This is a genomic window from Aminivibrio pyruvatiphilus (assembly GCF_004366815.1).
GTDB classification, from domain to species: Bacteria; Synergistota; Synergistia; order Synergistales; family Aminobacteriaceae; genus Aminivibrio; species Aminivibrio pyruvatiphilus.
The window spans coordinates 1-57,671 of the sequence record NZ_SORI01000014.1 but is presented as its reverse complement, the minus strand read 5'-3'; the positions used below and the strand labels follow the sequence as shown (position 1 = coordinate 57,671).

48 protein-coding genes, 1 tRNA gene and 1 rRNA gene (1 of these 50 running past the window's edge) are annotated in these 57,671 nt (G+C 58.0%); 49 read left to right on the top strand and 1 reads right to left on the bottom strand.

What is annotated here, in order from left to right; translation table 11 throughout:
* From flgK to C8D99_RS10165, 47 genes are all read left to right on the top strand, one after another.
* Nucleotides 1–2,170 carry the 3' portion of a flagellar hook-associated protein FlgK gene (flgK, locus tag C8D99_RS10395; RefSeq protein WP_133958076.1) on the top strand. Its footprint begins 323 nt before the window's first position, so the window shows 2,170 of its 2,493 coding nt (coding positions 324–2,493); the start codon falls outside the window, past its left edge; its stop codon occupies nt 2,168–2,170.
* Nucleotides 2,171–2,183: 13 nt separating this feature from the next.
* Nucleotides 2,184–5,204, top strand: a complete 3,021-nt coding sequence (gene flgL, locus C8D99_RS10390) for a flagellar hook-associated protein FlgL (RefSeq protein ID WP_133958075.1) — start codon at nt 2,184–2,186, stop codon at nt 5,202–5,204.
* Between the two features lie 269 nt (nt 5,205–5,473).
* Nucleotides 5,474–5,797 carry a nucleotidyltransferase family protein gene (locus C8D99_RS10385; RefSeq protein WP_133958074.1) on the top strand — a complete coding sequence of 108 codons (324 nt, stop codon included), beginning with the start codon at nt 5,474–5,476 and terminating at the stop codon, nt 5,795–5,797.
* Nucleotides 5,784–6,107 carry a HepT-like ribonuclease domain-containing protein gene (locus C8D99_RS10380; RefSeq protein ID WP_133958073.1) on the top strand — a complete coding sequence of 108 codons (324 nt, stop codon included), beginning with the start codon at nt 5,784–5,786 and terminating at the stop codon, nt 6,105–6,107. The genes C8D99_RS10385 and C8D99_RS10380 overlap by 14 nt, the downstream gene beginning before the upstream one ends.
* Before the next feature lie 416 nt (nt 6,108–6,523).
* Nucleotides 6,524–6,802, top strand: a complete 279-nt coding sequence (locus tag C8D99_RS10375; protein WP_133958072.1) for a type II toxin-antitoxin system Phd/YefM family antitoxin — start codon at nt 6,524–6,526, stop codon at nt 6,800–6,802.
* The gene (locus tag C8D99_RS10370; RefSeq protein WP_208321152.1) at nt 6,799–7,032 is read left to right on the top strand and encodes a type II toxin-antitoxin system RelE/ParE family toxin; all 234 of its coding nucleotides are present in this window, start codon (nt 6,799–6,801) and stop codon (nt 7,030–7,032) included. The genes C8D99_RS10375 and C8D99_RS10370 overlap by 4 nt, the downstream gene beginning before the upstream one ends.
* 452 nt (nt 7,033–7,484) lie before the next feature.
* Entirely contained in the window at nt 7,485–7,982 is a 498-nt protein-coding gene (fliW, locus tag C8D99_RS10365) for a flagellar assembly protein FliW (RefSeq protein WP_133958071.1), read from the top strand.
* Between the two features lie 4 nt (nt 7,983–7,986).
* On the top strand, nt 7,987–8,244 hold the full coding sequence (gene csrA, locus C8D99_RS10360) for a carbon storage regulator CsrA (RefSeq protein WP_133958070.1): 258 nt from the start codon (nt 7,987–7,989) through the stop codon (nt 8,242–8,244).
* Nucleotides 8,241–10,964, top strand: coding sequence for a motility associated factor glycosyltransferase family protein (locus C8D99_RS10355; RefSeq protein WP_243833896.1), 2,724 nt, complete (start codon nt 8,241–8,243; stop codon nt 10,962–10,964). The genes csrA and C8D99_RS10355 overlap by 4 nt, the downstream gene beginning before the upstream one ends.
* A 203-nt stretch (nt 10,965–11,167) precedes the next feature.
* Nucleotides 11,168–13,498, top strand: coding sequence for a flagellin N-terminal helical domain-containing protein (locus tag C8D99_RS10350; RefSeq protein ID WP_133958069.1), 2,331 nt, complete (start codon nt 11,168–11,170; stop codon nt 13,496–13,498).
* 72 nt (nt 13,499–13,570) lie between these two features.
* Entirely contained in the window at nt 13,571–13,924 is a 354-nt protein-coding gene (locus C8D99_RS10345; RefSeq protein WP_133958068.1) for a flagellar protein FlaG, read from the top strand.
* A 122-nt stretch (nt 13,925–14,046) separates the two neighbouring features.
* Nucleotides 14,047–15,018: a GDP-mannose 4,6-dehydratase gene (locus C8D99_RS10340; RefSeq protein ID WP_133958067.1), complete on the top strand. Its 972-nt coding sequence runs from the start codon at nt 14,047–14,049 to the stop codon at nt 15,016–15,018.
* 12 nt (nt 15,019–15,030) lie between these two features.
* A complete protein-coding gene (locus tag C8D99_RS10335; protein ID WP_133958066.1) occupies nt 15,031–16,134 on the top strand; it encodes an aminotransferase class I/II-fold pyridoxal phosphate-dependent enzyme in 1,104 nt (367 codons plus the stop codon).
* Nucleotides 16,135–16,138: 4 nt separating this feature from the next.
* Nucleotides 16,139–17,305, top strand: a complete 1,167-nt coding sequence (neuC, locus tag C8D99_RS10330; protein ID WP_133958065.1) for a UDP-N-acetylglucosamine 2-epimerase — start codon at nt 16,139–16,141, stop codon at nt 17,303–17,305.
* Nucleotides 17,306–17,309: 4 nt separating this feature from the next.
* Nucleotides 17,310–18,203, top strand: a complete 894-nt coding sequence (locus tag C8D99_RS10325) for a class I SAM-dependent methyltransferase (RefSeq protein ID WP_133958064.1) — start codon at nt 17,310–17,312, stop codon at nt 18,201–18,203.
* Nucleotides 18,204–18,287: 84 nt separating this feature from the next.
* Nucleotides 18,288–19,235: a polysaccharide deacetylase family protein gene (locus C8D99_RS10320; protein WP_133958063.1), complete on the top strand. Its 948-nt coding sequence runs from the start codon at nt 18,288–18,290 to the stop codon at nt 19,233–19,235.
* 60 nt (nt 19,236–19,295) lie between these two features.
* Entirely contained in the window at nt 19,296–20,420 is a 1,125-nt protein-coding gene (gene neuB / locus C8D99_RS10315) for an N-acetylneuraminate synthase (protein ID WP_274542675.1), read from the top strand.
* Nucleotides 20,413–21,057, top strand: a complete 645-nt coding sequence (locus C8D99_RS10310; RefSeq protein WP_243833895.1) for an acetyltransferase — start codon at nt 20,413–20,415, stop codon at nt 21,055–21,057. Before neuB ends, C8D99_RS10310 begins: the two co-directional genes overlap by 8 nt.
* Before the next feature lie 94 nt (nt 21,058–21,151).
* Nucleotides 21,152–22,147, top strand: a complete 996-nt coding sequence (locus C8D99_RS10305) for a Gfo/Idh/MocA family protein (RefSeq protein WP_133958061.1) — start codon at nt 21,152–21,154, stop codon at nt 22,145–22,147.
* A 79-nt stretch (nt 22,148–22,226) separates the two neighbouring features.
* The gene (locus C8D99_RS10300; protein ID WP_133958060.1) at nt 22,227–22,943 is read left to right on the top strand and encodes an acylneuraminate cytidylyltransferase family protein; all 717 of its coding nucleotides are present in this window, start codon (nt 22,227–22,229) and stop codon (nt 22,941–22,943) included.
* Between the two features lie 6 nt (nt 22,944–22,949).
* Nucleotides 22,950–24,149 carry an N-acetyl sugar amidotransferase gene (locus C8D99_RS10295; protein WP_133958059.1) on the top strand — a complete coding sequence of 400 codons (1,200 nt, stop codon included), beginning with the start codon at nt 22,950–22,952 and terminating at the stop codon, nt 24,147–24,149.
* Entirely contained in the window at nt 24,146–24,766 is a 621-nt protein-coding gene (gene hisH / locus C8D99_RS10290) for an imidazole glycerol phosphate synthase subunit HisH (RefSeq protein WP_133958058.1), read from the top strand. The genes C8D99_RS10295 and hisH overlap by 4 nt, the downstream gene beginning before the upstream one ends.
* Nucleotides 24,760–25,518: an imidazole glycerol phosphate synthase subunit HisF gene (hisF, locus tag C8D99_RS10285; protein ID WP_133958057.1), complete on the top strand. Its 759-nt coding sequence runs from the start codon at nt 24,760–24,762 to the stop codon at nt 25,516–25,518. Before hisH ends, hisF begins: the two co-directional genes overlap by 7 nt.
* A 25-nt stretch (nt 25,519–25,543) precedes the next feature.
* Nucleotides 25,544–26,212 (top strand): LbetaH domain-containing protein, encoded by a 669-nt coding sequence (locus C8D99_RS10280; RefSeq protein ID WP_133958056.1) that lies wholly within the window; start codon nt 25,544–25,546, stop codon nt 26,210–26,212.
* Nucleotides 26,209–27,540 carry a glutamate-1-semialdehyde 2,1-aminomutase gene (locus C8D99_RS10275; RefSeq protein WP_166670133.1) on the top strand — a complete coding sequence of 444 codons (1,332 nt, stop codon included), beginning with the start codon at nt 26,209–26,211 and terminating at the stop codon, nt 27,538–27,540. The genes C8D99_RS10280 and C8D99_RS10275 overlap by 4 nt, the downstream gene beginning before the upstream one ends.
* 70 nt (nt 27,541–27,610) lie before the next feature.
* Entirely contained in the window at nt 27,611–28,666 is a 1,056-nt protein-coding gene (locus C8D99_RS10270; RefSeq protein WP_133958054.1) for a nucleotidyltransferase family protein, read from the top strand.
* Nucleotides 28,667–29,082: 416 nt separating this feature from the next.
* A tRNA-Gln gene (locus tag C8D99_RS10265) sits at nt 29,083–29,156 on the top strand.
* An 81-nt stretch (nt 29,157–29,237) separates the two neighbouring features.
* Entirely contained in the window at nt 29,238–30,659 is a 1,422-nt protein-coding gene (gene glmU, locus C8D99_RS10260; protein ID WP_133958053.1) for a bifunctional UDP-N-acetylglucosamine diphosphorylase/glucosamine-1-phosphate N-acetyltransferase GlmU, read from the top strand.
* Complete coding sequence (locus C8D99_RS10255; protein ID WP_133958126.1) at nt 30,659–31,627, top strand: ribose-phosphate diphosphokinase; 969 nt, start codon at nt 30,659–30,661, stop codon at nt 31,625–31,627. The genes glmU and C8D99_RS10255 overlap by 1 nt, the downstream gene beginning before the upstream one ends.
* Before the next feature lie 61 nt (nt 31,628–31,688).
* Nucleotides 31,689–32,342, top strand: a complete 654-nt coding sequence (locus C8D99_RS10250; protein ID WP_133958052.1) for a 50S ribosomal protein L25 — start codon at nt 31,689–31,691, stop codon at nt 32,340–32,342.
* Nucleotides 32,343–32,348: 6 nt separating this feature from the next.
* Nucleotides 32,349–32,915 carry an aminoacyl-tRNA hydrolase gene (gene pth / locus C8D99_RS10245; protein WP_133958051.1) on the top strand — a complete coding sequence of 189 codons (567 nt, stop codon included), beginning with the start codon at nt 32,349–32,351 and terminating at the stop codon, nt 32,913–32,915.
* Nucleotides 32,916–32,963: 48 nt separating this feature from the next.
* Nucleotides 32,964–36,077: a DEAD/DEAH box helicase gene (locus tag C8D99_RS10240; protein WP_166670132.1), complete on the top strand. Its 3,114-nt coding sequence runs from the start codon at nt 32,964–32,966 to the stop codon at nt 36,075–36,077.
* The gene (gene mazG / locus C8D99_RS10235; RefSeq protein WP_133958049.1) at nt 36,078–36,890 is read left to right on the top strand and encodes a nucleoside triphosphate pyrophosphohydrolase; all 813 of its coding nucleotides are present in this window, start codon (nt 36,078–36,080) and stop codon (nt 36,888–36,890) included. It begins immediately after the preceding gene.
* Nucleotides 36,891–36,938: 48 nt separating this feature from the next.
* Complete coding sequence (locus C8D99_RS10230; RefSeq protein WP_133958048.1) at nt 36,939–38,453, top strand: pyruvate carboxylase subunit B; 1,515 nt, start codon at nt 36,939–36,941, stop codon at nt 38,451–38,453.
* A 108-nt stretch (nt 38,454–38,561) separates the two neighbouring features.
* Nucleotides 38,562–39,494: a PhoH family protein gene (locus C8D99_RS10225; RefSeq protein WP_208321154.1), complete on the top strand. Its 933-nt coding sequence runs from the start codon at nt 38,562–38,564 to the stop codon at nt 39,492–39,494.
* Nucleotides 39,466–41,583, top strand: a complete 2,118-nt coding sequence (locus tag C8D99_RS10220; RefSeq protein WP_133958046.1) for an HD family phosphohydrolase — start codon at nt 39,466–39,468, stop codon at nt 41,581–41,583. The genes C8D99_RS10225 and C8D99_RS10220 overlap by 29 nt, the downstream gene beginning before the upstream one ends.
* The gene (gene ybeY, locus C8D99_RS10215; RefSeq protein ID WP_133958045.1) at nt 41,558–42,082 is read left to right on the top strand and encodes an rRNA maturation RNase YbeY; all 525 of its coding nucleotides are present in this window, start codon (nt 41,558–41,560) and stop codon (nt 42,080–42,082) included. The genes C8D99_RS10220 and ybeY overlap by 26 nt, the downstream gene beginning before the upstream one ends.
* A complete protein-coding gene (locus tag C8D99_RS10210) occupies nt 42,079–43,380 on the top strand; it encodes a hemolysin family protein (protein ID WP_133958044.1) in 1,302 nt (433 codons plus the stop codon). Before ybeY ends, C8D99_RS10210 begins: the two co-directional genes overlap by 4 nt.
* Nucleotides 43,377–43,826 carry a cytidine deaminase gene (locus tag C8D99_RS10205; RefSeq protein ID WP_133958043.1) on the top strand — a complete coding sequence of 150 codons (450 nt, stop codon included), beginning with the start codon at nt 43,377–43,379 and terminating at the stop codon, nt 43,824–43,826. The genes C8D99_RS10210 and C8D99_RS10205 overlap by 4 nt, the downstream gene beginning before the upstream one ends.
* Nucleotides 43,823–44,752 (top strand): GTPase Era, encoded by a 930-nt coding sequence (gene era, locus C8D99_RS10200; protein ID WP_133958042.1) that lies wholly within the window; start codon nt 43,823–43,825, stop codon nt 44,750–44,752. The genes C8D99_RS10205 and era overlap by 4 nt, the downstream gene beginning before the upstream one ends.
* Nucleotides 44,749–45,465: a DNA repair protein RecO gene (gene recO / locus C8D99_RS10195; RefSeq protein ID WP_166670131.1), complete on the top strand. Its 717-nt coding sequence runs from the start codon at nt 44,749–44,751 to the stop codon at nt 45,463–45,465. The genes era and recO overlap by 4 nt, the downstream gene beginning before the upstream one ends.
* A gap of 56 nt (nt 45,466–45,521) precedes the next feature.
* Nucleotides 45,522–46,415 (top strand): glycine--tRNA ligase subunit alpha, encoded by an 894-nt coding sequence (locus C8D99_RS10190; protein ID WP_133958040.1) that lies wholly within the window; start codon nt 45,522–45,524, stop codon nt 46,413–46,415.
* A gap of 5 nt (nt 46,416–46,420) precedes the next feature.
* Nucleotides 46,421–48,487, top strand: a complete 2,067-nt coding sequence (gene glyS / locus C8D99_RS10185; protein WP_133958039.1) for a glycine--tRNA ligase subunit beta — start codon at nt 46,421–46,423, stop codon at nt 48,485–48,487.
* 83 nt (nt 48,488–48,570) lie between these two features.
* Nucleotides 48,571–49,386, top strand: a complete 816-nt coding sequence (locus C8D99_RS10180) for a pyruvate, water dikinase regulatory protein (RefSeq protein WP_338024458.1) — start codon at nt 48,571–48,573, stop codon at nt 49,384–49,386.
* Nucleotides 49,387–49,399: 13 nt separating this feature from the next.
* Entirely contained in the window at nt 49,400–50,284 is an 885-nt protein-coding gene (locus C8D99_RS10175; RefSeq protein ID WP_166670130.1) for a pyruvate, water dikinase regulatory protein, read from the top strand.
* Between the two features lie 2 nt (nt 50,285–50,286).
* On the top strand, nt 50,287–52,935 hold the full coding sequence (ppdK, locus tag C8D99_RS10170) for a pyruvate, phosphate dikinase (RefSeq protein WP_133958037.1): 2,649 nt from the start codon (nt 50,287–50,289) through the stop codon (nt 52,933–52,935).
* Nucleotides 52,936–53,001: 66 nt separating this feature from the next.
* The gene (locus tag C8D99_RS10165; protein ID WP_133958036.1) at nt 53,002–54,402 is read left to right on the top strand and encodes a putative PEP-binding protein; all 1,401 of its coding nucleotides are present in this window, start codon (nt 53,002–53,004) and stop codon (nt 54,400–54,402) included.
* 638 nt (nt 54,403–55,040) lie between these two features.
* Here the strand turns inward: C8D99_RS10165 and C8D99_RS10160 are convergent.
* On the bottom strand, nt 55,041–57,236 hold the full coding sequence (locus C8D99_RS10160; RefSeq protein ID WP_243833894.1) for a transglycosylase domain-containing protein: 2,196 nt from the start codon (nt 57,234–57,236) through the stop codon (nt 55,041–55,043).
* Nucleotides 57,237–57,249: 13 nt separating this feature from the next.
* Here C8D99_RS10160 and C8D99_RS15435 point away from each other — a divergent pair, with 13 nt between their 5' ends.
* Together C8D99_RS15435 and C8D99_RS10155 are read left to right on the top strand one after the other, a co-directional pair.
* Nucleotides 57,250–57,531, top strand: a complete 282-nt coding sequence (locus tag C8D99_RS15435) for a hypothetical protein (protein ID WP_208321156.1) — start codon at nt 57,250–57,252, stop codon at nt 57,529–57,531.
* Nucleotides 57,532–57,577: 46 nt separating this feature from the next.
* Nucleotides 57,578–57,671: ribosomal RNA gene (locus tag C8D99_RS10155) — 16S ribosomal RNA — on the top strand; the annotation flags it as partial.

Genomic DNA, 57,671 nt, shown 5'->3' with positions numbered 1-57,671 from the left:
CGTCAACGAGCCTGCGGGAGCCGGTCTGAAGACCGCCCTGGACACCTACTGGTCGAGCCTTCAGGAACTCAGCAAGCGGCCCGACGACTCCGCCGTCCGGGAGGACATGGTGGAGAAGACCAAGAACCTCACCGTCTACCTCGGCCAGCTCGTCAGGAATTATGACGAATACCGCACCGCCCTCAACAGGGACATAAAACTCATGGTGGACGAGGCCAACACCCTCATCGACCAGATCGCCGGCCTCAACACCACCATAAAGCAGGTCCAGGGCGTGGGGGGCAACCCCAACGACCTCATGGACAAGCGGGACGTTCTGGTGGACAAGCTCTCGAAGCTCATCGACATCTCGGTGAACCCTCCCTGCCTCGAAGGGGACGGGGAATTCAAAATCGACCTCGGCGGCAAGCTCCTCGTCCAGGGAGACCAGACCCGGCATCTTGTGGCCGTTCCCGTGGCGGGAAACACCGGCTTCTTTGACGTACAGGTGGAGGACAACCTCTTCGACCACGTCTCCAACCCGTCGGTGCTCTTCGCAACTATCGAGCAGGGTGCTCCCGAGGCCATCCACACGGTGAACGTCCAGCGGCTCGCCTCCGAATCCGCCTGGTCCGTGGGCTACGGCGAGTCCGCCTGCCCCGACCGGATCAAGCCCGAGACCATGACGGAGGCCCTCAACCTCAGGGGCACCTTCACCCTCCAGGTGGGAAGCCAGGGCACCAGGTCCGTCTCCTCCGTTCTGACCGGGGGCATAGCACTTCCTTCGGGCATACCCGGAGAAAGCCACTCCTTCAGGGTGTCCGCAGGATCCTTCGAGCGGGAAATCTCCGTGACGTGGAACGCCGGAACCGGTACGTGGGATCTCTCCGACGGCGTCAATGCCGCGTCGTCCGCGGGCGCGGATCTCACCCTCACCGACCTCCAGGGGTTCCTGAGCACCAGTTTCGGCGGCGAGATCAGCGTCACCCTCAACGGCGCCGGCACCCAGATGACCTTTTCCAGCACCCTGAACCACCTTCTCTCCATAACGGACGTCAAGGGCGGCCTCGTGTCGGCCCTCGGCATGGAAAACTCCGCTCCTTCCGTTTCCATCGAAGTGGTGGAGGAGGATACCCTGGAGACCATAAAGAACAAGATCAACAGCGCCTTCTCCGACGCCTCAAACGGCCTCACGAAGCCGGAGAACTGGCTCCATGCCTCCATCGAGCTCGACGCCGCCACCAACACCTATTTCCTCACCCTGAAAAGCAACGCGGCTGGTGAAGCTCACCGGATCAACGTCCTCGGCGACGAAAACGGCAGCCTCCAGATCGCCAAGCGCCTCGGCTTCCTCAACGGCGACGGCAGCACGAACTACAGGGAATATGCCCGGGACGCCGCCTTCACCTTCGACGGCAAACTGTATCTTTCCGAGAGCAACATGGTGCGGAACGCCCGGCGGGTACCCGTCCTGAACGACTACTCCGCAAGCACCCTCGAGGAAGTCTCCCCGGGCATCCGGATGGAGCTTCGGGCCGTGGGCGAATCGGACATCACCGTGCGGCACCACGTCAAGGGAGGGGCCATCAGGGGCGCCCTCGAGGCACGGGACGACATCATCCTCGACTTCCTCGACGTCCTGGACGAAATGGCCTACGGCCTCGTCAAGGAGATGAACGCCCTCCACTACGGCGGCTACGGAGTGGGGGAGAGCGAAACCACCACAGGGGTGGCCTACTTCAACCCCATAGCGGTCCGGTACGGCGCAAGCCGCCTGCTGGAGATCAACAGGGCGATCGACGAGGACCGCAGCCTCATCGCCGCAGCCTCGGGCGACGGAAACGGCTTCTCCAACGGCTCCGGGGACGGCAGCAACGCCCTCCGCATGGCCCAGCTCAAGCAGACCAAGGTTCTCCAGAGCCGAAGCGCGGACTTCAACGAATTTTACGAGTCCTTCATCGCAAGCCTCGGCGCCCAGGGAGACCGGGCGAAAACCATGCTCAAAAACCAGAACGCCCTCATCAACCAGATCAACAACCAGCGCCAGTCGGTCATGGGGGTCAACATCGACGAAGAGATGATGGACATCATCAAGTTCCAGCAGGCCTTCAACGCCATCGCCAGGTACATCACCACCGTGGACGAGATGCTCGACCGGATCATCAACGGCATGGGCATCGTGGGCCGCTAGGGGAGGGAGAACCATGCAGCGCGTCAGCAACCCCATGATCCAGAATCTTATGCTGTCGGACATGCACAACAACCTGTCCCGGCTGCTCGAATACCAGCACCAGCTTGCCACGGGCAAAAAGCATTCCCGCCCGTCGGACAACCCCATAGACGTGGTCCGGGAGCTTTCCCTCCAGACCGCCATACTGGAAAACGGCCAGTACATCCGCAACCAGGACGACGCCATCACGTGGCTCTCCAACACCGACACGGCCTTCAACCAGATGATGGACATCGCCCACCGCATCCGGGAGCTCACCATCTACGCCGGCAACGGCGCCCTCGGCCCGGGCGAGACGGAAGCCATCGGCGCGGAAATCAAGGAGCTCCAGGAAGAGCTCCGCAATACGGCCAACTACTCCGTGGAGGGCAGGTACCTTCTCTCCGGCCTGTCCACAGGCGTCCGCCCCTTCGAGCGGGACGCCTCCGGAAATGTCGTCTATATGGGCAACACCGGCAAGGTGAGCTACGAAATGGAAAAGGGCGTCATCGGGGACGTGTCCTTCCACGGGCGGGAAATCTTCCCGGTGGAGTACACCTCCAACACCCTCACCAGCGTGGAGGTCCCCCTCGACTTCACCTGGACGGGCCGGGACGAAATCCTCCAGATCGCCGTGGGCAGCCGGAGCGTCAAGGTCCGCCTCTCGGAAGACTGGACCGACGAAAACATCAACGGCATCGACGACCTCACCGACTACAACCGGTTCCGCGATGCAGGGGAACTCAACGGCCTCACCCTTGACAGGATCGCCGAGCTGATCAACGAGAGCCTGAACATGGGGGACGCCAGCCGTCTGCTCTCCGTCTCGGTGGAAAAGAACATGGCCGCCGGGACCCAGCGGCTTGTCTTCACCAGCCACACGGGAGAACCCATCCAGGTGACGGGGTGGCCCGACACCGACCGGGTACAGCAGGCCCAAACCATCCTCGGCCTCGACGCCTCGGCCTGGACTCCCGCCGACGGCACCATCAGGGTCTTCTTCCAGCAGGGCGAGGACGTCACCTTCACCATCGACGGGACGGACACCCTGGACACCATAGCGGGCAAGCTCACTACCGTCCTCGGTGTCGCTGCCCGGGTCTCCGCCGACGGCGACCGGCTCGTCGTCACGGCCGCAGATCCCGGGAAGCAGTTCAGCATGGAACTCACCGGGGCAGCCAGGGAACTCTTCTCCGCCTCCACCGAGGACACGGTCACCGTGACCTCCCTTCCCGTGGAGCGCCCCGTGGACCACAGCCACATCGACTTCGCCTCCCTCCTCGGCATGGAAACCTCCCTCAAGAGCCGCCAGTTCGGCGACGGGGAGCTCATCGCCATAGGGAACGACCTCCACCTCCGGTTTGAAAGCGGCCGGAACTACGCCGAACTCAAGATCAACGGCGGCGTCAACCTCACCATCGACGAACTTGCGGAGCGCATCCGCCAGGTGGCGGGCGACTGGCTCGAAGTGATTGTCCAGGAAGACCACACCGAAGCCGGCCTCGGCACCTCAGGCAGCCTGGAAGAACTGACGAAGCGCCTCATCCTCCGTCCCTCGGCCAACGAACCCCTGGTGGTCTTCGACAAGAACACGGCGGGCTACGCCCTGGACCTGGGCTTTTCCACGGCGATTCAGAGCAGGGACGACACCGGCACGGACACCGTCTTCCCCTCCATCCCCTGCGTAGACCCAAACATGGCGGCCCTCGTCCGGGTCACCGTGGGCGGCGAAGACTTCACCGTGAAGCTCTATCCCGACGAGGTCATGTCGTCCACGCCGCCCAGGGTGGACCAGGCAAAGGTCATGGAGCAGATCGTGAAACAGGTCAACGGCGCCGCCGGCGAAGCCCTCCTGGGGTACACTGTCCTCGACGCCGCCTCAGGCCGGGTCTCCCTCTACGCCAAAAACGGGGAATCCCTGCGAATAGTGGACCTCCCCATCTCCGACCCGTCCTTCTCGCCGTCCTACACTGCGGGCATCGCCATGCAGATGGGCATTTCCTCGGGGATCACGAGCATGCCCATCCCCGACAACAGCACCTCGGGCGCCGGCACCATCCGCATCGAATCCCTCGGCCGGACCGTGGACGTGGCCGTCTCGGCAGGGGATACGCCGAAAATCATCGCCGACAAGATCCGCAGCGCCGCCGGAAACTGGCTCGACGTGAACTACTTCGACCCCGAGCTTCCCGCTACGGGATCGAATGCCATGGTCAGCATCGCCGCCCGTGACGGCTCCCCGGTCTCTCTCTATGACGTGGAAGGGGACGCGGCCTCGGCAGTCCTTCAGATGGACAACGCCCTCCGGGGGGACGCGGACGTTTCCGCCTGGGCCCCCGCCGCGGGCGATCTCCTCACCATCTCGGTGGACGGGTACTCCCACACCATCGACCTGAACGTCATCTTCGACAGCAACGACTCCGGCGCCATTGACATCGAGGACGTGGCCGCCGCCATCAACGCCCGCTTCCAGGGACAGGACGTCAGGGCAAGCCTCGTGAACGACGGGGGAGCCCGGTACCTGGTGCTCACCTCCCCCAGGGGATACTCCGTCGAAGTCAGCGGCAGCGCCCAGGCCGCCCTCACCGGCACCGTCACCGCCATGCCCTCCCGCGCCGGATCCCCATCGGCACGGTACAACCAGAACGTGGTGGTCCGGACAGCCTCCGACACCAGGAAAACCGACTTCTTCGGCGTGCTGGACAACCTGGTCAACTCCGTCAAGGCCGAGGACAGGGAAGGCCTGAGCAACATCATGCTCGGCCAGATAGACCAGTTCATCGACACCCTGCTCAAGTCCCGCACCTCCCAGGGGGCGCTGCTCAAGCGGTACGAAAACAACCAGAGCCGCTTCAAGCAGAACAACATCTACATCACCGAGCTCTACAGCAAGGTCTCGGACATCGACATGGCGGAAACCAGCACCAAGTTCGCCATGGCCCAGGCCATTTACCAGTCCAGCCTTGCCGTCATCGCCAAGATCGTCCAGCCCACCCTCGTGGACTTTTTGAGGTAGAATAGACTGGGTTCTCCTGAGGACGCCTCCGGATTTGTCATCCTGAGGGCGTTTTTTGCCCGATCGCGTCCCCGGAGGGGAAGGATCTCGCTTTTGTTTTTTGCTTGTCATCCTGAGGCCGGTTTCATGGCCGAAGGATCTCGCCCTTAGGTTGTCATCCCGAGCGCAGCGAGGGATCTCGCTTCTGCTTCTGCTTGTCATCCTGAGGAGCGCAGCGACGTGAGGATCTGGTTCAGTACCACTGTTCCACAGCAAAGGAGCTGAAGAGAATGACTGCTCAACGGCCGGTGGAAGACAAAAAGACCATATTTGCCACCCTGGAGACGGTCCGAAACGACCTCTCAACTCTGGGCGTTGTCTCCATAGGCCTTTTCGGTTCATTCGCCAGGGGTGAGCAGAATGACGAAAGCGATGTGGACCTTCTGGTGGAATTCGAGGAAGAGAAGCGAACATTCGATAATTTTATGGATCTCGCCTTTCTCCTGGAATCCCTGTTCGGCCGTAAAGTGGAAATAATCACGCCGGAAGCGATGAGCCCCTATATATTGCCCACGGTACTGAAAGAAGTGGAGCTGTTTCATGTCGCAGCGTGAATACCTGCTCCACATGGTGGAAGAAATACGATTCGTGATTGACAACACCGCCCATCTCAGTTGGGATGAGTTTTACGCACAGCCGGTTCTGAAACGGGCAGTAGTCAGAAGCCTGGAAATAATCGGCGAAGCTGCAAAGAAAATACCTTTGGAATTCAAGATGGAACACCCGGAAATCGAGTGGAAAAAGTTCGCTGGAATGCGCGACCGTCTTATTCATGACTATTTCGGAGTAGACTATAGGATAGTGTGGGACGTGGCCGTAAACAAGCTTCCCGCTTTGAAAGAAGATTTGGCAAGGCTTATTTAATCAGACTCTGCTCTTTCAAAGGGCGATTTCTTAAGAGCGAGTTGCAATATTGAACTCTTGTGTTTTTTTGTTAACCCGAAGAATGTGATCGCGCTCGCGCAGCACCCAGAGCGAAGCGGAGGGAGTATCCCCACCGGAGGAGAATCTCGGTTTTAGGTTGTCATCCCGAACGAAGTGATCGCGCAGCATCCCCGCAGGGGAGGGATCTCGGGCTTGATTTTGCCCCTGCCCTGTCATCCTGAGGAGCGAAGCGACGTGAGGATCTCGGGCTGGCTTCTCTTTCAGAGTACGCGATCAGAAAACATCCCGCAGGGGGAGGATTTCGATGTTGTCCAAGCATCATCCGCCCCTTCGAATGTGATACAATTCAATCAATAAGAAGATCCCCTGAGCAATAGATAAAGGAGGGAGACTTCATGAAATTAGCGGCCAACGTGAAACCTGTAGGTTACCTGAAAGAAAACGCCGACGAGATAGTCCGCACCCTGAGTGAACGAGGCGGACCTTTGATCATAACCCGTGACGGAGAAGCCAAAGCTGTAGTTCAGGACATAGAGGAATTCGAACGTACCCAGGAAACTCTCGCGCTTCTCAAGATCCTCTCCCTGGGTAGGAAGCAAATCGAAGAAGGGCGGGTACGCCCGGCGGCAGAGGTGGTCTCTGAACTCAGAGTAAACCTGAAAGATCATCGATGATTTATGAAGTTTTTCTGACGGATGATGCAGCGCAAGACCTGTGCGAAATCTGTGAGTTCATAGCCTCGCACGATGATCCTGCTAAAGCTGAATACGTACTGGCCAGTATAGAAAGTGCTTTCGAACGCCTCGTTGCTTTCCCTTTTCGAGGCGTCACACCAGTAGAGCTGCTTGATCTGGGGCTCAATGATTACCGGGAGGTCTTCTTCAAACCTTACCGGATTTTTTAAACGGTCGTCGAGAGCAGGGTGAACGTAGTCGCTATTGTGGATGGCCGCCGGGATTTACGGTCTTTCCTGTATCGCCGGATTCTGGGCAAACGTTCTCTTTTGTAGTCATTTTTTCGAACGAATATGATCGCGATCGCGCAGCATCCCCGCAGTGGAAGGATCTCGATTCTGCTTTTGCTGTCATCCTGAGGGCGTTTTTTGCCCGATCGCGTCCCCGGAGGGGAAGGATCTCGCTTTTGTTTTTTGCTTGTCAACCTGAGGGCGTTTTGCCGAAGGATCTCGTTTTTGAGGCTCTTCAGAATCAAGAGCAGATCCTTCGCTCCGCTCAGGATGACACCCGGTAACCTGTCATCCCGAGGAGCGCAGCGACGTGAGGATCTCGCTTTTGTTTTTGCACTCCCCTGCACCAGAAAATATATAACAAAAGATTTCGTACTCCGGAGGTGCCTTTCGTGCCCGAAAAAATAGAAACCACCCGCTTCGGCCGGTTCACCGTCAACGACGAAGACCTGATCCATTTCCCCAAGGGGATACCCGGGTTTGAAACCCACAAAAAATGGGCTCTGGCCGGGGAAGACGACAGCCCCATCAAGTGGCTGCAGAGCCTCTCCGACGGCGACGTGGCCCTGCCCGTGGTCGTCCCCCAGACGGTGAAGTCCAACTACAACGCCCGCCTTCCCGAAGGGGAGATCGCCTTGCTTGAAACCACGGACGTGGCCGACCTGGCCCTCCTGATCGTCCTTTCCATCCCTCCGGCGGCGCCGTGGGACATGACGGCCAACCTCCGGGCGCCCGTGGTGATCAACCACAAAAAGCGCATCGCCTGCCAGGTCATCGCCCAGAACGAAGAGTACGACGTCCGCACTCCCGTCCTCAGCGACACCATGAGGGAATCCATGCGCCTGAAAGCGGCCTCCGAAACCACCGCCGACGCCGCCCCGGGAGCGTAGCATCATGCTTGTGCTCAGCCGCAAGCCCGGCGAGGCCATCCGCATAGGGGACGACATCGAAATATCCGTCATCGAAGTCCGGGGAGACACGGTGCGCATCGGCATCAACGCCCCCCGGAACGTGCCCGTCTTCCGTATGGAACTCCTTGCCGAGGTAGCCAAAACGAATCTCGAATCGGTCAAGGCGGCCCCCCAAGCCATGGACGTGCTCAAAACCCTCCTCCGCAGGGAGGACGATTCAAACGGAGGAGACCCGAAATGAAAGACATCCCCGCACTCCTGGAACAGAATCTCCGGACCCTGGAGAAATCCCAGCCGAAGCTCGCCGCCCGCCTCCGGCAGGAACTGGATTCCATTGACCGGCTCCCCTTAGCGGAAGTTCGGGAAACATCTTCAGGACGATGGGTGAAAGTGGAGGAGGACGCTCCTTTTTTCGATACTACACCGGTTCTTCCATCCAGAAATAAAACTGAGGACGATTCCTACTGTTATCTTGTGCAGGGTATTGGATATCCCCCGTACCTTTTTCACGTATTGCGGGGTATCGCAAAGGACGCCCTTTCAATTGTCGTTCTGGAACCGGATGTACGCCTTCTTCTTTTGACTCTATCAGTGACCTCTGTTTTTCACGCTGCTCCCCAGTCTGCGCGAATTAGCTTTATCGCCTATGATGAGAGATCCCTCATTGATGAGGCCATGTTTCATAATGTTACTCCGATCGGCATTTTTCCGCTTTTACAGTCCAGGGAAATCAACCATCGCGGGTTGCTTGAAAAGGATCAGGAAAATAGCCGTTCAAGACTTTTTAAATCGTTTTGGGAGAGCATCAGATATTATGCAGAACAATTGGGGAATTCTCCGGAAGACACCTTGCTTGGGATCCGGCATGGTGCGCTTAATACTCCGTGGATACTCAGAGGGCCTTCTTTCTCAAATTTGAAGGAAGCCTTTGGCGGACGCCCTGCAATCTGTGTAGCTTCTGGTCCTTCCTTAAAAAAGAATGTTGATCTGCTGAAAGGAAAAGAAGATCAATTCCTCATCGTATCCTGCGATTCGTCCCTGATCTCTCTCCTCAGGAGAGGAATTCGTCCGCATATTGTCGTAACGATAGAACGCAATCTCATGTATGACGTCTGGGTTCCGAATGTTCTTGAGGAGTTTTATGACGAATGCCGGGATATTCTGCTGGTAAGTCAGTCCGTCAGTGAGCCTCAGACCGCGGGAAGGTGGCCGGGACCTGTTTTTGTCGTTGGCAAGATGGACAGTCCGGCAGACAGATGGCTCGTTCATGAGGTTCTGGGAATGAATCTTCTCCTCTCCGGAATGTGCGTTGCCCATATGGCCATGAATGTCGCACTGGTGTTGGGCGCGCCGGCTGTTGCCCTCATCGGACAGGATTTGGCCTTTGCCGAGGATGGAGAGACTACCCATATTGAAGATGCCGCTTCTGCAACTCCGGAGGGAATTGCTCGAGAACGAGCGTTAATAAAGCGGGAAATCCCGGGAGTCAATGGCGGTCTAGTAAAGACTCACCAGATGTGGTTTTATTATTTGCAGATTTTTGAGCGTTTTCTGGATCATGTGGAAGAAGGGAGAGTGTTTCAATGCTCGGAGGCGGGAGCGTCCATAACAGGAACTACGGCTCTCCCCCTTTCCCGTTTCCTGGAGGAACAGAGAACGGAGGAATCCGTTCCCCCTCTTTCCGGCAGAATTCAATTACAGTCTGCTTCCAAAGGCAACTTTGTGGAATATCAAAAAGAACTTGCAGGGAGACTGGATGTGGCTAAGGCCGGCTTGTCTCTATGCGATGGCCTTATTGAAGAAATGGAAAAAGAAGTTGATCGTGCCGTTGCTCCTGCCCTGTTGCCGGATCGTCGTAGAAATCATGCAATAAAAGCCGCCACTCTTTTGGATCAAATTCATGCATCCCATAAGGCTCTTGCCTTTATCGGGCAAAGCTACACCCATATTGCAGGCTCATCGCTGGCAAAGAACCGTTTCCTGGACACAATGGAACAAATCAGGGATTGGGAAGAAGTGCATCGGGGGATCATTGCTTCCCACAGGGTCAACGTACGTTTTCTCAGGCAATGGTTGTCGTACATGGAGACTGTGTGTAATCCCCGGATTTGGTCTGTTTTGGAGTCCTACTCGTCCTTAAACGAAAACGAGGTGGTAAGAGAGATCCCTTCTGTTCTTGCAGGATTCTTTGAGGGCAATGGACCGCAGAATATGCTTTTCGAGAAGGGAATTGCCCTGTCATATCTTCTAAATCGTGTAGACATGATTCGTCATGAAGACGTTGCGCCTCAGGATTTGTGGAATCTGGCCCGTTTCCTTATTCTTCAGGGAAGGCCTTTTGAAGCGTGTCGATTTATGCAACGTGCATACGCAATGCTTGAAGGAAAAGAAGCGGTGGCGGATACCGTGGTGCAATTTCTGTTTGACTGGGCAAAAATGGAATCGGTTCACGATTTGATTCGAGAACCTCGCTTTGAATTTGCCCTTTCCCTTTTGCAAAATATCCCTGAGCGTGCCCCCGAAATGGTTCAACAGGTTGAACTGGAGAAGAGTCGCTTGCTTGATATGCAAAGAGACTTTATGGACGGGCTGTTTCGTATCCTGCCTTCCTGTGAAGAAAGGACACTGTTGTCTTACCGAAATCGAGCCCAAAAAGCTCTCGCTTCTCAAAATCTTCCTGAGACCTTTGCTTGGGTGATGAAGATGGGAGAATTCCTGGAGAAAATTCCCAATCAGGTTTTTCCGTACATGCAATGGTTGGCGAAAACAGCCCTTGATTGCAGGGGGGCAGTTGATACGGCAGTTGATCAAGCATGTAGTGATGCGTTAGCCTTTTTACTCGATAAACAAAATCTACTTGCCTCCTTGGGTTTTCTTTGGCCGACCGGGTGGGCCAGTTATCTGCGGGAACGTGGGATTGAGGTAGGTTATGTTCAAGATGAACAATCGCCAGAAACCTAAAACCCAGTTCGCTTTTTTCTCTGACCAAAAAGCTTTAGGAAATGAGTTTGATGGCCGATAATCAAAAAAATGATACAGAAGGGGGGCAGAAATGGATAACCAATGAACGGATGAGATCCAAAAGAGATAAGTAAGGAACGTACCATCATTTCAAATGGACAGTAAGGATGCTGTCCTGAGGAACACACAAGGAGGTCACAAATATGAGAATTTACCACAACATCCCTGCGCTTTTCGCCTATAATTCCGTTTCTTCTACCAACGCTTCCCTTCAGAAGTCCATTGAGAAGCTTTCCACCGGTCTTCGGATCAACAGCGCTGCTGACGACGCCGCAGGCCTCGCCATCAGCGAGAAGATGCGCGCCCAGGTCCGCGGCCTCGATCAGGCCGTGCGGAACAGCCAGGACGGCATCTCCATGATCCAGACGGCCGAAGGCGCGCTGAACGAGACCCACTCCATCCTCCAGCGCATGCGCGAGCTTTCAGTCCAGGCTGCCAACGACACCCTCACCAGTCAGGACCGGAGCTACATCCAGCTCGAAGTGGACCAGCTGAAGGAAGAAGTCACCAGGATCGCCACCACCACCCAGTTCAACAAAAAGAAGCTGCTTGACGGCAGCGCTTCTGTGCTCTGGTCCGCAGATAAACTCGAGACTAAAGCCCTTGTCCGGGGCGCTCTGCGCCAGGTAGACCAGTTCGGCCAGAAGTCCGCTGCGGAAGGAAACTTCAAGATCAGCATCATTGCCGACCCCGGCGAAGCCGCAATCCAGAAGAGTGACATCTTCAAGATCAAGCACGAGAACGTGATCATGAACGTTTCGAAGAATGAGGAAGCCGGAATCCAGAGTGTCCGGGTGGATAGTCTTCCTGCAGGAACTTACAATATTATACGTACTGGGGAAGTAATTGGCCAGGTTTTGTCGGCTCAGCAGCAGTTTGGCACTACAGCAGCTTTGACTCTTGACGCTGCGGGGTCTTCTGTAGCGGTTGGAGGAGCGTCAATCTTTTTGGAAGTTGTTGCCGTTAATACCGCCACCAACATAGTCACCTTCAGAGCAACGAGCAATATTCTAAATTCAGACGGCACAGTGGATACTAAAGTGAATGACAACCTTCTGGTTGGTTCGGCGGGAGCATCTCTTTCCTCTCTGGGCATCGGAACCAGCACTATGGCCATCGCCGTTGCTGGAGCCAACGGAGCGCAAGACTACGAAATTGGTCATAAGATTGTTCTGGGCTTTGTTGGTACAGGTGCAACTTCTGCCCCAACTGCGGCAGTGGTCATCTCCGGGAAGACAAATCCCGAATGGTTTGGGCAATGGGGGACCACCGCTGCGACAGATCTAAAAAACAGAACCTTCAACCTTGAATCATCTGCTGTGGCTGGAAACGATGTTCACTTCCGAAACTTCTACCTGAACACGGCGAATGGTACTCTCTACGAGTCAGACATTGTCCTTCAGTTCAATAATAATTACACCGCTGCCGCTGCCTTCCTCGCTGGTTTTGAGGCCGCCTACGTAGGCCAGGTTGCCAAGGGAGACGTGCAGCTCCGCGACCTTGACAAGTTCTGGGATGCCAACGGCAGGTTCATGATCGAAGACCCCCAGAACATCACCATCACCCAGGGAGACGGGAAGCAGGCAGTTGTTACTCTGAACTCCACCGACACCCTTCGGGACATCGAGTTCAAACTCAACAGCGCAGTCGCCTTTGGTCTCGGTCAGGCCCAGTACCTCGACAGCCACACCGATCGCTTCGTGGACTTTATAGAAACGTCAACTTTCAATACCCCTGAATCCGTGGAAGGCACATTCGTTATCCGTTCCGCCATCGCCGGCAAGGCGGGCGAGCTGAATTTCGCTGGCGACGAGGACATCATCAAGGCCCTCAGCCTCAACGTGATCCAAAACTCCAGGGAGAGTCAGTACCGGGTGAGCATCAACGATGCCCACAGCGGGGCCACTGTCGCCTCCAACGTGAAGGTCACCGGCAACATGCTCTACGGAGTGGTCCACAAGAATGTGGACGTGGAGTTCGACGCCATGGCCAACACCAAGCTGGAGTGGTCCGAGAGCGCCAAGGGCTTCAGGCTTACACGGGATTCCGGCATTTACGAGACAGTCCTTCACCTTGCGGACAACACCACCGTCTTCCAGATCGGCGCCAATGAGAAGGAAGACATGGGCATCGATATCGGCGACATGAGTGCCAAGGCTCTTGGCATCAACAACGTGCTTGTCACCGACCGCGAGTCCGCAGCCCGCTCCATCACCGTCATCGACAGCGCCATCGACCGGGTCTCCGGCCAGAGGGCAAAGCTCGGCGCCTACCAGAACAGGCTGGAGCACACCATCAACAACCTGACCGTAGCCGGCACGAACCTCCAGGCAGCCGAGAGCCGCATCCGCGACCTCGACATGGCGAAGGAAATGATGAACTTCACGAAGCTGAACATCCTGATGCAGGCCGGCAACTCCATGCTTGCCCAGGCGAACCAGCTTCCCCAGAACGTGCTGCAGCTCCTCCGGTAAATCTCTAGCACGCTTCAGAAAAAGAGGGGAGATTTTCTCCCCTCTTTTTACTAGAGACAGGGAGGTGCAATAATGGAAATACTTCGTTCAGCTGTTTCACAGGTTTCACCGGACAAGGTTCCGACCGGCGGCGGGGCTGTTGGTAAAGTTTCCGAAGTTCCTCCGCTGAAAAAGACTGCGGAACCTCCGGTCAGACCGGTATCGGAAAAGCAGGTGCAGGACGCCGTGGACCAGGCAAACAAGCTGGCGGTGGCCTTCGACCGGAGCCTGAAGTACGAGTACAAGAAGGAGGCGGATGTCTACCAGGTGTCGGTCATCGATACCTCGAAGGACGAAGTGGTCCGGAAGATTCCGCCCGACGAAGTGGTCCGTTTCATGGAGAATATCAGGGAGCTTTTCGGCGCCCTTCTCGATGTGAATGCCTGATATTTGCGATGTACTGCCCGAGGCGCCCGCAGAAGCGGCCGCCTCTTTATTTTTTCCCTCAAACGGACGATACTGGAAAGGGATTAAAATTTTCCGGAACAGTCCATTATGGGGGAAGCCGCATGAAGATATGTGTCACAGGAGCGGGGGGATTCATCGGATCTCGCCTGGCAGAAAAACTGGCCGAGCAGGGCCACGAAGTTCGGGCCTTTCTGCGGTACAACTCGAAAAATTCCTGGGGATGGCTCGAGGGGGCCGAATACGCCAAAGAAATGGAAATCCTTTCGGGAGATATCCGTGATTTCGACCTCGTTCGGCAGGCCGTTCATGGCTGTGAAAGGGTCTTTCACCTAGCGGCCCTCATAGGCATCCCCTATTCCTATGTTTCTCCCCTGGCCTATGTGAAGACCAACGTGGAGGGGACCTACAACGTCCTCCAGGCCGCCCGGGAGTGCGGAGTTGAGCGGGTGATCCACACCTCCACAAGTGAGGTCTACGGAACGGCCCGATATGTCCCCATCGACGAAGGACATCCCATAACCCCCCAGTCTCCCTATTCAGCCACCAAGGCCTCGGCGGATTATCTCGCCCTCTCCTATTGTCGCTCCTTCGGCCTTCCCGTGACGGTGGTCCGGCCCTTCAACACCTACGGCCCAAGGCAGTCGGCGCGGGCTATCATCCCCACCATCATCAGCCAGCTCCTTGACGGAAAAGAGGAAATCTCCCTGGGGAACCTTTCCCCAACCCGGGACCTGACCTTCGTGGACGATACGGTCCGGGGATTCCTGGCCGCATCGGAAGCTCCCGGCGCCGTGGGCGAGGTACTGAACCTGGGCACGGGCACGGAAGTTTCCATGGGAGACCTCGCCCTGCTCATCGGGAAAATTCTGGGAAAGCATTTCCGTATAACATCCGATGAACAGCGGGTCCGCCCTGAGAAGAGCGAGGTGGAGCGGCTGCTTTCAAATCCGTCGAAGATGAACGCCCTCACAGGGTGGAAGGCCGTTGTTTCCCTCGAGGAAGGCCTGAAGCGAACCATCGAATGGATGAATGACCGCAGGGCGCTCTACAAGAGCGGCATCTATAACGTATAGAAGGTGAACGACATGTTCCTGCTTCTTGATGCACCGAACCTCGGAGGGGCGGAAAAGGCAAAGCTCATGGAGTGCGTGGATTCAACCTATGTTTCCACCGCAGGCCCCTTTGTGCCGGAGTTCGAGCAGCGGTTTGCCCGGTACCTCGGGACGGAGGAATGCGTCTCGGTCCAGAGCGGTACAGCAGCCCTTCACATCGCCCTCGCCGAGGCAGGGGTGGGACCAGGGGACGAGGTCATCGTGCCCGCCTTTTCCTTTGCAGCTTCGGTCAACCCGGTCCTGTACACCGGGGCAACTCCTGTGCTTGTTGACGTGGACCCCGAAACCTGGACCCTTGACCCCGGACTGACGGAAGCGGCTGTTACGCCCAGAACCCGGGCGATTCTGCCCGTCCACCTCTACGGCAACCTCTGCGATATGGACAAACTGGGAAGGATTGCGGAAGAGCGGGGACTCGTCATCATCGAAGACGCCACCGAGAGCCTGGGAGGAACGTGGAAAGGCAAACCCTCCGGAACCCTGGGGAATTTCGGCTGTTTCAGCTTCAACGGAAACAAGCTTATCACTACCGGCGGGGGAGGTATGGTCGTTGCCCGTGACAGGGAGCGGATCAACCATATCCGCTTTCTCGTCAACCAGGCACGGGATGCGTCAAAGGGATATTTTCACCCTGAAATGGGGTACAACTACCGGATGACGAACCTCGAGGCCGCCCTCGGCCTCGCCCAGATGGAGCGCATCGACCTTTTCCTGGAAAAGAAGCGGACCTTTGCCCGGATCTACCGGGAAGTCCTTGCCGGCCTTCCGGAGGTGGAATTCCAGAAAGAGCTTCCGGGAGCGCAGAGTGCCTGGTGGCTTCCGTCATTCACCCTTTCCGGCGGCGTCATTGCGGAGCTTCAGGAAAAACTTCGGGAAAAAGGGGTTCCCACCCGGAGGCTCTTTTCTCCCCTGCATACGTACCCTTACCTGAGAGACTGCTGCAGGTTTTCCTATCCTGAGGCCGAACGTATCTTCGAACAGGGCATCAACCTTCCCGCTTCCACGGTCAACGATGAAGAATCCACCCTTCGGGCGGCGGAGATTATCCGTGATGCCGTCCATTCCATGAGAAGGTGAGGCAATGGCCCGGAAAATCGCCGTCATAACCGCCACAAGGGCTGAATACGGTCTTCTCAGCCCGCTGATGAAGAAAATTCTGGACGATCCGGACCTGGAGCTGCAGATTATCGTCACCGGGGCGCATCTGTCGCCCGAGTTCGGCCTGACCTGGAAGGAGATCGAGGAGGACGGCTTTCCCATCCACAAACGGGTGGAGATGCTGCTCTCCGGCGATTCAACCCTTGCGGTGACCAAGTCCCTCGGCCTCGGCATCATTGGTTTTGCCGACGCTCTTGATGAATTGAAGCCGGATATGCTGGTCATTCTGGGTGACCGGTACGAGATGCTCGGTGCCGCTGCTGCAGCAGTTCTTGCGGGGATACCCGTCGCCCACATACATGGTGGCGAGATCACCCTCGGCGCCTACGACGACGCCTTCCGTCACGCCATCACCAAGATGAGTTCTCTCCACTTCGTAGCTCATGAAGATTACCGGCGGCGTGTGATCCAGATGGGGGAGGTTCCCGATTCGGTCTTCGTCGTCGGCCCGGCGTGCCTCGACGGGATCAGGGAGACTGAACTGCCGACCAGGAATGAACTGGAGCAGCATCTCGGCATTCACCTTTCATCACCCCTCTTCGTCGTAACCTATCACCCTGAAACCCGCTCACCTTTGTCTGCAGAAGAGCAGATCAAACGCCTCCTCTCGGCTCTGGACCGCTTCCCGTCGGCGACTATGGTCTTCACCGGGGCCAACGCCGACACGGACGGACGGATAATCAATGAGCGGATGATCGAATTCTGCAGCCTCGCTCCGGAAAAACGGGTATTTGTACAATCACTTGGGAGGAGACGGTATTGGGGTATGCTTTCGATAGCAGACGCAGTTATCGGCAATTCTTCGAGCGGCATCATGGAAGCGCCCCTCTTCGGTGTCCCGACGGTGAATATCGGGAGAAGGCAGAAAGGGCGCCTTCGTGACGACTTGGTTGCTGACTGTCCCTGTAAGACGGACGGTGTGGAAGCAGCAGTACATCAGGCCTTGTTCCGTGGAAAGGCGGCACCAAAAGTATCTGACCTTCGAAGCCCTGCCGGATTGATGATTGAATACCTGAAAACAACGAAAACTGTTGAGCAGAAATACTTTTTTAACATACCCTTTGATCTTACTTCTGCGATAAGGCGGTGAAAAAATGACAACGAAACAACAGAAAGAAACGCAGGCATATTTTAGAAAATTTGCGGAAGAATGGGGAATGAAAGCGGAGGATAGAAACTTTGAATCCTTTAACCTTATTCGTGAAAGAAATGATTTTGTCCTTTCCGTTGCGAAAGAAAACGCTCCCGTTCGTTCCTTTCTCGATGTAGGATGCGGCACTGGTGACCTTGTGGTTCAGGCGGCAAAACTGGGTATCCCGTCCGTAGGGGTTGATTTTGCCGAAGAGATGATAGAACAGGCCATCCTGAAAATGAAAAAAGAAAGCGGGATTAAGGCGGACTTCGTCCACGCATCAATTTTCGATTTTTCGATGGGAAATGAAGAATATGATTTGATTTCTGCCAATGGATTCATTGAGTATATTTCCTACGAAGAGTTGGAGCTTTTTTTTGAAATGGTTGCCCGGGGCCTAAAGCGTGGCGGCTCTTTTGTCTGCGGTTCCCGTAACAGGCTCTTTAATCTTTTTTCCCTGAATGAATACACATCGCAGGAAATTGATTCAGGGGCGGCAGAAATGCTGCTGACTGAAGCAGTGCGATGGTCTGTTTCCCAGAATATCGAAGAAGCGCTTCATGATGTAAAGATAGCTCCTTTGCAGGACCGAGAAATAAAACATCCGGGTACCGGTGTTGAAGTGAACACTAGGTTTCAATATACCCCGGCCCAGTTGATAAGGAAGCTGGCTGAAAGAGGATTGAAGCCCATTGAAATATATCCTGTGAATATCCATGGAGTTACACCGAAAACCAAGGATGCCCATAATGATATTTATGCTTTGATTGCCAATATGCTCCAGTCTTTTGGAAGAAATAATACCCAGATGCTGACGCAGGCTTCAACGTTCATGCTTCATGTCATGAAAGTGTAAAAGGGGCTTTTCTGGCCCAATCTGTAAGCAGCGGGGCAATGGCAGGCACGGAAGGGAAATGCACTTTCTGGAAAGGAAGAAAATATGAGTAACCTTACGATAGTGATGTATCATTATGTCAGAGAGTTGAAAAGGTCAAGATATCCGGAAATTAAAGGGCTTCCATTTGAGACATTCAAAGAACAGGTGGCCTATCTGAAGAAGCTTTATTATTTCGTGTCTGCCCGGGATTTGTTCGAATGCAGGGAAAACGGCAGTGATTTGCCGAAAAACGCAGCCTTGTTGACCTTTGATGACGGCTACTTGGATCATTTTCAGTATGTTTTTCCTGTCCTGGACAAGGAAAAGATTCCGGCTTGTTTCTTCCCTTCCGGGAAATGTATCCTGGAGAGAAAACTTTTATCTGTCAATAAGATCCATTTTATTCTTGCGAGCGTTCAAAACAAGAGGCAAATCGTGCAGCATATCTGTGATGCTGTGGACACCTCACAACCGGATTTTTCGCTGCCGAAGAGCGAGTTCTTTCTCGAGAACCTGAGAAAACCCGGTCGTTTTGACACGGCTGATGTTGTTTTTATTAAGAGAATGCTCCAGCGGGATCTTCCCGAGGTTTTCCGCGACGCCATTATTGATGATTTATTTACCAGGTTTGTTTCGAAAGATGAAGCTGCCTTTGCCCAGGAGCTTTACATGACGACCGAACAGGTTGAGTGCCTGAAGCGAAACGGGATGTATATCGGCAGTCATGGATACGATCATTACTGGCTTGACACTTTATCTCACGAGGAATTGACGCGGGAGATTGAACGCTCCCTTGCTTTCCTGCAACAGATAGGAAGTGACACACGGAACTGGATCATGTGCTATCCATACGGAGCATACAACGAAGCAGTTCTCAGCCTGCTGAAGCAAAAAGGGTGCTCTTTGGGCCTCACGACGGAACCCCGCCTTGCTTTCTGGGGAAAAGACGATTATCTTACTTTGCCGAGATTAGATACAAATGACATCCTGAAGGTACAAGGGGAAGACTAAATCAACTTCAAAAAGAGCTTTTTCATTTCGAAAGCAAATCTTCAATAATCATACGTTTCCATGATTATTCTGGTGAAGCGGGGTACGGCTATGTTTTTGAAAGATAATAAGAAAACAACCTATATAATTGCCGAGGCCGGAGTAAATCATAACGGCTCACCGGAAACGGCTCTCCGGCTTATTGACGCGGCAGCCGACTCCGGGGCTGATGCGGTAAAATTCCAGACGTTTTCCGCGACGGCCCTTGTCCGGAAAAATGCGCCCAAGGCGGAGTACCAGAAAAAAACGACCGGTGAAAAAGAAACCCAGTGGGAAATGCTCTCAAAGCTCGAACTGTCCCCTGTGATTCATGAAGCGCTCCTTGAACGGTGCAGAAAGAGAGGAATTGAATTTCTCTCAAGTCCATTCGACCAGGGGAGTCTCGACTTTTTGACGGACTGCCTTGGAATGAAGACGGTCAAACTCGGATCGGGTGAGATAACCAATGGTCCTCTCCTGCTTAGTGCCGCCCGGAAAGGAGTATCCATCATCCTCTCTACAGGCATGGCCACCATCGGCGAGGTCGAGACAGCCCTTTCATGTCTCGCCTTCGGTTATACGGAACCTCACTGTGCTCCATCCCCCGGTTCTTTTCTTCGTGCTTTTGCGTCGGGAGAAGGCCGCGCCGCCCTGATGAACAAAGTCTTACTGCTGCACTGTACTTCCGAATATCCGGCTCCTGTGGACGAAGTCAACCTCAAGGCAATGGTCACATTAAGGAACGCTTTCCGCCTTCCGGTAGGATACTCGGATCACACCGAGGGAACGGCGGTCTCGATCGCAGCCGTGGCTCTCGGCGCCTGCATAATTGAGAAACATTTTACACTGGATCGGGAACAGGCAGGCCCTGACCACAGGGCATCCCTTGATCCGGTTTTGTTTTCCCGTTTGGTTAAGGAAGTGCGTTTGGCGGAGCGTTCACTCGGGACCGAAGCAAAGGTGCCCTCCCCGTCGGAATGGGATACCAGGGAGTTGGTGAGAAAGAGCATCGTAGCGTCACGGCCGGTAAGGAAAGGGGAAATATTCACAAGCGATAACCTGGCCTTCAAGCGGCCCGGCAACGGTATGTCCCCCTTTCAATTCTGGGAATTGCTCGGCAGGACGGCGGGGAAAGACTATGAACCCGATGAAGGCATCAATGAATAACCTTTCGGCCAGGGTGTTGATTCTCGGGGCGGGAGGACATGCCTCGGTGGTGCTGGATCTCCTCCTGGCCAGCGGAATATGTCCCATGGGAGTCATTGATCCCGAGAAACATCCGGGGGAGACCTGGGAAGGCATCCCCGTGCTTGGAGACGATGATTTTGTCCTTTCCATGCCTACGGAAGCAATTGTCCTGGTGAACGGTGTCGGCGCTGTTCCGGGGAAGACGCTGCGGAATGATCTCTTCCGCAGGTTCAGGGCTCAAGGCTATTCTTTTCTTTCACTGGTCCATCCGTCAGCTGTTCTTTCTCCGGCGGTGAATCTCGAGGAAGGAAGCCAGATAATGGCGGGATCGGTCTTGCAGCGAAACGCGGCCGTCGGCGAGAACTCCGTGGTGAACACCCGGGCTGTTCTCGAACATGACTGCAGTGTGGAAGCCGGCAGTTTTATCGGTCCGGGAGCCATCCTGTGCGGAAATACCCGGGTTAAGGAAGGTGCGTTCATCGGAGCCGGCGCGGTTCTCCTTCCCGGGGTAATCGTAGGGCAGAAAGCTGTCGTCGGGGCCGGGGCGGTAGTCCTCCGGGACGTGGAGAAAGAAGAGACGGTTACCGGAGTGCCTGCTAAACCGAGAAAAAAATGACGGTGGAGGCAATGGTGTTTCCGATGAGCGTGGAGAAGAGGGAGAAAGTCCCAATGAAGAATGCTTTGTTTTTGGAAAAGGCGGGACTGAAGCGATGAAGTGCTTTATTGCCGGGCTCGGGTCGATGGGGAAGCGGCGGCTTCGCCTGGTGCGCCGTTTCTTCCCGGAGATGGATATAGCTGTCCTGGATGCCAGGCAGGACAGACGGGACGATGTATCCCGCTCTTACGGCTGTACCGTATATGAATCTTTTGAAGGCGGTCTTGCCGATTTTTCCCCCGATGTCCTGATAGTTTCCACACCCCCGGACGCCCACGCGCTCAGTATTCATTCGGCCCTGGAGAAGGGCATCCACACCTTCTCCGAGCTTGACCTTCTGGATGACGGGTATGACGCTATTTTGCCCTTCGAGGAAAATGGATTTCCCGTGGCCTTTCTCTCCTCGACTCCCCTCTACCGCTCGGAGAACCGCTGGATCATCGGAAACCACGGGAAGACGGGGGCGAGGAAGTTTTATACCTACCACGTAGGGCAGTACTTGCCGGACTGGCACCCATGGGAAAAGTATGACGAGTTTTTCGTCGGCTCGCCCCGGACGAACGCCATCCGGGAAATTCTGTGCATCGAGCTGCCATGGCTGACGGAGTGCTTCGGAAAAGTGACGGACTTCAGCTGCTCCTGGTCCCGGACAAGCTCCCTGAACCTGCCGTACCCCGATACTTGCCAGGTCCTTCTGCGCCACGGCGACGGAACCACGGGGAGTTTCACTCTTGACTGCGTCTCCAGGAAGGCGGTCAGGAATCTGCTGATCAGCGGTGAGGAAGGAACGATCCTGTGGGAGGGAAACAGCCAATCTCTCCGGTATCTCTCCCCGTCAGGAGAACCGGTCCATCCGCTGCTTGACGAAAAGGAACTTGAACGGCAGGCGGGATATGCGCAATTCATCAGCGAAAGCCCTTACCTTGAGGAGTTGCGCCATTTTTTCCGCCTGGTCAGCGGCGAAACGGCAGAGCGGGGCTACAGCTACGCCCGCCACCGGGAGATCCTGCGTCTGGTGGACGGGCTCGAGAGGGAGTGGAAAGAACATTGAATGTGTCTTTTTTTCGCCGAATGTCGACCGAAGAACAGAGAAAAGAATCTTAACCGCACTCTGAAACGGAGATGGTTTCATGATTTCTGAAAAAACAGTGCTTGCGCTTGTTCCGGCAAGAGCCGGTAGTAAAGGATTACCCGGTAAAAACATTCGTCCCTTTTGCGGAAAACCGTTGCTCCAATGGAGTGTAGAACATGGTCTTTCTTCAAAGTATGTTGATAAAGTCGTTGTATCCACTGATTCTGAGGAATTTGCGGAAATTGCCCGCAAAGGAGGTGCTCATGTCCCCTTCCTCCGCCCCAAGTCTCTGGCTACTGATGTTGCTTCAAGCATTGACGTGATCTTGCATGGGATCGATTATCTCGAGCGGCATGGCGAAGAGTTCAATATTCTTGTCTTGCTTGAACCGACATCACCACTGCGTAGACCGGATGACATTGACAGAGCTCTTGAGAGGCTCCTTTCGGTGCCCGAGGCAGAAAGTGTCGTTTCTGTCTCGCTTACCGAGGCGCACCACCCGGCGTTTCTTATGAAAAAGCGAAAAGAGGGTTTCATTGTTCCGTATCTTCCTGATTTCTCGGTAGTTAGAAGACAGGATATAACACCTCTTTTTTTCCTCGACGGCACTGTATACATTAGCTGGACAGAGGCCCTAAAGAGACGGAGGAGTTTTTACCATGATCGGACTCTAGGTTACGAAGTGCCCAAATACCAGTCTTTTGAAGTGGACGATATGGATGACTTCATAATTTGCGAAGCCCTGTTCAGGGCAAAACTTGCAGATAAGGAGTAGTGTGCAATGAGCGGTATTCTGAGAAAGTGCAAACGATGCCTCCTACCTGAGACCTATGAAACCCTCGAAATTGCAGCAGACGATTTGTCCTGCAATATGTGCCGTGGCAGTGAGTTTAAGAAACAAAACATAGACTGGAAAAAAAGAAAAAATCAGTTCGATTCAATTATTGAAAAATACAGGGGAAAAAACGATTATGACTGTATAGTTCCCTTTAGTGGGGGCAAGGACAGTACTTTCACCCTCTATTATCTTATGAAGGAGTACGGGATCAAACCCCTTGTCGTTCGCTTTAACCACGGCTTTTACAGACCGGGACATGAAGAAAATGTCAACAGGACGCTGCGGAAACTTGGAGTGGATTTCATCGATTTCAGACCGAACTGGACTATTGTAAAACGCCTGATGAAGGAGTCCTTCGACAGAAAAACGGATTTCTGCTGGCACTGTCATACTGGCGTCTATTCTTTTCCTCTCCGAATCGCAGTACGTTTTAATGTTCCGTTAGTCATCTGGGGTGAACCCCTTTCTGAACTTTCGGCCTACTACACTTACGAAGGCGATGACATTGAATTCGAGGACGAAGAAAAGTTCAACATGGTACGCAACCTGGGGATTACAGCAGAGGATATGTACGGAATGATTAGCGGTGACGATTTCCCAGTTAACCGAAGAGATCTTCTGCCATATACCTATCCGACGGTGGAAGAACTGAAAAAACTCGGTTGCTATTCCGTATGTCTGGGTAGTTTTATTCCGTGGGACTACAGGAAACAGACACGGATGATTATGGACGAACTGGGATGGGTTGGTCTCGATATTGAGAGTGCTCCAAGAGATGTTAACGGCGAGTTTGCCAAAGTTGAATGCTGGCTGCAGGGAACACGGGACTATGTAAAATATTTGAAGCGAGGCTACAGCCGCGTGACTCAGCTTGTGAACTTCGAGATTCGGAATGGCCGAATGTCATCCGAGGAAGGGCAGAGATTAGTTGAGGCATACGATGCTTTCAAGCCGGCATCACTTGAGGTATTTCTCGAGTATATGGGGATGACGGAGAGAGAATTCAACGAAACTGTCGCCAAGTTCGCAGTTGCTCCCTGGGAACCGGATTTCGAAAGAGAGCTGCCCGAAACGAGGCTCCAGGATATGGATTCCTGGTATAGGGAGAACAACCGTAAAGAAGGAGAAGGAAAAAGAGGATGATTGGTGTCATCGATCTAGGGCGGGGAAATATTGGATCCGTTTTTAATGCTCTGAAATTCCTCGGAGAAAGTCCCTGCGTCCTCGATTCACCGCGAAGGATAAATGACTGCAAAAAAATCATCCTGCCGGGGGTTGGTTCATTCTTTAGCAGCATGACCGAGTTGAAATCGAGGAATTTTTCTGAAGCCTTGAGAGGCTTTGCAGCACATGGAGGAAAGATACTCGGTATATGTCTTGGGATGCAGCTTCTTGCTTCGTTGGGGACAGAGAACGGCGAAATTGAGGGGCTGAATCTCATCCCCGGGAAAGTACGCCGGATGTCTCCCCCAGATGGTTTTCGGGTTCCTCACGTCGGGTGGAACGGAGTAAACCGGAAACAACGGCATCCCATTTTCCAAGGGGTGAAAGAAGGGGTTGATTTCTACTTCACCCACTCCTTTATTTTTGAAGTTGATGACCCTTCTCATGCAGTGGGGAGCACGAATTACGGAGAAGCTTTCACCTCTGTTATCGTCTCGGGGAATGTGTGGGGTGTACAGTTTCACCCTGAAAAAAGCCAGAAGAACGGACTCCGTATATTGAAGAATTTTCTGGAGGAAGGGACGGCAGAATGCTGAAAACCAGGCTCATACCTGTTCTGCTTCTTCGGGGCGGTCGGATGGTCAAAGGGATCTCTTTTTCCGACTACAGGGATACTGGAGATCCTGTTTTTGCTTCTCGGGTCTACAACTCCCAGCTGGTGGACGAACTGGTTTTTCTTGACATAGACGCAACTTCAGAGAATAGGGAAACCAACATCAGCATAATTTCTGACGTATCAAAGGAGTGTTTTATGCCCCTGGCTATCGGCGGGGGAGTACGGTCTGTAAATGGAATGCATCGTCTTCTGAAAAATGGGGCTGATAAAGTTGTCGTAACGACTGCTGCATTGGAAAATCCGTTTCTGATACGGGAAGGTGCGGTAGAATTCGGCAGCCAGTGTATTGTTGTTGGATTGGATGTCCGCCTAATAAAGGGCCGGTACGTTCTTTTTTCGCATTCAGGAAGGTTGCAGTGGGAAATATCCCTGGATGAACATATCGCAGTCTGTCAGGAAATGGGTGCGGGTGAATTTTTCATCAATTCGATTGACTGTGACGGGAAGATGAAGGGATACGATCTTGACCTCATTCGATTTGTTGTTGAGCGTGCTTCCATTCCCGTCATTGCCTGTGGAGGAGCGGGAACATTCATGCATCTCGTAGATGCGATGAAGACAACAGGAGTAAGCGCTCTGGCAATGGCGAGTATTTTTCACTTTGGTGACAACAATCCAATACGGGCACGGTTCTTTTTGAAAAATTATGGAATAAATGTCAAGGAAGTTTGAAGGTATTTGAAGGAGGAATGAACAGATGATCTTGAGCCAGAGCGAGCAAGAATCGCTCTGCCTGTACGTTGCGAACCAACTAAATGCTTTTTTCCCGGATGAAAATCCGGTATTACCGAAGTTCCTTCTGAGTTTCCTTTCACAAACACTCGAAAGAGTTGAGTACTGTTTTTCCCATATTGCAGACCGTTACTTTTTTGATGGGAATAATGTGCTTTTCAGTCATCTGCACGGAGATCAATACGGTATGTTCCTTTATTTTTTTGCAAACTCGCTGTACCGAAAGGGAGAAGACACCTCAATCTGTTCCAAACTATTCGCATTGAACAAGATGCTTCACGGGATTGACGCTTTTTATGAAGTCGAACTTCCTGACGTTTTTCGCTGGGTTCATCCTCTGGGGACAGTGCTTGGAAGAGGCAATTACTGTGACTATTTTCTAGTCTATCAACGTTGCGGCATCGGCTCGAACAAGAACATCTATCCCCGGCTTGGCAAATTCTGCTCTCTGCATCCCGGAAGCAGTATTCTGGGCAACTGTATCATTGGAGATCATTGCGAACTTGGCGCCGGAGCGCTTCTTCTGGATCAGTCGCTCGAAGAGAGCATACTCTATGTGGGCGTTCCGGGAAACTTCAGAAAAATCCGCAGGGAGGCGAACACTTCTTACTGGAGGAACATACCGGCTCAATGAATAGTTCACCAAAATTTACGGGGGGGATTATTGTGAATGACTACACATGGCGTCTCCAGAGTGTTATACCCGGTGGAGCCCATACGTATTCAAGAGGGGCAGACCAGTTTCCTTTAAATGCACCGGCGATACTTGAAAGGGGAAAATGTGCCTATATTTTCGACCCTGAAGGGAAAAAATATCTAGACTACGGAATGGCGCTGCGGGCTGTCAATATAGGCTATGCGGAGGACGAGATTGATGACGCCGCGATACGGCAGATACGTAACGGCACCAATCTTACCCGCCCGTCGATGATTGAACTGCAGGCGGCTGAACTTTTGGTGGAAATAATCGATTCTGCAGAAATGGTGAAGTTTACCAAGAATGGCTCCACATCTGTTACTGCTGCTGTAAAGCTTGCCCGCGGCTACACGGGGCGGGACATTGTAGCCCGCTGTGCTGAACATCCGTTCTTTTCCTACGATGACTGGTTTATTGGCTCAACGCAGATTACCAAGGGAATCCCATCCTCAACAGTGGAATTGACGAAGCTCTTCCACTATAACGACATCGCCTCTCTGGAGGCACTCGTTTCTGAGTATCCTGACCGTATTGCCTGTGTTGTTCTGGAGCCTGCCACAACCGAGGAGCCGAAGGATAACTTCTTACAGAAAGTAAGAGCACTTTGTGCAAAACATGGCATAATCTTCATCCTTGACGAGATGATCACAGGATTTCGCTGGCATCTCAAGGGAGCGCAGCACCATTACGGAGTGGTTCCTGATCTATGTACATTCGGCAAGGCTATGGCTAACGGATACTCTGTTTCCTGTGTCGCCGGCCGCCGTGAAATAATGGAACAAGGTAGTATCGAAAAGGAGGGAACTGAACGGCTTTTCTTTCTTTCGACTACTCACGGGGCCGAGATGGCGGGGCTTGGGGCGTTTGTCGAGACTGTTTCCTTTATCCGTAGGAATTCTGTCATTGAACATCTTTGGCAGTACGGAAGCCACCTAATGAGCATGATGGAACGCGTTACGAAGCGGCATGGCCTCGAGAAAAATTTCAAGGTCTTCGGGGTTCCCTGTTCCCCTAACTACCTTACCCTGGATGCCGATGGAAATATTTCCCTTGCATTACGTACGCTCTTTTCCAGGGAGATGCTGAAAAACGGAGTGATGATGCCGTGGATCGCTCTTTCGTGGAGGCATGGTGACGAGGAGATGCGAATCACTGAGGAGGCGCTTGACGCGAGTCTTTCGGTTTATAAAAAAGCACTGGAGGATGGCGTGGAAAATTACTTAAACGAGCCGGCCATGAAGCCTGTTTTTCGGAAATATAACTAGGGGGCCGGTTTTTCTGAAAGAAAAAGCATTCGGGTTATTGAATTGCCTAAAAGCGAAGGGGGGCTGGTTTATGACGGAGTATGCAAATCAACACGATGTAAAGAAACTCCTTCTTCATGGTGCAAAGAGCGTCCTGGATGCTGTGCAACACCTTAACGATACAGCCTCCCAGATACTGTTCATCGTCGACGACTCCGGAAAACTTTCCGGAACGCTGACCGACGGTGACATCCGGCGGTGCATCAGTGCGGGGAAACCGCTTTCCACGCCCGCCGGCGAGGTGTGTAATCCTTCCCCCAAGACGGTGTCGTCTTATTCCCTCGGCAGGGCGAGAGCCCTCATGGAGCGGCACGGAATCAGCAGGGTTCCGGTGGTGGGGAAAAAAGGGGAGCCCGTGGCGGTGATCTACCTGGAGGACGTTCTCTCCGAAGAAGCAGAGGTCGAACGGCAGGAGAACAAGGTCGTGGTTATGGCCGGCGGCAGGGGGAGCCGTCTCGACCCCATCACGAGGATCGTTCCCAAGCCTCTTCTTCCCATCGGTGACAAGCCCATGCTGGAACTGATCATGGAGTCCTTCGGAAAGCGGGGGTTTTCGGAATTCCTTCTTTCCATCAATTACCGGAAGGATTTCATCAAGACCTATCTTGCCGAGAGGAGTGACCTGCCTTTCTCCGTGTCCTGCGTGGAAGAAGAGACATTTCTCGGTACTGCGGGGAGCCTCGCCCTGATGAAGGACAGCCTTTCAAAAACATTTTTCGTGAGCAACTGCGACATCCTGGTGGATGTGGATTACCTCTCCGCCCTTGAGTTTCACCGGGAAAACGGCTATGCCTTCACCATTATAGGGGCTCTGAAGAAAGTGAGTGTTCCCTATGGCGTCATTCATCTCTCGGGGGGCGAATTTGAAACGATAGAGGAAAAGCCCGACGTCCCGCTGATCGTGAACACCGGCGTGTATATCCTGGAACCGGAGTGCATCGACCTCATCGGTGAAGGTGAAAAGCTTGACATGCCGGACCTCATCGGCCGGGTCAGGGAAAAGGGCGGAAGGATCGGCGTCTTCCCGGTGCACCGGAAATGGATCGACATCGGACAGTGGGGGGAATACAAGCAGGTTCTGCAGTAGTTCCCTGGAGTTGCGGAATTGCTCGAGAATGGGCAGGGAAGGATCTCGGGCTGAGGGGGTTTAAGGGCGAGATCCTTCGCATCCGCTCAGGATGACAATCCTTGAAGTTCCGCTCATGATGAATAGTCTTGTCGTCCCGAACGACCAAAGGGATCGCGGGGCATCCCTGAAGGGGGGAGGGACCTCAAGCTGCCTCAAGTGCGAGATCCTTCGCATCCGCTCAGGATGACAATCCTTGAGATTCCGTTCGGAATGACAAACCAGGGGCCGGATTCCCTCCGCTCGCTCGGGGCGGCTTTTTCCAGGTCTGTTTCGGACCAGGACCTTTTCGCAGTACAATAGGTTCCGGGAAAATGTTGAGAGAAGTTGTATTTCTTGACACCCCAAGAACCTCTGTTACTATATTGTGGTTGCGATGGGGTGTAGCCAAGCGGCAAGGCAGCGGACTTTGGATCCGCCATCGCTGGTTCGAATCCAGCCACCCCAGCCAGACAGCATTGAGTAAGGGGACCAGGAGCGGCTCCCTTTTTTTGTCGTTGCCTAAAATTCACACACAAAGGTGTTGATTCTTTTGTCAGGCTCTGAAGGAGTCACAGGGGCTCTGGTTCTTGCGGCGGGGAAGGGAACCAGGATGAAGAGCGACCTCCCGAAGGTTCTGCTTCCTGCCCTTGACCAGCCGGTTCTCTTTTACGTCCTCCGTGTCCTCGAACAGCTCGGGGCGGAGGGGGCCGTGAACGCCTCCGCGGTCGTGGTGGGGCACAAGGGCGAGATGGTCAGGGACTATCTTTCCGAGGAATGGCCCGGAACGGTCCCCATCTGGCAGCACCAGCAGCTCGGCACGGGCCATGCCGTCCAGATCGCCAAGGAGTGGTGGGCTGGTTTCGACCACCTGCTCGTCCTTCCGGGGGATGTCCCCCTGCTCACCGAAGGCACCCTCGCCCGGCTGGTGGAGGACCACAAGAAGGAAGGGGCGGACTGTTCCTTCATCAGCTTCCACGCCCCCAACCCCTTCGGCTACGGAAGGGTCGTCCGGTCACAGAACGGGGTGTCCATCGTGGAAGAGAAGGACGCCTCCGAAGAGCAGAAGCTCCTCTCGGAAGTCAACAGCGGCATCTACATTTTCAAAGTCTCCTCCCTTCTTCCCCATATTTACCGTCTTGACAACGAAAACGCCCAGGGAGAATACTATCTTCCCGACATCATCGCCATGATGGTCCGGGACGGCTTGATCGTCCGCGCCGTGAATTCCGGAAGCGAGGACGAGTTCCGGGGCATCAACACCCCCCGCCAGCTTTCCGAGGCGGTCTCCCTGATCCGGGAGGGCATTGTGGACACCCATCTCGCGGCGGGCGTCCGGATGCTGGACCCGTCGTCGGTCTGGATCGGTCCCAGGGTGACCATTTCCTCTGACGTCTCCGTGGACCCCTTCGTGCAGATATGGGGCCGCACGTCCATCGGCAGGGGCAGCCGCATCGGAGGTTTTTCCGTCCTCAGGAACATGACCCTGGGGTGCGGCGCCGAGGTGGTGAGCCATGCCGTCCTCAGCGACAGCGTGCTGGGCGACGGCTCGAAGGTGGGGCCCTTCATCGTCATCCGGGACGGGGCTGAGTTCGCCGAAAAAGCCCAGGGGGGCAAGTTCGTGGAAATCAAGAAATCCCGCATCGGCAGGGGGAGCAAGGTTCCCCATCTCGCCTACATGGGCGACGCCACGGTGGGCGAGGATACCAACATCGGCGCGGGCACCATCACCTGCAACTACGACGGGGTGAACAAGAACCCCACGGTGATCGGTGACCGGTGCTTCGTGGGCAGCGATACCATGCTCGTGGCGCCGGTGACCCTGGGGGACGACACCACCACGGCGGCGGGCTCGGTGGTCACCCAGGATGTGCCCGACGGGGCCCTCGCGGTCGGCCGGGCACGGCAGCGGAACATCGAAGGATGGGCTGAGAGAAAAAGGAAAACGGCGAATGGAGGAGGACACCAGAAATGATGGGGACCAACACGCGGGAGCTGAAGATCTTTTCCGGAACGGCTCATCCGTCCTTTGCGCGCAGAATCTGCAGTGAACTGGGGATCGAGCTTTCCCGGGCGAAGCACTTCCGCTTTTCCGACGGAGAGATCGGCCTTTCCATAGAGGAGAGCGTCCGGGGGGCGGACGTCTTCGTCGTGCAGCCCACCTGCAACCCCGTGAACGAGAACCTGGTGGAGCTTCTGATCATGATCGACGCCCTGAAGCGGGCATCGGCCTACCGGATCAACGTGGTCTGCCCCTACTTCGGCTACGCCCGCCAGGACAGAAAGACCAAGCCCCGGGACCCCATCTCCGCGAAGCTCATGGCCAACCTGCTCACCGGCGCCGGGGCCGACAGGGTCATCTCCGCCGACCTCCATGCCGGGCAGATCCAGGGATTTTTCGACATTCCCGTGGACCATCTCACTGGCATGCCCCTTCTTGGAAGCTACTTCAAGGAGAACATCGCCGGAAGCCGGGCCTGCGGTGCCCTGGTGGTGGTGGCCCCCGACGTGGGAGGGGTGGTCCGGGCCAGGAAGTTCGCCGGCAGCCTGAAGGCCGACCTGGCCATCGTGGACAAGCGGCGGTCCCACGAAGTGGCCAACCTCTGCGAGGTCATGGACATCATCGGCGACGTCGAGGGGAAGACCGCCGTCCTGGTGGACGACATCATCGACACCGCCGGCACCATCTGCAACGCCGCTGCCCTCATCAAGGACAGGGGAGCGGTGAAGGTCTTCGCCTGCGCCACCCACGGCGTGCTCTCGGGGCCTGCGCTGGAGCGTCTTGAGAATTCCGGGATCGACGAGGTTGTTTTGACCGACACAATCCCATTGCCTGAGAGCAAGAAATCGGATAAAATCATTCAATTGTCAATAGCCCCCCTTTTCGCGGAAGCCATTTTGAGGGTTCACAGCGACCGTTCGGTAAGCAGTCTTTTTGACTAGGCTGTTGTAAATTTTCCTGCTTCTGCGGCGGGGATCGTATTTTAAGGAGGATGTGTCGGTTATGTCGGAAAATGTGAAGGTAGTTCTTGAAGCACGGGAAGGAAAAGGCAAGGAAGCCTGCAGCAAGCTGCGCCCCGCGGGGTATGTCCCCTGCGTCGTTTATGGTCCCGAGTATCCCGAGTCTGTCCCTGCGAAGGTGAAGCTCTCTGACATCGCGAAAGTTGCCGCTTCCGGCCACTGGGAGACCCAGACCATGCTTCTCACCCTGCCCGGCGGCAAGGAAGAAATGGCCATCATGAGGGAAGTCCAGAAGGACATCCTCAACGGAAAGATTCTCCACGTGGACTTCATGCAGCTCGTGAAGGGCCACAAGCTCACGGTGAACGTGCCCGTGGAGCTCGTGGGCCGTGATGTCTGCGCCGGAGTGAAGCTCGGCGGCGTCATCGACCATCTCCTCCGTGAAATTTCCATGGAAGTGCTTCCCGGCCAGATCCCCGATTCCGTCGCCGTGGACGTCTCCTCCATGAAGCTCGGCGCCATGGTCCACGTGAAGGACATCGCCGTTCCCGAGGGAGCTTCCGTCCTCTCCGACCCGGACGAAGTCGTGGTGGCCGTGATGATCCCCAGGGGCGTCTCCGAGGCGGAGGAAACGGCGGAGGAGCAGAAGGAAGTGGAAGTCGTCGCCAAGGGCAAGGCCAAGTCCGAGGAGGAGTAGCCCCGGTTGAAAATCATCGCCGGATTGGGCAACCCCGGGCCGGAGTACGTCTTTTCAAGGCACAACGCGGGATGGCTCGTGGTGGATCACCTTGTGAACCGGTATTCCTGCGGTTCCCCGAGGATGCAGTTCTCGTCCATGGCCTGGACCCATTTCCGGAACGGGGAAAAGCTTCTTCTCCTCAAGCCGCTGACCTACATGAACCTCAGCGGCAGGGCCGTCCGGGAGGCGGCGGACTATTTTTCCCTCTCCTGGGAGGACGACGTTCTGGTGGTGTACGACGACGTGGCCCTTCCCTACGGGAAGCTCCGGCTGCGGAAGAAAGGCTCCGCGGGAGGCCACAAGGGAATGCTGTCCGTCCTCGGGACGGCGGGAACCCTGGAGGTCTGCAGGCTGCGGGTCGGCGTGGGAGCAGCCCCCGGAGAGAATATTGTGTCCTGGGTTCTCGGAGCCTTCTCGGGAAACGAGCGCTCGGAACTGCCCGGCCTGCTCGACCGGGCGGCCGACGCGGTGGAGCTCTGGTGTACCGAAGGCGCCGACAAGGCGATGAACACGATCAACGCAACGGTCTGACGAGGCGGCGGGATACCCGCCGCCTTTTTTTACAGGATGGAGAATGATATGAGAAACGCTCCCGCCCCCACGGGGAACAGAATCTGGGATCTCGACGAACGCCTCTGGACGGGAGGCACTGCTCTTCACCTTCCCCTCGACGGCGCTGCCCGGTGCTGGGTCTGCAGAAATCCCGCAACCCCCGCTCTCCTTGTCTTTCCCGACACGAAGCAGGCCGCCCTGTTCTGCTCCGACTGGGAGACCCTCTTCCCCGGAGAGCGGGTCCGGCTGCTGCACGAAATTCCCCTGACGCCCCACGGCGTGGCGGACAGGGCTCTTCCCGTCCAGCGGGGGGAAACCCTCTCCCGGTGGAGGGAAGAAGGGGGCATCCTCGCCGCAAGCGGTGGCGCCCTTCTCGGTCCCGTCTACAAGGGCAGCCGGGATATCCGCATCACCGCCGGAAAGGAGTACCGCCGGGAGAACCTTCTCGACTGGCTCGTCCATGCAGGGTACGAACGGTCCGACATCGTCTGGGCTCCGGGGCAGTTCATCTTCCGGGGCTACATTCTGGACGTGTTCGACCCGGCCTACGCCCACCCCCTGCGGTTCGAGTTCTTCGACGAGACCGTCGAAAGCGTCCGCAGCTTCTCTCCCCGCACCCAGACCAGCGTGGGACTGCTCGACGGAGCCGACATCCACTCCCTCAGCACGTCGAAGGAAGCCTCCCTCTTCTCCCTTTTTCCGGAAAACGCCGTCTCCGTCTTCTTCGAGCCCGCAAAGATCGAAGTCTCCGCCGACTCCTACGCTCTGCTCTGGAAGGACATCGTGGAGGCCGAAGGCAGGGGCGCCGTCCTTCCCGGCTGGAACGGGATCTTCCTCCGCCTCGCGTCCCGGCCCAGGCTCAGGATCACCGCGTCGGCCTCCTTCTCGGAGGCAGGGGTGAACCTGGAGGAGATTTCTCCCTTCCGGGGCAACATGGACAAGTTCCGGTGGATGTGCGACTCCTGGAAGAAAGACGGATATTCCCTCTTCCTCGCCACGAAAAACCGGCGCATTCTCTCCTTCGGCGAGGAGGCTTCCGTTCATCCCGTGGACGGCACCCTCTCGAAGGGGTTCCTCGATCCCGAATCCCGCATCGCCTACATTTCCGACCTTGAGCTGGCGGGGATATCGGAAAAGATCACCGGCCCGGGCATGCTCTCCGCTCCCCCCCGGGAGTGGAGCGACCGCCTGTCGGAAGGGCAGCTCCTGGTCCACGAGGACTACGGCCTCTGCGTCTTCCGGGGTTCCGAGGAGGTGTCCGTGGCCGGAGAGGTGATGGACAGCCTCATCCTCGAGTTCGACGGCAGCCAGCGCCTCTTTCTTCCCGTCCTCCAGCTCCACAAGATCACCCCCCTGCCGGACCACATGAGCGGCGACGTCCGTCTCGACTCCCTCCGGGGCGTCAAGTGGAAAAAGAGCGTAGCCAAAACCAGGGAGCGGGTGCAGCAGGAGGTCCGGGGGCTGCTTGAGCTCTACGCCAAACGGGAGCTGGTGGAGGGCTTCGCCTTTCCTCCTCCCGACGGCCTGTACAGCGAGTTCGAGGAAGCCTTCCCCCACGTGGAGACCAAAGACCAGCTCACCGCCTCGGCCGAGGTGGCCGCCGACATGGAAAGCCCCTACCCCATGGACCGGCTTCTCGTGGGCGACGTGGGCTACGGCAAGACCGAAGTGGCCGTCCGGGCCGCCTTCAAGGCCGTCCAGGGAGGGAAGCAGGCGGCGGTGCTGGTGCCCACCACCATCCTTGCCCAGCAGCACTACATGTCCTTCACCGCCCGCATGACGGGTTTCCCGGTGAACGTGGCCCTTCTCTCCAGGTTTTCGTCCAAAAAAGAGCAGCGCCTTGTGCTGGAGGCAACCGCGTCCGGAAAGGTTGACATCCTCATCGGCACGGCGCGGATGCTCCAGAAGGACGTGGTCTTCAAGGATCTCGGCCTCATTATCGTGGACGAGGAGCACCGTTTCGGCGTTCTGTCCAAGGAAAAGCTCAAGGAAGCCCGGGAAAACGTGGACGTGCTCATGCTCTCCGCCACCCCCATTCCCCGGACCCTTGCCCTCTCCCTGAAAGGCATGAGGAGCATCTCCCTGCTCAACGAGCCGCCCCATAACCGGGTGCCGGTCATCACGGCGGCGGGCCCCTGGAACACGGGGCTCGTGAAATCGGCCGTCGCTCGGGAGCTGGAGCGTGGGGGACAGGTCTTCTACGTATCCAACCGCATCTACCGTCTCGACGAGCGGGCGTCCTTTCTGCGGAAGCTCTTTCCCACAGCCTCCCTCGGGATAGCCCACGGGAGGATGAAGGAAAACGAGCTTGAAGAGACCATGCTGAAATTCTATAATAGACAACTTGACATCCTTCTCTGTACCACGATTATCGAGAGCGGACTGGACGTTCCCGGGGCCAACACCCTCATCGTGGAGGACTGCCAGGAGCTCGGCCTCGCCCAGATGTACCAGCTCAGGGGCCGGGTCGGCCGGAGGGAGGAATCTTCCTTCGCCTATTTCCTCTACCCCGAGGGGCACCCCCTGGGGAAGGAGACCCTCGAGCGGCTGGACGCCATCACCACCCTCAACGAAGGGGGAGCGGGGTACGACCTCGCCCTGGAGGACCTTCGGATCCGGGGAAGCGGCGACCTGCTGGGTACGTCCCAGCACGGCAGCGAAAGGGGCCGGGCGGACTCGTACCTGTACTACGCCATGCTGGAGGAGGAAATAGCGAAGCTCCGGGGAACCCTCCCCTCATCGGCGGATGTGGCGGCCGACATCCCGTGCCTCATACCGGCCTCCTACATCCCCCAGGAGACCATTCGCATCGCCCTCTACCGGCGGCTGCTCCGTGTCGACGGGCCCGAGGAGCTCCGGGATCTTGAAAAGGAAGTGCAGGACAGGTTCGGTCCCCTGCCGGAGGCCCTGAAGAATCTCTTTTCAGTATCTTTGCTGCGGTCACGGGGCGGAAAGTATGGTATCTTGTCTGTGGAATGCGGGAAAAGAGACACTGTCCTCCGGGGCAGGGGGTCCGTGTTCGACGATCTGAAAAAGAGAAAGAACTGGTATGCGTCGGAGGGAAAGATCACCGGCCCGGGCGGAACCGCCGGCCTGGCCGACGTGCTTCATGCCCTCCGTCACGGAAAGCAGGTGCGGTGAATGAACGAAAACTGCGGCGGCTCCTTCGGGGAGCTCGTGTCGGTGATGAGCCGCCTGCGGGCTCCGGGCGGGTGCCCCTGGGATCGGGAGCAGACCCTCGAGAGCCTGCGCGCCTACATCGTGGAGGAAGCCTACGAGCTGGTGGATGCCGTCACCAGGGGCGACTCTGCCGACATCCGGGAGGAGTGCGGCGACGTGCTGCTCCAGGTGGTTTTTATTGCCCAGATAGCCTCGGAGATGGGCCTTTTCTCAGTTGAGGACGTGGTCCGTGGCCTGGTGGAGAAACTGGTCCGCAGGCACCCCCACGTGTTCGGAGATTCCCGGGCCGACACAAGCGGTGAGGTGCTCCGGAACTGGGAGCAGATCAAGACCGAAGAAAAGGAAAACAAAAAGAAGAAGGACACCTCCCTCCTCGCGGGCGTGCCCGAAGGAATGCCCCCCCTGGCCAAGGCCTACCGCATCCAGGGCAAGGCCGCCCATGTGGGTTTCGACTGGCCCGAGGGCGATCTTTCTCCCCTGTATGCTAAAGTGGAGGAAGAAATGAACGAAATCCGGGAGGCCGCGGAGGACGGCGTCCCTGAAAAAATAGAGGACGAGGTGGGCGATCTTCTCTTCGCCGCCGTCAACCTTGCGCGCCACCTCGGCGTGAACCCCGACTCCGCTCTGGGAAGGGCCAACAGGAAATTTTCCGGGCGGTTCCGCAGGGTGGAGCAGTATGTGGCTGAAGAGTCCCGGCCCTGGAAAGAATATACCCTCGAAGAGCTGGACCGGCTCTGGGAAAAAGCGAAGTCTTCGCCTCTCACGGCGGATTGAGAACAAAAGCACGGAAAATAACACAAAAAGTATGGAGGAGAAAAGTACATGACGAACGGAAAAAAGAACAAGGCAGCGGCTCCTGCCGTTCCCGTCGCCCCGGCCGAAGCAGCGGAAGTCAAGGCGGTCCCTGAAGCTGTAACCGCCGAATCCTTCGCACCCCACGGGGCGCCCCGCAAGGTCGGCATCACCGACACGAGTCTCCGGGACGGACACCAGTCCCTTATGGCCACCCGCATGAGCATCTCGGACATGACCCCCATCGCCGAAATGATGGACGAGGTGGGCTTCCATTCCATGGAAGTCTGGGGCGGGGCTACCTTCGACACCTGCATGCGTTTTCTCGACGAGGACCCCTGGGAGAGGCTCCGCACCCTCCGGAAGCTCTTCAAGAAGACCAAGCTCCAGATGCTCCTCCGGGGGCAGAACGTGGTGGGCTACCGCCACTACGCCGACGACACCGTCCGGGAGTTCGTGAAGCGGGCCGTGGGCAACGGCCTTGACATCATCCGCGTCTTCGACGCCCTCAACGACCTCCGGAACATGGAAGTGGCCGCGGACCAGATCAAGAAGGAAGGGGCCCACCTGCAGCTCGCCTTCTCCTTCACCCTGTCCCCGGTGCACTCCCTCGACGCCTTCGCCAAGCTCTCCCGGGACATGAAATCCATGGGCGCCGACTCCATCTGCATCAAGGACATGGCCGGCATCATCAGCCCCGTGGAGACCGCCGCCCTCGTCCGGACCATCAAGAAGGAGACCGGCCTCCCCGTTCAGATTCACTCCCACTACACCAGCGGCATGGCCTCCATGGCCTACTTCGCCGGCCTCGAGGCGGGCGCCGATGTGGTGGACTGCGCCATTTCCCCCTTCGCCCAGGGCACCAGCCAGCCTCCCATCGAATCCCTGGTGGCGGGCATGAAGGGCGGGGAGTTCGACACGGACATCAACCTTGAAAAGCTGGTCCCCATCGCCAACCACTTCAAGAAGGTCCGGGAGAAGTATTCCAAGATTTTCGTCGACCTCGGCGGCGTGGACATCAACGTTCTCATGTACCAGATCCCCGGAGGCATGTACTCAAACCTGGTCAGCCAGCTCAAGGACCAGAATGCCCTCCACAGGCTGCCGGAAGTGCTGAACGAGGTTCCCAGAGTCCGGAAGGAAATGGGCTATCCTCCTCTTGTCACCCCCACCAGCCAGATCGTGGGCACCCAGGCCACCCTCAACGTGCTTGTGGGCGAGCGCTGGAAGATTGTTCCCAAGGAAGTGCGCAGCTACTTCCTCGGCCAGTACGGCAAGCCTCCCGCAGAGCTTGACCCGGCAATCCAGAAAAAAGTTATCGGCGACGAGACGCCCATCACCTGCAGGCCCGCCGAGAACATCGCCCCCGAGCTCGATGCGGCTGCGAAGGCCGTGGAGCCCTGGATTCTCCAGCCTGAGGACGTGCTCAGCTATGTCCTGTTCCCCGCCGTGGCGAAGGATTTCCTCATGAGGAAGTTTGCCCGGGAGATGAAGGTGGACGTGGGCGTGGCCGAACTGGTGGACGGTGCGGGGTATCCCGTATAGCAGGGTGAAAGGCGGCGACGAACCGGCCCTATGACGAACTATAACGTAAACGACACGGTCGAGACGGGGTTTTCCATCAAGGAGATCGAGTTTCCGGACATCGATTCCATGTCCCGGTTTGCCGGGAAGGATGACGAAAATATCACCGCCATCGAAGAGCGATATCCCGTCCGGCTCGTCGTGAGGGGCAACCGGGTCGCCGTCCGTGGCCCGGACAGCGGAGTGGTGGACATGGTCCACTCGCTCCTGGAACAGCTCCACAGGATCGCCGGAAAGGGGCACCCCCTTTATCTGGCCGACGTGCGCTACGCCATGGACATGATAGCGGAGAAGGGGGCGGTGGACCTCGCCCCCCTCTTCTCCGAGGTCATCTGCACCACCGCCCGGGGAAAGCCCATCCGGGCGAAGACCGAAGGGCAGAGAAAATACCTCGAGGCGGTGAGGAACAACCACATCGTCTTCGCCATCGGACCGGCGGGAACGGGCAAAACGTACCTGGCGGTCTGCCATGCCGTGGCCCTGCTCAAGGCGGCGGCCATCAGCCGTATCGTCCTCGTCCGCCCTGCGGTGGAGGCCGGTGAAAGCCTCGGGTACCTCCCCGGCGACCTCCGTGAAAAGGTGGAGCCCTATGTCCGCCCGCTCTACGATGCCTTTTACGACCTCCTGTCCCCGGAGCGGTTCCTCCGCTACGTGGACAAGGGCGTCATCGAAATCGCCCCCCTCGCCTACATGAGGGGACGAACCCTCAACGACAGCTTCATCATCCTCGACGAGGCACAGAACACCACCCCCGAGCAGATGAAGATGTTCCTCACCCGCCTCGGCTTCGGGTCCAAGGCGGTCATCACCGGCGACATCACCCAGGTGGACCTTCCCGCGGGCAAGCAGTCGGGCCTCAGGCAGGTCAGGGACATTCTCCACGGCATCGAGGGCATCGAGTTTTTCTACCTTACTCATTCCGACGTGGTGCGCCACGAAATCGTCCAGCAGGTGGTGAAGGCTTACGAGCGCTATGAGCAGCAGCGGGAACAGTCAGTCTAGCAGAAACCTCCTCGGCCAGGCACGAAAGAAGGGATTCACCGCCTTCTTTGCGGAACAGTACCCCCTGTTCCGCGCTTCCGGGGTGCTCATCCTCATCGCCTTCGCCATGTCCATCGTCCTCCTGCGCTGGGTCCTCACCGACAGGGTCAATGGCTTTGTCCTCGGAGATCCCTCCCCCCGGTCGTACTTCGCCCTCTATCCCATGAGCTATCTCGACGACGAGGGGACCAGGGTGCTCCGCTCCCGGGTGGGGGAGACAGTGGCCGGAGTGCTCGTGAGGGACGGCGCCGCCATGGACCGCCTCATCGTCAAGATCGAGGCCATGGCCAAGGGGGACGTGGCTTCCCTCTCCCTGTCGCCCGGCCTCGCCGACCTGCTGAAGAGCATGCCCGAGGACGGCCGGAAGAAGATCCTTACCGAGGCCGCCCGGATCAGCAGCGACTTTCTCAAGAGCGTGGGCGGCGACAGTCAGCCCCTGACCCCCGCGCCCGAGATCATCTGGAAAGAGATCGAGAAACTCTCCCTCCCCATGGAGGAGAACAACGTCATCTTCCAGGTCCTCGACGAGATCCTCCAACCCCTTACCCGGATAGACGACGACCTTACCGAGACCCTCCGGGGCGAGCTCGCCGAATCCCTCCAGCCTGTGGAGCGGAGCGTGGCTCCCGGAGACGTGCTCATCGAAAAAGGGCAGACGGTGACGCCCCAGGTGGCCAGGATACTGAAAATGCAGGGATACTCCCAGGTGACCTTCCCCTGGAAGCAGATCCTCTTCGCCCTGCTCGCCCTTCCCTTCTGGCCCCTCTGGGTGCTTCTCCAGACCAGCTTCAGGCCCTCGGCCCGGCAGAACATCCCGTGGCTCTACCTCTCCTTCGTCGTGGGGCTGAGCTGGGTGGTGGAGTACTTTTCATCCATGTTCAACGTCCAGGGAATGGGCAGCCTCTTCCTCGCAGGCTGCGCCTACCTCACCCTCCCCCCCGGCCTCGCCCTTCCCGTGGTCCTCGGGGGAAGCATCCTCGGCGGCATCGTGGTCACGGGGCTTTCGGCCCTCCACGTGGTGCTCGTATCCCTCATGGGAATCATCAGTTCCCTGGCGGGCTACCACCTGCTTCGGGAAATCCATTCCCGGGGACACCTCTGGCGGCAGCTTTTCCTTCTCGGCCTGATCCAGGCGGCAGTGGGGCTCTTCATCCGCTGGGCCTTCGACCTCGGCATCTATCCGGAACTGTTTCTCTACCTGCTTCTGGGCAACGCCGGGTGGAGCACCCTGGTCATCGCGGTGCTCCCCCTGCTGGAGAACGCCTTCGACGTGCTCTCCCCCCTTCTTCTCATGGAGCTCAGCCATCCGTCCAATCCTCTCCTCAAGAAGCTCCAGATCGAGGCGCCGGGAACCTATCACCATTCCCTCATGCTCGGGACCCTGGCGGAGGTGGTGGCGGACAAGCTCGGCATGAACTCCAACCTTCTCAAGGCGGGGGCCTATTTCCACGACATCGGCAAGCTCAGGCGTCCCCAGTTCTTCGTGGAGAACCAGATGGGCAACGAGAACATCCACGACGAACTCAAGCCGTCTCTTTCTGCGCTGGTCATCATAGCCCACATCCGGGAAGGCCTCGAACTGGCGGAGGAGTACCACCTGCCCGAGATGATCCGCGCCTTCATAGCGGAGCACCACGGCACCACCTGCCTCTCCTACTTCTACAGAAAGGCCCGGAGCATGGGCCTCTCCGTTCCCCGGGACCAGTTCTGCTATCCCGGTCCCCGTCCCCGGACGAGGGAAACGGGTCTGCTTATGCTCGTGGACTCCATAGAGGCGGCGGTGAGGGCCGAGATGAGGGCCTCCACCTCCATTCCCGACCTCGAGAAGACCATCGAGGGCGTAGTGGAGGCGAAGATGTCGGAAGGGCAGCTCGACGACATCGATTTCACCATCCGCGACCTTGCCGTGATACGGCAGACGTTGCTTTACGCCTTCCAGTCAATGTATCATACAAGGAAGGTCAAGGAGATACAGGACAAGGACCAGCTCGAACAGAAACTGAAAAAACAGGAGGAAGAATCAATTGAAGGTTCACTTGCGTCTCGATAACAGCGAAGACGCCGATCCCGCAAGTAGAGCCCCCCTGGGGGACATGCTGACCGCGGCGGACGGCGTTCTTTCGGCCGCCTTTCAGGAACTCGCCCTGCCCGAAACCCTTCCGCCGAGTGCGGAAATTTCGGTCACCCTTCTCTCCCTCGATGAAATGGAAGAGCAGAACAGGCTTCACAGGGGACTTGCCGAACCCACGGACGTCCTTTCATTTCCCATGTGGGAGGAGGACGGGGAGTTCCGGCCTGACAAGGGAATGCCCGTTCTTCCCCTGGGGGATATCGTCATCTGCCCGGAGTATGTGCGGAAGAACGCCCCCTCGGAACAGGCATTTCTCGAAGAGATGGCCCTCATGGTCGCCCACGGATTTCTGCACCTGCTGGCCTGGGACCATGACACCGACGAACGGAGAACGGCCATGGAGGCGGCCCAGGAAAAAATCCGGCGGGCCCTCCTCGATGCCGCCGTCCGGTCAGGTGAAGGGGGAGTGAAGTCGTGAACGTGCTGCTCACCGAATCCGTCCTCCTGCTGATCCTGCTGCTTGTCCTCTCCGCCTTTTTCAGCGCGTCCGAGACGGCCATCACCTCCTCCGGCAGGGGGAAGATCCTGGCCCTCATGGAGCGCTACCCCTACCAGAAGCGGTTCTTCGACTGGCTGCTCCGGGACATCCAGAGGGCCCTCACCATCGTCCTCATCTCGAACAACCTGGTGAACATCGCAGCCAGCGCCGTGGCCACGTCGCTGGCCATCATGCTCCTCGGCCAGGGCGGGCTCATCGTGTCCGTCGGCGTCATGACCGTGCTCATCGTGGTCTTCGGCGAGATTTTTCCCAAGAGCGTGGCCATCGTCCGGTCGGACTCCATTCTTGCCTTCTCCCTGCCCCTGCTCAGACTGCTCGACATCCTGCTCGCCCCCTTCCTGTGGATCATGGTCCACATTGTCCGGGGCCTCGGGGTGATCTTCAAGGTGGACCTCAAGGCGCGGCACCCCTTCGTCACCAGGGAGGAATTCGAGCAGATGGTCAACATCGGCGAGGAGTCGGGCGCCCTGGAGGAAGTGGAACGGAAGATGATCCACGGCATCATCTCCTTCGAGGAGACCAGGGTCTACGAGATCATGGTCCCCCGCACCGACATGGATGCCGTCTCCTCGGAAGCCACCGTGAGCGAGGCCATGAAGATATTCCAGGAGCATGGCCACAGCCGGGTTCCCGTCTATGACGAGAGCCCCGACGACATCGTGGGCATCCTCTACGTCAAGGACACCATCCCCAGCCTCCTCGCGGGGAACCTTTCCGTGCCCGTCTCGTCCATCATGCGCCAGGCCCTCTTCGTTCCCGAAAGCATGAGGGTGGTGGAACTCTTCAACACCATGAAGGGACGCCACGTCCACATGGCCATCGTGGTGGACGAATACGGCGGAGTGGCGGGCATCGCCACCCTGGAAGACCTGCTCGAGGAGATCGTGGGCGAGATCCAGGACGAATACGACAAGGAAAAGCCCACCCTTCTCCCCGAGGATGACGGATCCTGGCTCGTCCAGGGACACCTCGGCCTCGAAGACCTCAGCGACTTCCTCGGCTCGTCCTTCGAGTCCGAGGACGCCGAGAGCCTCGGCGGCCTGGTTCTCTCCATCTCGGGGGATTTTCCCTCTCCCGGGGAAACAGTCCACTATAGGTCCCATTCGGACGGCAAAGTCTGGGAGATAGAGGTCCTCGAGGTGGAAGACCACAGGATCAAGCTGCTCCGGCTCCGGCCCAAGGAGAAGGGCTTCTTCTTCCCGGAGGGCGGGGAATGACCTCCCTGAACCTGGACCCCTTCCGCTCCTCCTGGCCGGAAGACTACCCGCCCGCCGAAGACCTGCTCCGGGCTGCGGAGGAGGCCCGCGCCATGGCCTACGCTCCCTATTCCCGGTTTTCCGTGGGGGCCGCCCTTCTCGTGGAGGGACGGCCGGGTTTCGTCACCGGCTGCAACGTGGAGAATGCCTCCTACGGACTCTCCCTCTGTGCCGAGCGGAATGCCGCCGGGACCCTCGCGGCGTCCGGCGGAGGCAGGCCCCTTGCCGTCGCCATCGCGGGGGCCGAAGGGGAGCCGTGTCTTCCCTGCGGTGCCTGCAGGCAGTTTCTCGCCGAGTTCAACCCCTCTCTGCTGGTCGTCGTCCGGGAAGGTGCCGGAGCGGCGGTCCTCAGCCTCTCGGCCCTGTTCCCCGCGCCCTTCCTCCTGGAAAAGGAGTCCCGGTCATGACGAACGCCGGCGCCCCCTTCCGGTCGGGCATCGTGGTCCTCGCCGGACGGCCCAATGTGGGCAAATCGTCCCTCATCAACCGCCTGATCGCCTACAAGGCCTCCATCGTCTCCGACAAGCCCCAGACCACCCGGAACGTCATCCGCTGCGTCTACAACGGCGACGGCTTCCAGATCGTCTTCACCGACACGCCGGGGATCCACCTTCCGAAGCACACCCTGGGCCGGACCATCGTGGACGCCGCCGTGGCCTCCATGAACGACGCCAACCTCGTCTGCTACGTGGTGGAGGCCTCGGACCGCTCCGTCGGCCCCGAGGACGAAGAGATCCTCGCCTGCCTCGAAAAGGCGGAGACCCCCATCCTGCTGGTGGTCAACAAGTGCGACAGCCAGAAGGATAAAGACCTCCCCGACAGGGTGGCCGCCATCTACGGGGCCCGGATTTCCCCGGCGGGCGCCGTGGCCGTGTCGGCCAAAACGGGCAGGGGCATTCCCGAGCTCGTCTCCATGATCGTGAAGCACCTTCCCGAAGGCCCTCCCTTTTACGACGAGGACATCTTCGTCGACCGGCCGGAAAAGTTCATCGCCTCGGAGATCATCCGGGAGAAGGTCCTCCGGCTCACCCACGAGGAGGTTCCCCACAGCGCGGCGGTGGAAATCGAGGAGTACAAGAGCCCCGACGAATACCCCGAACGGGAGGTTCTCTTCATCCGGGCCACCATCTACGTGGAACGGGAGGGGCAGAAGCGGATCATCATCGGCGACAAGGGCACCCGTCTCCGGGAGATCGGCCGCCTCGCCCGGCTCGAGATCCAGGCCCTCACCGGGCACAGGGTCTACCTCGACCTCTGGGTGAAGGTCCGTTCGGACTGGCGCAGATCCGAGTCGGACCTCCGCAAGCTGGGGATCAAAGAACAGTCGCCGTGAGCGACACCCTTCCCCAGGGGCTCGTCCGCCGGTCGGGGGTTGTTCTGCGCCGGGATGCCAACCCCGAGGGGAACATTTCCCTCTACCTCCTCCTCAGGGGCATCGGCCCGGTCTGGGTTTCCGCCCCGGGCGCCGGCAGGGGGAGAGTTCGTTTCGGCGGGGGAGCGGAACCTCTCTCGTGGGGAAACTTCAACCTTTACAAAGGAACGAGAAGGTTTTATCTTAAGTCGGTAGACGTGAAGGAAGATTTCTGGTCCCTCCGGGCCGCTCCGGAAAAACTCCGGGTGCTTCTGGAATGGGACCGGCTGCTCTGCCTCCACCTCGTTCCCGGACTTCCCTGCGATGAACTGGTCGCCCTTTTTTACTGGTCCTCCATCCTGGTCAGGGAAGGTGCGGACCCCCCGGCAGTGGAGTGGCGCTTCTTGCGCAAGTGGCTGGAAGCCTGGGGACTGGCTCCGTCGCTTTCATTCTGCCTTTCCTGCGGGAAGCCCCTCGGCGATGCCGTATGGAACGCGGAAGGGCTGAACTGCCCGGAGTGCGCCCGCCACAGCGGAGGGGCCTGCCTGACGGACAGCCGGCGGAAACGGCTGGTCGCCGCGGCGGAATGCCCCTTTGACGAGGTGAAGCGGCTCTTTCCGGCGTCCGGAAATGACAGGGAATTCTGGAAGGACGCCTGCAAAAGGATGAAGAACATGTTCGAAAATCAGAAATGACCGGGGAACCCCTTCCCGTTCTTTTACAAGGCATTTCCATCTAGGAGGGATTACGCGTGAATTTCCAGGAAATCATCTTTCGCCTCGAACGGTTCTGGGCGGAGCAGGGATGTGTCGTCCAGCAGCCCTACGACATAGAGGTCGGGGCGGGCACCATGAACCCCGCCACATGCCTCCGGGTCCTCGGCCCCGAGCCGTGGAGGGTGGGCTACGTGGAGCCGTCCCGCAGACCCGCCGACGGCAGGTACGGCGAAAACCCCAACCGCCTGCAGCACTACTACCAGTACCAGGTCATCATCAAGCCCGCCCCCGCCAACATCATCGACCTCTATCTCCAGAGCCTCGCCGCCCTGGGCATCGAGCCCGCCGCCCACGACATCCGGTTCGTGGAGGACGACTGGGAATCCCCCACCGTGGGGGCCTGGGGTCTCGGCTGGGAAGTCTGGCTCGACGGCATGGAGGTCACCCAGTTCACCTACTTCCAGCAGGTGGGCGGCATCGACATGGACCTGGTGCCCGCCGAGATCACCTACGGCATCGAGCGCATCGCCATGTTCGTCCAGAAGGTGGAGAACGTCTACGACCTCCAGTGGGTGGAAGATGTGAAATACGGCGACATTCACCACAAGGGAGAAGTGGAATACTCCCACTACAACTTCGAGATCGCCGACACGAAGATGCTCTTCCAGCTCTTCGGCATGTACGAGGCCGAGGCCGTGCGCATCCTGGACAAGGGTTTCGTCCTTCCCGCCTACGACTACGTCCTGAAATGCTCCCACACCTTCAATCTTCTTGACGCCAGGAACGCCATCAGCGTCACCGAGCGGACGGGGTACATCGGCAGGATCAGGATGCTCGCGGGCAAGTGCTGCGCCGCCTACGCCGCCCAGAGGCGCGCCATGGGCCATCCCTTCCGCGGAAAATTCGGCCCCGAATCGGCCAGGAGGTAATCGCCATGGTACTGAAAAACATCCTTCTCGAAATCGGAACCGAAGAAATCCCATCCCGTTTCCTGCCGGACACCCTCGAATTCCTCGAGAAGACCGCCAGGGACGACCTGGCCTCCGCCCGGATAGCCTTCAAGAGCCTTTCCGTCTTCGCCACGCCCCGCAGGATAGCCCTCCTCGTGCGTGACGCCGACGAACGGCAGAGCGACCTGGTCAACACCTTCAAGGGGCCGGCATGGAACGCCGCCTTCGACGTCAACGGCAACCCCACCAGGGCGGCCCACGGCTTCGCCAAGAGCCGGGGGGTCTCCATCGAACAGCTTACTCCCACGGAAGTGGACGGCGTGCGCTATGCCTGCGCCGAGGTCTCCGAGCCCGGGGGCAGGAGCATCGACATGCTCCCGGAGCTCCTTCCCGCCCTCATCAGGAAGCTCGTCTTCCCCAAGAACATGTACTGGGACGACCCCACGGTCCGCTTCGCCAGGCCCATCCGGTGGATCCTCGCCATGGCTGACCGGGAAGTCATCCCCTTCGAATACGGCGGAATCAGGAGCGGAAACTCCACGGTGGGGCACCGCTTCATGGGTGCCCGGAACATCGTCATCGGTGACGCGGCCGACTTCATGGACAAGCTCTACGACAACTACGTCATCCTCGACCAGGACAAGCGCCGCCAGAAGATGCTCGCCGGCATCGCCTCCCTTGAGAAGGACCTGGACGGCTCCGTGGAGCTCGACCCCGAGGTCATCAACGAAAACCTTTACCTGGTGGAGTATCCCGTGCCCTTCTTCGGGTCCTTCAGCAGGAAGTACCTTGAAATGCCCGAAGAAGTGCTCACCACCTCCATGAAAAAGAACCAGAAGTACTTCTCCGTCCGGGGGAAAAACGGGAAGCTCCTTCCCTACTTCGTGGGCGTGAGCAACAACCTGGCCTCCAACATGGCGGTGGTCCGGGAGGGCAACGAGCGGGTCCTCAGGGCCCGCCTCGAGGACGCCGCCTTCTTCTGGGGCGAAGACCTCAGAAATCCGCTCGCCGCCAACGTGGAACGTCTCAAGAACATCGTCTACCAGGAGAAGCTCGGCTCTCTCCACGACAAGATCATGACCACCAGGGAGCTGGCTCTCTGGCTCTGCGGCGAAATGGCCATGAACGACCTCGTTCCCGTGGTGGACCGCGCGGCGTTCCTCGCCAAGGCCGACCTTGTCACCAACATGGTTTACGAATTTCCCGAACTCCAGGGGCTCATGGGCAGGGAGTACGCCCTCCGAAACGGCGAGCCCGAAAAAGTGGCCCGGGCGCTCTATGACCAGTATCTCCCCAAGGCCGCGGGCAGCGAACTTCCCGGAGAGGTGCCGGGAGCCATCCTCGGCCTCGCCGAACGGACCCACGTCATCGTGAGCTGCCACAAGGTAGGCCTCGAGCCCAGCGGCTCCCAGGATCCCTACGGTCTCCGCCGGGCCGCCCGGTGCATCAACGAGATCATCTGGGGCCTCAGGCTTGACGTGGACGTTTCCAGGCTGGCGGAGCAGTCCATGAAGCTCCTGTCAGCCTCGCCCGGGACGGGGGAAAAGGTCCTGGCCTTCCTTTCCCAGCGGCTGCTCATGCAGGTCAAGGAAAAGGGATTCGGCCACGAGCTCACATCACTGGCAATATCCGTCACGGGACACAGGCCCCTCCAGGTCCTGCGGTTCCTGGACGTATTCTCGAAGCTCCAGGGGGTGGAATGGTTCTCCAACCTGGTCACCTCGGCGGTGCGGGTGCGGAACATCATCTCCAAGAGCGGGGGAGAGGCGGGAACAGTGGACCCGGCCCTCTTCGCCAGGGACGCGGAGACCGCCCTCCACGGCGAAATCCGGAGAGTGCTTCCCCTCGTTGACGGGGCCATGGAAAAACAGGACTGGAACGGTCTCGCGGGATATCTCGCGGAACTGTCGCCCTTCGTCACGGCCTTCTTTGACGATGTTCTTGTCATGGATCCCGATGAAAAGATAAAAAACAACCGCATAGCCCTCCTTTCCATGTGCAGCGCCCTCTTCCTCAAGGTGGGGGACGTGGGGGTGCTCAAAGGAGCCTGACGAAATGCCCGGGGATTCCGGAGGAGACACTTTTCAGCCGGAATCCCCTTCGGCCAAGCGAACCATTACCGAACCAAAGGAGAGTGGACGCCCTGGAAACCCTGACCCTTTTTATCGTTTCCGATTCCACCGGCGAGACGGCGGAGCACGTGGCCCTCGCCGCCATCAGCCAGTTCGACACCGATTTCTCGAAGATCGTCCGGTACCGGTACGTGGAGGGATCCGGAAAGATTGACGAGGTCGTGTCCCGGGCGGCCGCCGTCCCTTCCATCGTGGTCTGCACCCTGGTGGACCGGCAGACCCGCTCCGTCTTCGCCGAGAAAACCGCCGCCGCGGGAATTCCCTTTGTGGACCTTCTCGGCCCCATGGTGGACGCCCTGGAGATGCGGCTTGGCAGAAAACCCCTCCAGGCGCCGGGACTGCTCCGGAAGCTGGACGAAGACTACTTCCAGAAGATCAAGGCCGTGGAATTCGCCATCCAGTGCGACGACGGCCGGAGCACCGAATCCCTGCCCGAGGCTGACCTGGTCATCCTCGGCGTCTCCAGGACGGGAAAGACCCCCCTCTCCATGTACATCGCCAACAAAGGCTTCAAGGCCGCCAACATCCCCCTCATCCCCGAGGTGGATCCCCCGGAGATCATCAGGAAAGTACCATCGTCCAAGATAGTGGGCCTCATCATCTCGGCTGAAAGGCTCATCCAGATCCGGCAGGAGAGGCTCCGGCTCCTCGGTCTCGAACCGTCGGCTTCCGCCTACGCCACCAGGGAGCGGGTGGATCGGGAGCTGCAGGCCGCCACCGACTATCTCAAGTCCCTTGGCGCACGCATCTACGATGTGACCGACAGGGCCGTGGAAGAGACTGCCCAGGAGATCCTGGATTTCCTCAGGGCCCGCTGAGAAGGGAAGGCTGGTGGTCACCTTCGGTGAACGACGGAACGGATTTTCTTTCCCCGACGGGGAAAACGTGGATCTTTTCGTTCTCTCGGACTGCCTCTCCGAGGTTGCCGAGGCCTGCGCGTCATGGATCACCCGCCGCTTCGGCAAGACGGGCATCGAAATAACCCGCTTCGGCTCCCTGACAGGAGAGGACAAAATCCGCGAGGCCCTGGACGAAGCCTCCCGGACAGGCGCCGTGGTGCTTCATTGCTTTCTTTCCGGAGAATACCGCCGGCTCGTGAAGGAAACCTGCCTCGGTCAGGGCACCGACGAGTACGATGCCTTCTCCCCCGTGCTCACGGGGCTTGAGACGGCGGCAGGCCAGGGGCCGAAAGAAGACCGGGCTCTCCTGCACCCCATGGACAGGGAGTATTTCCGGCGTGTCCGGGCCGTGGAGTATACCATCGCCGCCGACGACGGCGGGAACCCCTCCATCCTCAAGGAGGCGGACGTGGTCATCGTGGGCATATCGAGAACGGGGAAATCCCCCTTGTGCATGTACCTTGCCCACAGGGGCATCATGGCGGCCAACGTGCCCCTCGTTCCCGGCATCGAGCCCCCTCCGCAGCTCTTCCGCATTCCCCGGACGCGGATCGTGGGCCTCACGAGATCGCCCGTATCCCTGGGGGAAATCCGCACCAGGCGCATGTCCATGATGGGGTTGCCCCCGGAAGAAAGTTTGTATGTACGTTCTGAAGAAATTATGAGGGAAATCGATTACGCTTCGGGTATAATGGAAAATCTCGGCATTGTGATTTTCGATGTCACGAAACGGGCTATAGAGGAAACGGCCCATGAAATACTTGCCCTGCTCGCCGGGGCGACGGAGAGACATTCATTCCATGGAGGTGCGAAATAGAGATGAACGCAGAGAAGTACGTGTACAGTTTCAGAGAAGGCAACGCGGAGATGAAAAATCTCCTGGGAGGCAAGGGAGCCAACCTGGCCCAGATGGTCCAGTACGGCCTTCCCGTTCCCCAGGGGTTCATTCTGACCACCCACGCCTGCCTCGAATACGGCAAGGACGAGAAGTTCCTTGACGGCATCTGGGGCGATGTCGTTGCCGCCATGAATGCCCTTGAGAAAGAAACGGGCAAGACCTTCGGCTCGGGGGAGAACCCCCTGCTGGTCTCGGTCCGTTCCGGAGCCCCCGTCTCCATGCCCGGAATGATGGACACGGTGCTCAACCTCGGCCTCAACGACGAATCGGTGGAATCCCTGGCCAGGGCCTCCAGTGACAGGCGCTTTGCCTTCGACAGCTACCGCCGCTTCATCCAGATGTACGGCAACGTGGTCCACGGAGTCAACGGAGACGCCTTCGAAGAAGTGCTGGAGCACGCCAAGAAAACCCTCGGCGTAACCTTCGACAACGAGATCCCCGAGAAAGACCTCGTGGAGGTGGTCGCGAAGTTCAAGGAGATCTTCAAAAAGTCAGCCGGGTTCGACTTCCCCTCCGACCCCTGGCAGCAGCTCCGCAACGCCGTCGTGGCGGTCTTCAGAAGCTGGGGCAACCCCAGGGCCGTCACCTACAGGAAGCTCCACAAAATTCCCGACACCTACGGAACGGCGGTCAACATCGTCTCCATGGTCTACGGCAACCTGGGCGACGACTGCGGCACCGGCGTGTGCTTCACCCGGAACCCCTCCGACGGAACGAAGGAGCTCTACGGCGAATTCCTCGTCAACGCCCAGGGTGAGGACGTGGTGGCCGGCATCAGGACGCCCCTTCCCATCGCCCAGCTCAAGGACGCCATGCCCGCCATCTACGACGAACTTTTCGAGATTACCACCAACCTCGAGAAGGCCTACAAGGACATGCAGGACATCGAGTTCACCATCGAGCGCAACAAGCTCTACATCCTCCAGACCCGGAACGGCAAGCGCTCCGCCGGGGCGGCAGTCAAGATCGCCGTGGACATGGTGAACGAAGGCCTCATCGACAAGAAAACCGCCGTCGGCAGGGTCTCCCCCGAGCAGGTTGAAATGCTCCTGCACCGGCAGGTCGACCCCAAGGCGGAGAATGAAGTGCTCGCCAAGGGACTTCCCGCTTCCCCCGGCGCCGGCGTGGGCATCGTCTGCTTCGACGCCGACGACGCCGTCGAACTGGCCAAGTCCGGCAAGAAAGTCATCCTTGCCAGGCCCGAGACCTGCCCCGACGACATCCACGGCCTTTTCGCCGCCGAGGCCATCGTCACCAGCCGCGGAGGCATGACCAGCCACGCCGCCGTGGTCGCCCGCGGACTCGGCAAGCCCTGCGTCAGCGGATGTGAGGACATCCTCATCGACCTCAACAAGGAGACCATCTCCAAGGGCGACAGGGTCGTCCGCAAGGGAGACACCATCACCGTGGACGGCAGCACCGGCCGGGTTCTCATCGGCGGCGCCCCCCTCAAGGAGGCTTCCTTCAGCGAAGACTTCAAGACCGTCCTCTCCTGGTCCGACGAATTTGCCCGCCTCCAGGTCTGGGCCAACGGCGACACCCCCGAGGACGCCCGGCGCGCCCGGTCCTTCGGCGCCAAGGGCATCGGCCTCTGCCGCACCGAGCACATGTTCATGGCCGCCGACCGCCTTCCCGTCATGCAGCGCCTCGTGGTGGCCGACAGCTACGAGGAGCGGGTCAAGGCCCTCGATGAGCTCAAGGTCATGCAGAAGGAAGACTTCTACGGCATCCTGAAGGAAATGCAGGGCCTTCCCGTCATCATCCGCCTCCTCGACCCGCCCCTCCACGAGTTCATGCCCAAGGAGAGGGACCTCGAGGAAGAGCTCGCCGAACTCGTTGCCGCCGGAAAGGAACACTCTCCCGAGGCCGACGGCGTCCGCAAGGTCATGGCCAAGGTGGAATCCCTCAAGGAGTCCAACCCCATGCTCGGCTTCCGGGGCTGCCGCCTCGGCATCGTCTACCCCGAAATCTCCGCCATGCAGGCCAGCGCCATCTTCGAGGCCGTCCTGCAGCTTGTGGACGAGGGCATCGACATTCATCCCGAAATCATGATCCCCCTTGTGGGCGTGAAGACCGAGATGGAGTTCTTCAGAAAGCAGATCGACGAAATCGCCAAGGACTACATGGAAAAGTCCGGCAAGAAGTTCAGCTACCTCGTGGGCACCATGATCGAAGTACCCCACGCAGCCTTCGTGGCCGATCAGATCGCCGAGCACGCCGAATTCTTCAGCTTCGGCACCAACGACCTCACCCAGACCACCTTCGGATACTCCCGCGACGACGCCGAGGGCAAATTCCTCGGTCACTACGAGGACAAGGGCATTCTCCCCGTCAACCCCTTCCACGAGCTCGACCGGGACGGCGTGGGCGCCCTCATGGAGATCGCCGTGGAAAAGGGACGGAAAGTCAATCCCAAGCTTTCCATCGGCATCTGCGGCGAGCACGGAGGCAACCCCTCCAGCATCGCCTTCTGTCATGCCGTGGGCCTCAACTACGTGAGCTGCTCGCCCTTCAGGGTCCCCGTGGCCCGGATCTCCGCCGCCCACGCGGCCATGGGCAAAATCAGCTAGAACTGAAGAAGATCCACCGCGCCGGGTGTACACCCGGCGCGGATCTTTCTGAAAGGACCTGAGATCATGACAAAGAACGGGAAGCACGAGAACTCGTCCCCTGCTCCGGTAACTCCCGAGCGGAAGCTTCTCTGCAGGGGCCTCGCCGCCTCTCCCGGCCTCGCCGCCGGAAAGGTCGTCCTTGTTCCCGGATCAGCCGATGCGGTGAAGATCACCGACGGCGACATCCTCGTGACCACCATGACCACGCCGGACATGATCCCCGCGCTCCGAAAAGCCGGAGCCGTCGTCACCGACGAAGGCGGCCGCACGTGCCACGCCGCCATACTCTCCCGGGAGCTCGGAATACCCTGCATAGTGGGCGCCAGGAACGCCACCGAAGTCCTCGCCGAAGGACAGAACGTGGTAGTGGACGCAACCCGGGGAGTTGTCTTCCAGGGAGAAGAGCGCACAGCTCCTTCGCTTGTCTCCGCCGTTTCGGCCCTCCCGGCCGCGTCGCCCCGTACGGCGGCACAGGGGCAACCCGCCGCCTCCCCGATTCCCCAGAGCGTCACGGCAACAAAAATACTTATCAACCTTGAAGGCCCGGCCTCGGTGGAGCGGTGCTCAGTCCTGCCGGCCGACGGTGTCGGCCTTCTCAGAACCGAATTCATCTTCACCGGCGACATCGGCATCCACCCCATCTACCTCGTCCGGACGAAACAGGAAACCCTCTTCGTGGACAAGCTCGCCGAAGGCATAGCCGCCGTCGCCTCGGGATTCTCTCCAAGACCTGTGCTCATGCGCTTCAGCGACTTCCGGACCAACGACTTCCGCAAGCTCCGGGGCGGTCAGGACTTGGAACCCCTTGAATCCAATCCCATGCTCGGCTGGAGGGGAGCGTCCCGGTATGTCTCCCCCGATTACGAACAGGGCTTCCGCCTCGAATGCCGCGCCGTGAAGAAAGTCCGGGATTACTTCGGCCTCACCAACCTCTCCGTCATCATACCCTTTGTCCGGACCCTCCGGGAAATGGAGCAGGTCAGGGCCATCCTCGAGTCCGAGGGGCTTGTCTCCGGCCCGTCCTTCAAGGTCTGGCTCATGGTGGAAGTGCCTTCGGTCGTACTGCAGGCCGACCGGTTCGCCTCCCTCTGCGACGGCTTCACCATCGGAAGCAACGACCTCACCCAGCTTATCCTCGGCGTGGACAGGGACTCGGGCAAGCTCGGCGCCATGGGCTACTTCGACGAACGGCACCCCTCCGTCCTGGAGGCCATATCCATGACCGTCCGGGCGGCCCGGAAAGCGGGCATACCGTGCTCCATCTGCGGCGAAGGCCCGTCCGTCTTCCCCGACTTCGCGGAGAAACTCGTCGCCATGGGCATGGACAGCATCAGCGTCAACCCCGACGCCCTGGACTACACACGGCGCATCGTCGCCTCGGCGGAGCAGAAAATCATCCTCGACGGCATACGGGGCGGGATGTAGGGGGGAAGAATTGTCATTCCGGGGAGCGATCGCGGTCGCGCAAGTTTGCCCTTGCCTGTCATCCTGAACGAAGTGATCGCGATCGCGCAGCATCCAGAGCGCAGCGGAGGAAGCATCCCCGAAGGGGGAGGATCTCGCTTTTGCTGTCATCCTGAGCGGAGCGATCGCGTCCCCGGAGGGGAAGGATCTGCTCTTGATTCTGAAAGTCCTCAAACCGAGATCCTTCGGGCAAAACCCGCCCTCAGGATGACAAAAAAGCTTGTCATCCTGAGCGGAGCGATCGCGAAGCATCCCCGAAGGGGGAGGATCTGCCTTGGGTTTGCCCTTGCTTGTCATCCCGAGTGAGCGAAGCGACCGAGGGATCTGACTTTGATCCTGAATTACCCAACCCCGAGATCCTTCGGGCAAAACCCGCCCTCAGGATGACAAAAAAGCTTGTCATCCTGAGCGGAGCGATCGCGTCCCCGAAGGGGGAGGAATCTCGTTTTTGTCTTTTGTCCGGAAGAACTCTTTTTGATTCCATGAGCTCCCGGAACAAAGCAAAAACAGATCCTTCACTTCGTTCAGGATGACAGAATCTCAACTTTTTCTCAAACAACCGGGGGCCCCGAAAGGGGCCCCCGGTTCTCTTCCAGCCGTCAATTCGTAATCCCGTACTGCTTCAGCAGCTTCTGGTACTTATCCTCCACGGAATCCGCGGGGTTCGGGTCCTTGTACGCCATGTCCGAAGGCGCTACCGCCTCGGAAGGCCCTGTCGGCTTGCTCACCTTCACAGGCCCCGTCTCGGGAGGAGGTCCCGCTGTCCCCGCGTCGGCGTACTGACCCGAAGACGCATAGGTCTCGCTGTCGTTGTGAACCAGTATCAGCCTCGGAGCGTTCGGATCCTGGGAACTGGCGTACATGTCGCCGCCGTGGATGGGGCAGTTCGTCTGGGGGGCGGCGTTCTTCCGCATGAAAATGGTCACCGCCGAACACCCGCTGATCGCCCGGAATCCGGACGTCCGGCAGATCTTGACGCTCTCCACGTCCGCATCTTCCGGAACGGAGAACTGCAGCGGCAGATTCCGGCCCTTCACGGCCTCTTCAACAAATGCCTTCCAGACCGGCGCGGCGATGACTCCACCCGTGGCGCCTTTCTTGGCCAGGGGCTTGTGGTCGTCGTTTCCGGCGTACACCACCGCCGTCAGACCAGGAACGCCGCCCAGGAACCAGGCGTCGCTGTAATCATTCGTCGTGCCCGTCTTGCCGAAAGTCTCCCTGTCCTTCAGCAGGGCCCGGGTGCCCGTTCCGGACCGCACGGCGTCGATCAGCATGGACCGGACCGTCACCGCCGTCTCGGGAGAGATCCCCGGGGTTGAAAAGGGGCTCCGGGATTCAAGCACATCGCCGTTCCCCGACCGGATCTCCCGTATCATCAGGGGCGTTACCGTCTTTCCGTTGTTGGCGAAGGCGGAGAACACCACCGCCATCTCCAGGGGGGTGATGCTCGCCGTTCCAAGGGCAAGGGAAAGATCGGCGGGCACGTGGGGCGACGTGATCCCCATGTTCCGCGCCGTGGTCAGGATATTCCGTGCTCCCACATAGTCGATCAGCCGCACCGCCACAGTGTTTATCGAATGAATCAGCGCGTATTCGAGGGTCACCTCGCCGCTGAACTTGCCGCTGTAATTCTCCGGAGCCCACACCGTCATGTTCGGCCCCTTCTTTTCGTACTCGATCTTCATGTCAAGAAAGTGGTCCGTCGGCAGGAGCCCTGATTCGAAGGCCGAGGCGAACACGACGGGCTTGAAGCCCGATCCAGGCTGGCGGAAGGCCTGGGTCGCCCGGTTGAACTTGCTCACGGCAAAATCGTGCCCTCCCACCATGGCCAGCACTTCTCCCGTCTCCGGGTCCATGCCCACGATGGCTCCCTGGCTCTTCAGCCCCTTCATGGCCTTTTCCGCGGCCTCCTGCATCTTCAGGTCCAGGGTGGTGTGGATCTCCATGCCCCCCGAGTAGACCAGGTCCGGCCCGTACTTCGGAAGCAGTTCGTTGAACAGCAGGTGGGCAACGAAATAGGGAGCCCTGTTGAACTCCTGCACCTTGTTGGGAACATGCTTGAATTCCAGCTCGGCCGCGAAGGCCTCGTCACGCTCTTTTTCATTGAGCCAGCCCAGGGTAAGCAGCCTGTCCAGCACGTACTTCTGCCGGACCTTCGAGCTTTCGAAGTTCGAAAGGGGGCTGTATCTTCCCGGAGCCGCTATCAGACCTGCCAGTATGGCAGCTTCAGGGAGGGTGATTTCGGATGACGGCTTCCCGAAGTACGTTCTGGCCGCTGTATCCACTCCCCAGGCGCCGTGGCCGAAGTAAATCGTATTCAGGTACATCTCCATGATCCGGTCCTTGGTAAATAGCTGTTCCATCCGTACGGTAAGAATGGCCTCTTTGGCTTTGCGTTCAAAAGTACGTTCCTGGCTGAGGAATAGGTTTCTGGCAAGCTGCTGGGTGATGGTGCTTCCCCCCTGCCTGACCCCCCGGTTTGAAAGGTTTTCAATAAAAGCCCGGGCAATGGAAAGAAGGCGGATCCCTCCGTGCTGATAGAAGGATGAGTCCTCCGCAGCCAGGGTGGCCTTGATGATCCACGGAGAAATGTTTCTCAGCTCCACCGGCTGCCGGTTCTCCGTGAACAGCCGGGCGACGGGCTCTCCGTTCCGGTCGTAGATCACGCTTGCCACGTTCGCCTTGTGGGCCAGCATCTCCGTGGCAGTGGGCAGATCCTCGGAAATATCCCTCAGGTACAGGGCCACAAAAACCGAAACAGCCGCTCCGGCCAGAAGAAACAGGAAAAAGAACACAAGGAAAATCGACTTGAGAAGGGATCTTCTCTTCGGCGGTTTTCCGTTCCGTCGTGCCGGAGACGACGGATCTCTCTCGGAAGATGAGCTTGATACACGGGCCATGACGTTCCTCCTTGCAAACAGAAAACATCCCCTCGGGGACGCATCAGAATCAGTTCACATCCTGTTCTGCCTGATTATACCATCCCTCCGGAAAAATTTTTTCGCCGAAATTGAAAAAGGGGGCTTGTCAAACCTTTTTGGGCGTGGTATATTCTTCGCCGTTGCCTCACGGGGCGACGCCGGAACTTGAAAAAAGAATACAGTGCATAAAGATGCAAGCGAAGTCCTGCAATAAATTATTTGAGAGTTTGATCCTGGCTCAGGACGAACGCTGGCGGCGTGCTTAACACATGCAAGTTGAACGGTATGACATGGAAGCTTGCTGAAGTG

What these genes read in the sequence shown, in the direction of transcription:
- flgL (WP_133958075.1), top strand. Translation starts at nt 2,184, where the DNA reads ATGCAGCGCGTCAGCAACCCCATGATCCAGAATCTTATGCTGTCGGAC.
- C8D99_RS10385 (WP_133958074.1), top strand. Translation starts at nt 5,474, where the DNA reads ATGACTGCTCAACGGCCGGTGGAAGACAAAAAGACCATATTTGCCACC.
- C8D99_RS10380 (WP_133958073.1), top strand. Translation starts at nt 5,784, where the DNA reads ATGTCGCAGCGTGAATACCTGCTCCACATGGTGGAAGAAATACGATTC.
- C8D99_RS10375 (WP_133958072.1), top strand. Translation starts at nt 6,524, where the DNA reads ATGAAATTAGCGGCCAACGTGAAACCTGTAGGTTACCTGAAAGAAAAC.
- C8D99_RS10370 (WP_208321152.1), top strand. Translation starts at nt 6,799, where the DNA reads ATGATTTATGAAGTTTTTCTGACGGATGATGCAGCGCAAGACCTGTGC.
- csrA (WP_133958070.1), top strand. Translation starts at nt 7,987, where the DNA reads ATGCTTGTGCTCAGCCGCAAGCCCGGCGAGGCCATCCGCATAGGGGAC.
- C8D99_RS10355 (WP_243833896.1), top strand. Translation starts at nt 8,241, where the DNA reads ATGAAAGACATCCCCGCACTCCTGGAACAGAATCTCCGGACCCTGGAG.
- C8D99_RS10350 (WP_133958069.1), top strand. Translation starts at nt 11,168, where the DNA reads ATGAGAATTTACCACAACATCCCTGCGCTTTTCGCCTATAATTCCGTT.
- C8D99_RS10345 (WP_133958068.1), top strand. Translation starts at nt 13,571, where the DNA reads ATGGAAATACTTCGTTCAGCTGTTTCACAGGTTTCACCGGACAAGGTT.
- C8D99_RS10340 (WP_133958067.1), top strand. Translation starts at nt 14,047, where the DNA reads ATGAAGATATGTGTCACAGGAGCGGGGGGATTCATCGGATCTCGCCTG.
- C8D99_RS10335 (WP_133958066.1), top strand. Translation starts at nt 15,031, where the DNA reads ATGTTCCTGCTTCTTGATGCACCGAACCTCGGAGGGGCGGAAAAGGCA.
- neuC (WP_133958065.1), top strand. Translation starts at nt 16,139, where the DNA reads ATGGCCCGGAAAATCGCCGTCATAACCGCCACAAGGGCTGAATACGGT.
- C8D99_RS10325 (WP_133958064.1), top strand. Translation starts at nt 17,310, where the DNA reads ATGACAACGAAACAACAGAAAGAAACGCAGGCATATTTTAGAAAATTT.
- C8D99_RS10320 (WP_133958063.1), top strand. Translation starts at nt 18,288, where the DNA reads ATGAGTAACCTTACGATAGTGATGTATCATTATGTCAGAGAGTTGAAA.
- neuB (WP_274542675.1), top strand. Translation starts at nt 19,296, where the DNA reads ATGATTATTCTGGTGAAGCGGGGTACGGCTATGTTTTTGAAAGATAAT.
- C8D99_RS10310 (WP_243833895.1), top strand. Translation starts at nt 20,413, where the DNA reads ATGAATAACCTTTCGGCCAGGGTGTTGATTCTCGGGGCGGGAGGACAT.
- C8D99_RS10305 (WP_133958061.1), top strand. Translation starts at nt 21,152, where the DNA reads ATGAAGTGCTTTATTGCCGGGCTCGGGTCGATGGGGAAGCGGCGGCTT.
- C8D99_RS10300 (WP_133958060.1), top strand. Translation starts at nt 22,227, where the DNA reads ATGATTTCTGAAAAAACAGTGCTTGCGCTTGTTCCGGCAAGAGCCGGT.
- C8D99_RS10295 (WP_133958059.1), top strand. Translation starts at nt 22,950, where the DNA reads ATGAGCGGTATTCTGAGAAAGTGCAAACGATGCCTCCTACCTGAGACC.
- hisH (WP_133958058.1), top strand. Translation starts at nt 24,146, where the DNA reads ATGATTGGTGTCATCGATCTAGGGCGGGGAAATATTGGATCCGTTTTT.
- hisF (WP_133958057.1), top strand. Translation starts at nt 24,760, where the DNA reads ATGCTGAAAACCAGGCTCATACCTGTTCTGCTTCTTCGGGGCGGTCGG.
- C8D99_RS10280 (WP_133958056.1), top strand. Translation starts at nt 25,544, where the DNA reads ATGATCTTGAGCCAGAGCGAGCAAGAATCGCTCTGCCTGTACGTTGCG.
- C8D99_RS10275 (WP_166670133.1), top strand. Translation starts at nt 26,209, where the DNA reads ATGAATAGTTCACCAAAATTTACGGGGGGGATTATTGTGAATGACTAC.
- C8D99_RS10270 (WP_133958054.1), top strand. Translation starts at nt 27,611, where the DNA reads ATGACGGAGTATGCAAATCAACACGATGTAAAGAAACTCCTTCTTCAT.
- C8D99_RS10255 (WP_133958126.1), top strand. Translation starts at nt 30,659, where the DNA reads ATGGGGACCAACACGCGGGAGCTGAAGATCTTTTCCGGAACGGCTCAT.
- C8D99_RS10250 (WP_133958052.1), top strand. Translation starts at nt 31,689, where the DNA reads ATGTCGGAAAATGTGAAGGTAGTTCTTGAAGCACGGGAAGGAAAAGGC.
- C8D99_RS10240 (WP_166670132.1), top strand. Translation starts at nt 32,964, where the DNA reads ATGAGAAACGCTCCCGCCCCCACGGGGAACAGAATCTGGGATCTCGAC.
- mazG (WP_133958049.1), top strand. Translation starts at nt 36,078, where the DNA reads ATGAACGAAAACTGCGGCGGCTCCTTCGGGGAGCTCGTGTCGGTGATG.
- C8D99_RS10230 (WP_133958048.1), top strand. Translation starts at nt 36,939, where the DNA reads ATGACGAACGGAAAAAAGAACAAGGCAGCGGCTCCTGCCGTTCCCGTC.
- C8D99_RS10225 (WP_208321154.1), top strand. Translation starts at nt 38,562, where the DNA reads ATGTCCCGGTTTGCCGGGAAGGATGACGAAAATATCACCGCCATCGAA.
- C8D99_RS10220 (WP_133958046.1), top strand. Translation starts at nt 39,466, where the DNA reads ATGAGCAGCAGCGGGAACAGTCAGTCTAGCAGAAACCTCCTCGGCCAG.
- C8D99_RS10205 (WP_133958043.1), top strand. Translation starts at nt 43,377, where the DNA reads ATGACCTCCCTGAACCTGGACCCCTTCCGCTCCTCCTGGCCGGAAGAC.
- era (WP_133958042.1), top strand. Translation starts at nt 43,823, where the DNA reads ATGACGAACGCCGGCGCCCCCTTCCGGTCGGGCATCGTGGTCCTCGCC.
- glyS (WP_133958039.1), top strand. Translation starts at nt 46,421, where the DNA reads ATGGTACTGAAAAACATCCTTCTCGAAATCGGAACCGAAGAAATCCCA.
- ppdK (WP_133958037.1), top strand. Translation starts at nt 50,287, where the DNA reads ATGAACGCAGAGAAGTACGTGTACAGTTTCAGAGAAGGCAACGCGGAG.
- C8D99_RS10165 (WP_133958036.1), top strand. Translation starts at nt 53,002, where the DNA reads ATGACAAAGAACGGGAAGCACGAGAACTCGTCCCCTGCTCCGGTAACT.